The organism is Pelotalea chapellei (assembly GCF_018531195.1).
Lineage (GTDB): Bacteria > Desulfobacterota > Desulfuromonadia > Geobacterales > Pseudopelobacteraceae > Pelotalea > Pelotalea chapellei.
The window spans coordinates 57672-115342 of sequence record NZ_JAHDYS010000013.1 but is presented as its reverse complement, the minus strand read 5'-3'; the positions used below and the strand labels follow the sequence as shown (position 1 = coordinate 115342).

Genomic DNA, 57671 nt, shown 5'->3' with positions numbered 1-57671 from the left:
CACCCGCGGTCGCTCTAAAAGCCCATGTGAACCCGTTTGACAAGGCGGGTTTTTTGTTGTCAGCAGTTCTGGAACACATATAAAGTTTCCGGATTAGAGACACTTTCCTGCTATAGTGACACCACTGCAAACATTCCAGGGAAAAACATGAAGCCTCTGTGCACCCGTAAATCCATAGTAAGCGCCTCAATACTGGTATCCCTGACTGTGCTGGTCTTCTGCGTATCAAGCGCCAATGCAGGAGGTGTCCTTACAGCGGAGCCCCCCAAAGAGGCAGCTTTTCGTAAAGAGTTGAAGAAAGATCTATCGACCTTCAATATCACCGTGGAGGTGACGGAACATGATCTTGCCAGTAACCTGAACCGGATCATCCCCAAGGAACTTTACCAGGGATCAGCAACGGTCAGTGGATTAACCACATCGATTCTCAGAAACGGTCCCATAGTGGTAAGTGCAGCAGATAACTATCTGTATGTCACCCTGCCGGTCACCATCTCGCTGCATTTCGGTACCTTCGAATCCCCTAAAATTGCCAATAAGCTTAAGTTTAGAATGAACGCCGGGATCAGCCCTGACTGGAAGATCAAGGCGGATGTTTTTTACCTGGGACTCAGTGAACTCCTTGCGGATAGGGTGGGGATAGGGCCGGTTTCCATAAAACCACGCAATGTCGTGGATGGAATCATCCAACCGGTACAACGCATTCTGTCAGATCTGGTAAGTCAAAAACTTAACGAGCAATATCCTCTGAAGGCACAGATAACAGCGGTGTGGAACTCGGCATACAAGCCGATTCTGCTGGATAAAACCAACAGCGCGTGGTTGCGGCTTACCCCTCGTGACGTACTGATGTACCCGTTTTACGCTCAGAAGGGTCTGGCCAAAATCAACCTTGGGCTTACCTCTTTTGCTGAACTGGTAGTAGGGCCGGAACCACACGAAGGCACACCGCTGCCACTTCCTGCCCTGAAGCTTGCCCAGGGTGCAGACCGAACATTTCATGTGATCCTTAACACCGAGCTGTTCTACAAAGATGTGCGCAGTATCGCTCTACCTCTTCTGCTCAACAGGGAACTGGGCAGTGACGGGAAAAGCATTATCCTTAAGGATCTCGAACTGTACGGTAACGGCGATCGGCTTGTTATCAAGGTAGAAGCAACCGGATCCCTGGAAGGGCTTTTCTTTCTCCATGGCAGACCGGTTTTCAACTCCCAGACCAACCTTTTTTCAGTTGAAGATGTGGATTTTGAAATGGAAACCAGGGATCTGCTGCTGCAATCAGCAGACTGGTTTCTGCATAGCACCATTAGAAGCAGCATTCAGGAAAAACTCAATATTGACCTTACCCAGCGCCTGACGCAGGTTCGAGAGATGGCCGGCAAAGCGATGGAGCGTTATAAGTTGGGGGAAAATTTGTATCTGACGGGGACAGTGAGAACAATACAGCTCAGCGATGTACTGGTGCAGCAGGACAGGTTATTAATCCAGGCGAATGCAGAGGGTGAAACAACCATTCTTTTCAAGTAGGGGCGACCGGCCGGTCGCCCCTACTTTCAAGTTAGTTTAACTGAAATCAAGGGAATACAGTCACAATGACCGAAAATAAGTTACCACTGCAAAATGTAGGACCTGGCGGGGTTTGGTATGTGCTGGCAGCAGCTGTGTTGTGGGGAACCACTGGCACCTCTCAAGGATTAGCGCCTGCAGGAGTTGCATCGACCACCATTGGGGCAGTACGCCTGGTCGTCGGGGGGCTGGCTCTGTTGACGCTGGCAATACTTCGAGGCAGCTTTAAAGGAGGCAAGCGTTGGCCGATATTTGGCACGCTAATCTCTGCTTTTTTCATAGCTGGTTATCAACTTTGTTTTTTTGCAGGTGTAGCTCGTACCGGCGTTGCTGCCGGAACTATGGTAGCAATCGGTACCGCCCCAGTAGCTGCCGGAATATTGGGGTATCTGATCCGACGAGAACATGGTGGCCTCCGCTGGATGGCAGCTACACTTCTGTCGGTGGTCGGCTGTATCCTTCTAGCAGCCGGTGGTGGAGGGCTTCAGAACAATGCGATAGGTATTGTGCTGGCATTGGGGGCCGGGCTTTCCTATGCTGCCTACACGGTAAGCATTAAAGGGCTGTTGGATCAACATGCACCCGATGCTGTCATGGCAGTTGTGTTCTGTCTGGCAGCACTGTTATTGTCCCCACTGCTTTTTACATCATATCTCGGCTGGCTGGCTGAACCGCGTGGAATGGCTGTGGCACTGCACTTGGGTGTTCTGGCGACAGCGGTTTCTTACGGACTCTTTGCCCGAGGGCTGAAAAGCATCAACGTAGGTACAGCCGCCACCCTTTCACTCGCAGAACCATTTACCGCGGCAATATTGGGCGTGGTGATTTTGAGAGAACGTTTGGGCTTATTGCAGGTGTCGGGTGTAGTGTTGCTATTCAGTGGGCTGATCTTTTTGGCACTCGGAGAGAAAAAAGCAAAAAAAATGAAGCTGGCAGACACTGAAAACCTTATAGAAAAAGTACCGAACTTCTGATCTTTGGATACAAAAACCGATTTTCAGTCAGTGAGAGAGCTTGAGATTGACATGGTCCATTCTTAGACGGTATCCGCTAAAATACTGCAGCAATTCCCCTCCAGTTACAAAGTTTTTCCCTGCCTTTTGTATGTCTGTTTACCGTTATTCTCTGCAGAATTCCAGAAATGATTGCGGAGAAAGTGGCTTGCTGAAGTAGTAGCCCTGGACCATCTGGCACTGGCAGCGAGCCAGATGCTGCAACTGGTCGTCGGTCTCGACCCCTTCCGCCACGACCCTTAATTTCATGCATTGAGCCATGCTGATGATCGAGTTGACTATGGCAGTGTTGTTCTGGTCGTGGGGTATCGTGGAGATAAAGCTGCGGTCGATCTTCAATTCGGTGACTGGCATCCTGCGCAGATAACTGAGTGAAGAATAGCCGGTGCCGAAATCATCGATTGAAAGTGAAATACCCAGATTTCGAAGTTTTGTGAGGGTAGTAATGTTCTCTTCGATATCATCCATGACAATACTTTCGGTCAGTTCAAGACAGAGACAATCAGGACTCATGCCTGTCTCTTCAAGAATTTTGACGATCGTCCCGGGCAGGGTGCCGGATTTGAACTGGGGGGCGGAGATGTTGACGGATAACGTGAAAGGGGGCAAACCAGCTTTTTGCCACTCGACATACTGAGTGCAGGCTTGTTTCAGAATCCACTCGCCCACTGGAATAATCAGCCCCGACTCCTCAAGTAGCGGAATGAAATCCGATGGTGGTACCAGGTTGCCGGCACTGCGCTGCCAGCGAACCAGCGTTTCAACACCGGCCATTCTGCCGCTGACCACATCTATCTGGGGCTGAAAGTGCAGGATGAATTCGTCGCGTTCCAGAGCGCGCCGCAAAGAGGTCTCCATCTCAATGCGCCCTCGTACATGTTCTCCAAAGGCGGGATCGTAAAACTGGACAGTAGTGCGACTGCGTTCACCTGATTTGCGGATGGCAATATTGGCGCACCTGAGCAGATCCTCAACCCCATTGCCATCACCTGGCCAGCGGGAGATCCCCAGATTTGCCGATACGAACAGCTCTTGTTCATGTGCCGCAAACGGCAGGCAGAAAGCATCCTTTATCAGGGAGACTAGATATTTGACCCGTGTATCACAAAAGATGGTCAGGATGGCAAATTCGTCTCCTCCCAAGTGGGCAAGAGTATCCCTGTTACTGCAGATGGCTTTGAGCCGCGTGGCTACCTGGCACAGCAGATTGTTGGCGATCTGATGGCCGAAGTTCGCATTAACAACCTTGAAGTTGTTCAGATCTATCAATATCAGACATAAACGTCGTCCCATCGCAGTCTGCTTTTGAAAGAGCTCACTCAGTTGCAAGCGATTGGGCAATCCTGTCAAAGCGTCATGCATTTGCAAATGGTTAAAAGCGTTTTTGTCTGTTTCGCTTGATTGCTGTTGCTTCTTCAACTCGTTTGCACGGCTAAGAACCGTGTGGCAGATATCCTCAAGTTGAGACAAGCGCAGCACCGGCTTGGTGATAAAATCCCATGCGCCGCGTTTCATGGCCTCGACCGCATCATTCACCATGCCGGTTCCCGAAAGGACAATGATCGGTGTGTGAGGGCTCTCCTCGCGCAAGAGCGGAATCAGGTCCAGCCCATGACCATTCTCCATGTTCAAGTCCGTGATGACGAGGTCCGGCCGGCGCTGTCTGAACAGGTTGAATCCCTCCTCGCCGCTGGCAGCCTCATGCACAATGAAGCCGCTATCTTCCAGATAATCCACGATACTCCGCCGCTGGCCTGCATCATCTTCAACCGTTAAAATTGAAATCGGAACAGATGGCGGTGTCATTGGCCAACCTTTACCAATTGCCGGATGGTGAGTGAGAATGATTTCAGCTCTACAATCGGCTTGTAAACCACGCCATGCCCCAACTTGCGTAGTCTTTCCGGCAGCTTGTAGGAGTTTTTGCCGGTATGGATCATGAAACGAGTGGCGGGATGAAAAGCTGACCCATTGGTAATAAGTTCTTCACCGTTCATGTCTCTCATATGCAGATCAACCAGTGCCACATCAATGTGGGTCGAGGCGAGCACCAGCAGAGCTTCCTGGCCGCCGGAAACGCAATGTACGGTAAAACCTTCATCTTCCAACCAGGTGGAAAGGCAGGTATTCACCAGTTGATCATCATCAACCAGCAATATTGATATGGGACGATTCATGCCGATCCTTGTTAGTGAAAGGTTTATTTAAGGTGGTTTTGTCTTCATGCCTGGAGGCGTGATCTGCTCCGGTATGGAAGGTGGCGTGAGTATCAGTCAGTCTGGTGATAATGTCCGTGACACGCATCCCTGCTGCTGAAATCATCTCCAGTAGTTCAAAAATGCCGCGCTGTTTCAGGTAGTGCTGCATCTTTTCAAAATCCAGACCTGTTTCGGCAGCGACTCGATCGTTTGCCGTCAGGCTTCCCGAGATCCGTCGCTCAATGTTCTGAATATTCTGCATGATGACGCCGAGCGGGTTATTGATGTGGTGCGCTACTCCGGCGGCCAATCCACCGGTCACCCTGGTTTTTTCCATCTGGATCGTGATCTCCTGCCGATGTTTTATCTCTGTTAAGTCGCGTACCGTTTCGATTGCGCCGGTAATAGCGCCCGAATCATCCACAAGATTGCGGGCTTTGGCCCAGAGGAACAGCCCTCCAACCGGAAGGTGCGTGACGAACATCGTGGCCTCGACAACATCGTTCGTGCGGCTGAAGTATTCGTAGCCTTCCTCCTGCTCCTGGTCGGATGCGATGGAAAGGTCTATCAACATGGGGCGGCGTGCGCCGTAGAAGGGGAGGGAATATTCGAAATTCCCTTTCCCGACCATGTCCTCTGATTTTACTCCGGTCAATTCCTCGGCAGCCTTGTTCCACGCAATGACGGTTCCGCTCGTGTCTATCGCCCATGTGGCGTCAGGCAGGAAGTCTGAGATCTGAAATAATTGTTCCTGGCGCTGCGGTGCCATTCCGATAGTGCGGTTCATTGTGCCAACTTCATCCCTTTCCGGAACAATGCAAGACTGTTTACCCTCTCAATCAGCTTCATCGGATCAAAGGGTTTCGTGACGTAGTCGGTAACATATTCCTGGATGCCTTCCATCTTGCAGTCCGGTTCACCCTTGGCTGTCAGCATGACGATGATGTTTCCGTCATATACGCCGCGCTTCACAATTTCCCGGATGGTGTCCCATCCATCCATGCCGGGCATCATCACATCCATCAGAATGATTCCGCGGAATCCATTTTCCAGATGCCTCAGGCATTCCTCGCCACCATCCGCGGCAACTGCCTGAATGCCTTCGAACTTGAAAAGAATATCGACCGATTCCCTGATGAATTCGTTGTCATCGACAATCATCACTTTAGTGCCCATGGTTTTCATGCTCCTCATGTGTAAGTTCGCCTTAAATTGATATTATTGCAGGGGCAAGGTAAAAAAGACTGTCATTCCAAATCCTTTGCCCTCGCTCTCTGCCCAAATGGTGCCATGGTGGTTGGCAATGATCCTCCTGCAGATTGAAAGGCCAAGCCCTGGAGAATCGAGATCATGTCGAGATCGATCCACTTTGAAAAATTCATCGAAGATGTTTTCCAGATCGGCGGGATCAACTCCAATTCCATTGTCGCGCACTGCTATGGTTATGGTGTTACCGGTCTGTCTGGCTCCAATCTGAACCACCTCCCCGGTTTGTGAGTGATGGACGGCATTGGTAATCAGATTGTTAAACAGTTCGATGAGCTGATCGGCAACAGCCACCACCACAAGTTCAGGCTCAATGTCATTTTCACACCTGATTTTTTTCTGGTCGAGAATGTCCCTGTTGCTATGAATGCTCGCTTCAACTATGCCAGCCAGCTTGATATATTCGAGCAATCCCGTGGTTGAGATAGACAGTTTGACGAGTTTAAGTGCTTTTTCTGTCAGTTCATTGATTGCCGCAATGCTCTTGCCGCAGATTTCAACCATCCGTTTCAAATCCGGATCCACAATCTTTTCTTTGATAAGAGGTATCAGTGCAAACAGCGGGGTAATCGGAGTTTTCAGGTCATGCCCCAGCTGAGTGACAAATGTCTCCATCATCCTGGAATGATGACGCTGGGCCTCAAGCCGTAACCGTACCTCTTCGGCATGTTTTTGATCGGTAATGTCCCGGAAGTACCAGATTCTTCCGTAATATTTTCCATCTTCATCAACCATTGAAGCTGAATAGCGGTCGATGATCACTCCCCCCTTGAACGCAATCTCGTCTCTACTGGAGGTGTCCTGATTCTCGTAAATAGAGGACACTTTTATCTGAAAACCTTGAGGGTCTTCCGCCAGCTCTGCAACAGCGTTAATAACCGGTCCGTGTAAGCCTGTTTCCAGCAGGGACGGGGGAATATGAGTTAATTCCAGGAATCTTTTGTTGTAGGAAATGATTTTGAAGTGTTGGTCAACAGCAAGGATTCCATCAATCGACGAGTTCAGTTGGGTCGATAACAGGAGGTTTCTGAAGCGTAATTCATCCTCGACACGCTTGTATTCGGTAATGTCGCGCATGGATTCTATGCCGCCAACCCTGTTGCCCAACTTGTCGAATAGCGGTGCTGCGGTTCCCCAGATATACCGGCTTTCTCGACCGTTAACCGACGGAATGCAGGTTTCCGTAAAGAGGGTTCGGCCGACCTTCTTGATATAGGGATACAGTTCGTCCGCGTTTATTTTTTCGAGGTCTGCATCAATCAGATCGATCAGGATGGGACGCCGCTCGCCATAGAACGGTTCGGCATAGGCATAATCCCCTTTTCCCATTACTTCATCCTTGCCGACTCCGGTCATTTTTTCGATTGCCAGGTTCCAGGCGATGACACGCTTGTCCTTATCAACGACAAACGTGGCGTCGGGAAGAAATTCAATGATATCGTTCAGCTGCTGATATGCATTTTTAATTTCTTCTTCAGCAGCCTTGCGCTCGGTAATATCCAGAATGACCCCGACCAACCCCTCAACCGCACCCTGTTGGGAGTGAAAGGGTGCCTTGTAGAAAATGACATCGTGGCGGGCACCGTCGGCAGATACCATGGAGCCTTCGTATTTCTGGATTCCCTGATTTTCGAAGAGTGTCTGGTCTTGTTGATGATACCGTTCGGCAAGATCCCGGGGCCACAGATCGAAACAGGTTTTGCCGATCAGCTGTTCCTGTCGCATTCCCACATATTCTTCGTATGCTTTGTTAAAACCGAGGTACCTGCCTTTCGCATCCTTGTAAAAAATGGGACTGGGAATGGTTTCCATCAAGGTTTTGAGGAAGTTGAGACTATTGGCCTCGGTCCGTTCGATTCTTCGGGTAAGTTTTAGCAACAGGAAAGTGGCAATCGCGAAACTGATCAGCAATACAGCCAGCATGATCATGATCGGTGTCTTGATTTGATCGAACTTTTCCTGGAAAGAAACCTTCTTTACCCCGACGAACAAGGCTCCAATGACCTTGCCGCTGTGGTCCTTGATCGGATCATATGCAGTCAGATAGGGATGGCCGAGAATAATGGCTTCCCCACGATACGGCCTGCCTTCTCCAAAAACTGCGGAATATGCCGGACCGATGAGACGTGTGCCAACGGCACGCTTTCCCTCGTCATCCATGACATTGGTCGATACCCGTATATCGCCCATAAAAACGGTTGCTACTCCGCCGAAAATTTTTTGTATTTTGTCGGGTACTTCAAAATTGGCATTAACAACATGATCACCAATCAGTAATTGCCCGCCAACTGACTTGAATTCTGTGCCTTTGTACTTGTAAAACTCCCAGAATGTCATGATGCATTTTTCGAGGTTTTTATGCTCTTGATGCAGATCTTCCGCATAAAAGCGGTTGAGTGAGAACATGGCAAAAACCACGATCATCAAGAGCGTAATCAAGCAATTTGACGCAATCAGTTTTGTAGTCGTTCGCATAGTTGGTCACTGTAAACAGAATCAGATTCTGTTTTAGAGGCAGATGTTAGGTTCAAATCCGAGTCTGGGATGCAGCTGCAGGGTGGCTGGTGCCTGTAACGCTTGTTTTTTAGCAGCAGGGCTTCCCCCCTCCCAACCTCCCCCTTTAGGCCCTGTGGGTCCGCTTGGGGGAGGAGTGTGTTCCCTCCCCAGGAGGGTTAGGGTCAGGGAGGGGGTTTAGATGTTACATGTTACTTTTTCCTAGCACGTAAGATGCCATGGTTATAGCACTCCGCGTTTCTCATTAAAACAAGAAGTTGAGTCAGCGGCTGTATCAGGAGACTTGTAAACTATGTTGCTGCTTTGGCGGCTCTTGAAAGGAATGAGTGTGATTTCAGGCTATTGCGATGTGCAACGTTGTTGCTGAGCAACGATGTTGACAGGGTGGGAATCAGCTTTCGGAGAGTCTTTTTTTGCGGTTCAAAATCTTGTTGAGCCCCTGGCGGGTAATCCCCAGGTGTCGAGCGGCAACGCCCTGATTTCCGTTGGCAAGCTCCAGGGCTTGCCGGATCAGGCTGGCCTCTGCTTCCTTCAGGGTTGGCAGCCGGTCCCCGGGAATCTGAGGAGAAATCTCAAATGCAGGTGTTGCACTGTTGTGCGGCCGTCGTCCATCCATGGCCTGGATGAAATATTCCTTGGCAAGGAGGCCGCGGCTGTGGCGTGCAACAGCGTCATAAACCAGTGCCTTCAGCTCGCGTACATTGCCGGGAAAATTATATGTTGCGAGATAAGATGGCAATCCTGAGGAAATGGCTGGGACATCCTTGTGCAGCGCTATGGCTGCCTCTGTTACAAAAAGCTCGAGTAACAGCGGGATATCTCCCTTGCGTGCTTGCAGTGGCGGGACGTTGACCTGGTGGGTACAGAGGCGGTAGAACAGGTCCTGGCGGAAACGGCCTTCGTCGACCAATGCATGCAGATCACGGTTGGTTGCGGCAATGATGCGCGCGGTGGTTTTGCTGGGGCGATCGGAGCCGAGGGGATAATATTCCTGTTCCTGCAACAGTCTAAGGAGTTTGATTTGTGAGGATTCGGTCAATTCCCCGATTTCATCGAGAAAAAGGGTGCCGCCGGCAGCCTGGGCGATGACTCCTTCCCTGACCCGATCGGCTCCGGTAAAAGCTCCCTTGAGATGGCCAAAAAGAGTATCGGAAAAAATCTGATCGTCCAGCCCCCCCAGATTGACAGCCACAAGCTTGCCGGTGCGCCGACTGGCCGTGTGAACGGATTGTGCAAGCAGCTCCTTGCCGGTGCCGGTGGGGCCGGCGATCAAAACCGGCTGACTGGTGGGGGCGATTGCTTCAATGTATCGAAAAATGCGCAACATGCTTTCATCTTGGGTGACGATCGCGGCAAAGACCTCTTTATTCTGCAGATGCCCGTCCAGTACCTGCTGGCGAAGAGCCGATACTTCATGGCGCAGTTCAACCGTCTCGAGAGCCCTTTTGGCAATGAGTTCCAGTTCTGTCAGATTTAAAACAGGCTTGGTAATGAAATCCCAGGCTCCTGCTTGTACGGCTTTAATAGCGTCAGCAACGACATTGATTCCCGAGATGAACACTACTGGTGTCTCAGGGCTCAGTTCCTTGACCCGCCGCATGAATTCCAGTCCGTCCATCTGCGGCATCAGCAGATCAGTAAAAATAAGATCAGGACGATGCTTTTGAAAGCTTGCCAGTCCTGCCTGTCCGTTGACTGCCCCGATAACCCGATAACCGCAGTCTTCAAAGAAGAGGGAAAAACTTTCCAGGATTGCTTCATCGTCATCGACTATGAGTATGGTTGCACTAAAGATATCGCCCCCCGGGGAATGGAACTATATGTCATTACCGCGGATCACTGATTGAATACTCGACAGAAATTGTTCGGTAGTGAAGGGTTTAGGCAGAAAGTTGACATCGTTGTCCTGCTTGCCATCATGAAGCGTCATATCATAGGTGTAGCCGGAAATAAACAGAACCGGCAGTTCGGGGCGTTTCTCCGTTAGCAGCTTGTACAGCTCCGGACCGCTCATCTCGGGCATGATCACGTCAGTCACCAGGAGATCGATGAGGCCTTCATAGGAATCTGCAATAGTTTGTGCCATCAGGGGGCTATCAGCGCACAGGACCTTGTACTGATCCGGTTCAAGCATGCTGAGAATCATTTCTCGAACCATCCAGTTGTCCTCAACGATCATAAGCGTTTTCTTATCCATCTTTCGCGATTGTTGCGGGACGGCCGGTCCGGGGGGAGAGATCTGAAGAGTTTCCCCTTTATTCTCTGGAAGATAGATCGTGAATGTGGTGCCTTCCCCCACACTGCTTTGTACCTGGAGATAGCCGTCATGCTGTTTTACGATGCCATAGACAGTTGCAAGCCCCAATCCTGTGCCATGTCCGACCGGTTTGGTGGTGAAAAAAGGTTCAAAGATGTGGCTCAGAATCTCATTGTTCATGCCACAGCCATTGTCTGAAAAGGTAAGCATGACCTGTGCCCCCGATTTCATGCCGGGATGCAGCTTTGCATATTCATCACCAATAATGACTTGTTTTGTCTGCAGGGATATCTTCCCGTTTCCCGTAATTGCGTCCTGAGCGTTTACCGCCAGATTTACCAGAATCTGTTCGATTTGTCCCTGGTCCGCCAGGATATGCGAGGGGGTCGGTGATAATTGCAGGTCGATCTCGATGTTTTCACGGATGGTGCTTCTCATCAGGTCTTGAAGCGAAACGATTATTTCATTTAAATCGAGATAGCTCATGGATAACACCTGTTTCCGGCTGAAGGATAACAGTTGTTTGGTCAGCTCTTTGGCTTTGTGGGCTGAAGAAATAAGACCATCTATTTTTTTCATGTTTGGATCAGCATCGGAAAAGGATTTTTTGATCATGCCGGCATACACAAAGATGGGCGTCAGCAGATTGTTGAAATCATGAGCGATTCCCCCTGTTAATTGCCCGATCGCTTCAATCTTCTGCATCTGTCGCAGTTGTTCCTGAAGAACGGAATGTTTTTCTTCGGCGCGTACTCGTTCAATGGCAATACTTGCCAGATGTGCTGCTGATTCTATGAGAGCAATTTCCTCGTGGCCTGGAGTATGCGGTGTTTTGTGATATGTGGCAAAGGTTCCAAGAAGCTGCTTGTCGGAGGCCAGAATCGGCTCGGACCAGCACGCCAGCAACCCGGCTTTCTGCGCCGGATCAAATCCTTTCCAGAAAGGATGCCCTTCAATTTTCTCAACAATCACCCTTTTGTTCAGGAAAGCAGCAGTGCCGCAGGAACCTGCGCCCTGCCTGATCTCAAGTCCATTCACTGCTTCGTTGTAGAAGTCCGGAAGACTTGGAGCAGCGCCGTGTAGAAGATGAGTGCCGGCTTCATTTGCCAGAAGCACTGAGCAGTAGGAACCGCGAATTTCCTGCTCAACAAAATGGACCAGATCCTCGAGCAGATCTTTCAGCGGTAAGTTCGTTGCAATTTTTTCCAGAATGGAAAGTTGTGACTTTTCTCGCTCCTGAGCCCGTTTTCGGTCGGTGATGTCTTCATAGATACCCAACACTCCGCTTACCGCGCCGGATTGATCGACCAGGGGAACCTTGGTGGTGTCGACCCAGATGCATGTGCCGTCGGATTGTTTCTGGGTTTCTTCTATATGGATCTTATGTCTGTTGTGCTCCATGACCTCGCGATCATCGGCACGGTAAGCATCCGACTCCTCTGGCCGCCACGGAAGATCATAATCTGTTTTGCCGACGATATCTTCGGAATTGGAATATCCGGCTCTTTGGGCAAATATGTGGTTACAGCCAAGGTAGGTAGAGTTTGTGTCTTTCCAGAATACGGATTGAGGCACCGAATTCAGGACGAGCGACAGCATGTTGCGGCTTTGATGGAGTTTTTCCTCAACCTGTTTGTGCTCGGTTATATCCAGCATGATACCGCGCATTATGGCAGGTTGCCCATTGATCATCTCAACGCTCACGTTGTCGTTCAGCCAGACGGTCCTGCCGTCTTTTGCGAAAAAACGGTACGAAAAAGCATGGTTTTCGCCACGTGCGGTCATCTGCCGGCAATAGGAAGGTGCCCATTCACGGTCGTTGGGATGCAACCGCTCCAGCCACCAGGCAAGATCGATCCATTCCTCAGGCAGATAGCCAAGAATATCCTTTGCCTGTGGGGAGACATATGTCCAGCGGTCGCCCGGAATGTCATATTCCCAGGTAATGCCGGAAATGGATTCAGCAAGAGCACGATAGAGATCCCTGTTTTTTTCAAGGGCCTCTTCATTGGTTTTTAGATTATTCAGTTCAAGCTGCAGTTTGAGGTTTTCGTCTCGAAGAACTGCAAAGGCGTCTGCAGTGTTCTTCTTGAAGAGCTTGCCCCTCGATAGCAGCAAGAAAGTCAGTATGGAAATCAGCCCGGCAACAGCCAGAACTGTCGGCAGTGAAAAATAGATCAATTCATTTTCCTCGCGAGGCAGCCATTGTCAGACTAGTGGTGTGCGACAGCACATAGCTTCTGTTATTCCTATGTCAGCCTTCTTGCCCGGTTTAATTTGCTTATCGTGCCGCATTATTTCTGCTCAGTCTACTCAATTTCTTTTACTCTTTGGCCTAATTCGGTCATGTGGCTGGATCTGACGATTATAGAATAGAAGCTCCTGTCAATTTGATCAATGTAAATATCCGTTTATTATGCAGAGTAGGTGTGGGCAGCGGTTGGAATCCATTGTGCGACTAAGGCAAATGACGTAGGAGCTGAAAAGAAGTTTGAAGTGGTTAGTTCATTTGTACAGCTGCTTGTACAAACCCCTTAAGGACCACCACCAGTACTATGGCTGATAAAGAGTGATATCATTGTCTCAGAACTGGCATCAGGCTGGTTTCTGCCATCTCAACACTAATAAGGAGGATCATTATGATTAGGCGTGTATCGATGGTGCTTTGTCTGTGTCTCATATTATGTGCAGCCACATCCGCATCAGCAAAAGTGTCCGGTCGTGAGGTGGATTACAAGGCCGGAGATACGGTGCTTAAAGGATATCTGGCGCACGACACCGCCGTGAAGGGGAAACGGCCTGCCGTGCTGGTTGTTCATGAGTGGTGGGGCCATAACGAATATGCCCGCAAGCGGGCCCGAATGCTGGCTGAATTGGGGTATGTCGCGCTTGCCGTTGATATGTACGGGGATGGCAAGACAGCCCGGCATCCCGACGATGCAGGCAGATTCGCAAGTGAGGTAATGAAAAACAAAGCGGTCGGCGAGGCGCGCTTCAATGCCGCTCTTGATTTCATCAAGCAACAACCAACAGTCGATTCTGCGAGGGTTGCCGCCATTGGTTACTGTTTTGGTGGCGGAGTGGTATTGCACATGGCCCGGCAAGGAACGGACCTGAAAGGGGTCGTCAGCTTTCACGGCAGCCTGGGGACCGATTCCCCGGCCAAACCGGGCATGGTAAAGGCCAAAGTGCTGGTATTCAACGGTGATGCGGACAAGATGATTCCACCGGAACAGGTGGCTGCCTTTACGGAAGAGATGACCAAAGCCGGGGCTTCTTTCCGTTTCGTGGGATATCCGGGGGTATTGCACAGTTTCACTAATCCCGATGCGGATGCTTTTGCTACAAAATATAAACTGCCCATGGCGTATGACAAGAAAGCGGATCTGGATTCCTGGGCTCAGACGAAAGTGTTTTTAAAGGAGATCTTCTCGAAGTAGAGGTTTGGCAGCTGAGCTTTACATTTTCTGCCGGATACGAACAGCGCAATGGAATGGCGTTACTACCCTGATCGGGGATGGTATTAGCCAACCTTGCGCTGCTTCTTTTTGCGCGAAGCAAAAACAGCAGCCATTCCTTTTGTATTTAAAAAAGTTATATGATTCAGGCATGTTATATGTGCAGGAGGACGAAATTAAGGTGGACACTGGCATGCAATATGTGTATTTTTATGCACCCTGAATTAGAAATGGTTATATGGTCATACCTAATGTGGTGCCGGCTATAACCCGGCTCTTGTTCGGGACCATAAAAAATTTCCATGTTATGATTAATAAATATCGGAGGTACTTACATGGCCAAATCTGGAAAAAAAGCTCGTGCGGTTGACCATACCCTGCGTAAGGCTCCGACCGGAATCAAAGGATTGGACGAAATAACCGGTGGCGGTCTGCCCCAGGGGCGTCCCACGCTGGTTTGCGGAGGCACCGGGTGTGGAAAGACGCTGCTCTCAATGGAATTTCTGGTGCGCGGGGCACTGCAGTTCGATGAGCCGGGTGTCTTCATGTCCTTTGAGGAGAAGTCCGAAGATCTGGCGAAGAATTTTGCTTCACTCGGTTTTGATCTGGATGATCTGGCTGCTCGCGATAAACTCACCCTTGATTACGTGCATATCGATAAAAGCGAAATAGAAGAGACAGGTGAATATGACCTGGAGGGTCTCTTCATACGCCTTGGTCTTGCCATTGATTCGATCGGTGCTAAGCGGGTTGTGCTTGATACCATCGAGGCGCTGTTTTCCGGGTTGTCCAATGAAAATATCCTGCGTGCGGAGCTCAGGCGCCTGTTCACGTTTCTAAAGGACAAAGGGGTGACCGCCATTGTTACCGGCGAGCAGGGAGAACGCACGCTTACCCGCTATGGCCTTGAAGAGTATGTCGCCGACTGCGTCATTTTTCTGAACCACAGCATCACTCAACAGATAGCAACCCGCCGGATGAGGATCATCAAATACCGCGGGTCGTACCATGGCACCAACGAGTATCCCTTTCTGATCGATGAACAGGGATTCTCGGTCATGCCGATTTCTTCCCTCGGTCTCGACCATCCGGCTTCCACGGAGAGGATCTCCTCAGGCGTCAGTCGTCTTGATACGATGCTTGGGGGGAAGGGCTTTTATCGGGGAAGCAGCATCCTGGTTTCCGGCACTGCCGGGACAGGAAAATCCAGCCTGGCTGCCCATTTTGCCGATGCCGCCTGTCGGCGCGGCGAGCGTTGTCTCTATTTTGCCTTTGAGGAATCACAAAACCAGATTGTTCGTAACATGCGTTCTATTGGAATTGATCTTGAGCAATGGGTCCACAAGGGACTGCTCATATTCCTAAACAATCGTCCCACTTTGTATGGCCTGGAAATGCATCTGGTCACCATGCATAAGGCGATTGAGAGCCACATGCCAGCCGTTGTTGTTATAGATCCCATCTCCAATCTGGTGGCTGCGGCCAGTGAAGCAGAAGTGAAATCAATGCTCTCACGTCTGATCGATTATTTGAAAACAAAGCAGATAACGGCCTTTTGCACTGATTTGACCACGGCCGGAGGAGGGCTGGAAAAAACTGAGGTCGGCATTTCGTCACTGGTTGATTCCTGGCTCCTGTTGCAGAATATCGAGGCGAGCGGTGAAAGGAACCGCGGTCTCTACATTCTTAAATCGCGCGGAATGGACCACTCCAACCAGATCCGCGAGTTTATCTTGAGTGACAATGGTATCCAGCTCCGTGATGTATATATTGGTCCCGGCGGGGTACTGACCGGTTCATCCCGTCTTTCACAGGAAGCGCGGGACAGGGCGGAAGTGTTTGAGCACAAACAGGCGATAGAGCGAAAGTATCGTGAAGTTGAGCAGAAAAAGGTAGTGGTTGATGCGCAGATTGCGGCTTTGCAGGCACAGTATCAGGCTGAAAAAGAAGAGTTGGAAATGATAATAGCCAGGGAAAATGAGCGAGATGAGGCTTCTGCTGCAGGAAATCTGGCCTTGGCCAGGAGCAGAAAGGCGGATGAATTTACTACTAGGCCTGAGACTATCGGAAAAACGGGTAAAGGTGGGCGTAAATGACGGCTTCTCAAAAGAAAAAAACGGCAGAGGCACAGCAGTCGGAACCGGTTGAAGAAAAATGGATGCTGAGACTGTATGTTGCTGGACAAACGCCGAAATCGATAACCGCATTTACCAATTTGAAGAAGATTTGCGAGGAACACCTGGCAGGGAGATATCAGATTGAAGTCGTCGATCTTCTGATAAACCCTAAACTGGCCAAGGACGATCAGATCCTGGCCTTGCCAACCCTGGTGCGGAAACTCCCGGAGCCGATAAAAAAGATCATTGGAGACCTCTCCAATACCGAGCGAGTTCTGGTGGGGCTGGATGTACGACCGATCTCCTGAGTGATGGAGATCCCGGAGGGGAAATGAAAGACGGAAAAGATGATCAAGAAACCGGGATTCAGGATTCTACCAAAGAGTTTGAAATGGCCGTCAGTAAGACGGACGAAGGGTGTTATGTACTCCGTCTTTTCGTATCCGGCATGACGCCTAATTCTCGTAAAGCGATCGATAACGTAAAGAAGATTTGTGAGGAGCATTTGAAAGGGCGTTATGAACTCGAAATTATAGATATTTATCAGCAACCGATTTTTGCCAAAGAAGGACAGATCGTTGCTGCTCCCACACTGGTAAAGGAGCTTCCCCTGCCGCTGCGCAAGTTCATCGGAGATATGTCCCAGACGGAGCGGATACTTGCAGGTCTGGATTTGAGAAAGAAGAATCAGTAGCAATAGCCCGAGTCAAAAAATCAATATTATTCAAGGTGTCTGGATGGCAACTGAAATAAAATCTCAAGCAGAACTACTTGCAGAAGTTGAAGAACTTCGTTTTCGTCTTCAGGAGGCTGAAGAGACTCTGCACGCAATTCGAAGCGGGGCAGTGGATGCCCTCGTAGTCTCCATGCCGGAAGGGGAACAGATATTCACCCTGCAGGGAGCTGAACATCCTTATCGAGTTCTTGTTGAAACTATGAATGAGGGGGCTGCCACGCTTTCACCCGAGGGTACCATCCTCTACTGCAACAGACGATTGTCAGCCATGCTTGGGGTACCACTTGAAAATCTGATCGGCTCTCAGCTGCAATCCTACGTGGCCCCTGCTTATCATGAACCTTTCATTGCCCGTTTTAAAAAATGCACGATAGAGTATGAAAATGAGGAGATGGCTCTGATTACCACCAGTGGAAGCTATCTTCCGGTGTTATTCTCCTGCTCTGTCGTTGAGCTTGGGAACAGTCAGGGGATGAGCATAGTTTTCACCGATATCAGCGCACGAAAACATGCTGAGGAAATCATACTTCGCTTGAACCGGTTGTACGCTGTGCTGAGTGCGATCAACCATGCCATTGTTCATACTGACGACCGCCAAGCTCTTTTTCAGGAGTTCTGCCGGGTGGCCGTTGAGCTCGGCGGTTTCAAGCTGGCACTGGTAGGATTAGTCGACAGAGAGTCGGAATCATTGCGGATCGCTGCTTCCGCCGGAGAAACGGCATACGTCCAAGGGCTCACAATTTCAATCAAGGATTCGGAACCTGAGGGTATGGGCCCTTCCGGCATAGCTGTGCGTGAAGGAACCTCATATATCTGCAATGATTTTTCCAAGAGTACGATTACCAGCCCCTGGCAGGAAAAAGCTCGTGCGCATGGTATACACTCCTCGGCTACAATTGCCATCAAAGAGAACCAGAAAGTGATTGGTGTGCTGACTTTATATTCCAGCGAAGTCAATTTTTTTGATGCCCAGCAGGTGGAGCTGCTCCAGCAGATGGGTTCAGAAATTTCATTCGCTCTTGACAACTTCCACCAGACTCAGATCCGCACAGAAACGGAACAGGCTCTGCATCGGGAGACCGTCGAGCGCCTGCAGGCTGTGGAAGAGTTGAGCAAAAAGGAGCAGATGCTGATTCATCAGAGCCGCCAGGCAGCCTTGGGCGAGATGATCGGCAATATCGCCCACCAGTGGCGTCAGCCGCTAAACACTCTGGGGCTATTGGTTCAGCAAGCCCCGCTGTTTTATGATCTTGGCGAGGTGAACAAGGAGTTTCTGGAAGACATGTCGATAAGAGCAATGAAGGCTATTCATCATATGTCCCAGACCATCGACGACTTCAGGAACTTCTTCAAAACCGATAAGGAAAAAGTTGTATTCAATGTGAAGGAAGTAATTGAAAAGACGCTCTCACTGATGGAAGGAAGCTTTCAGGGACAGCACATCGAGGTCGTCGTGCAGTCTGAAGGAGATCCGGTTATATGCGGCTATCCCAATGAATTCTCCCAAGTGTTGTTGAACATACTGGTTAATGCGAGGGATGCGCTGACAGAGCACCACATCGACAGGCCCAGGGTTCAGATCACTGTAAAAACGGAAGAGAGCAGGGGGGTGGTAACCATTTCCGACAACGCAGGCGGCATACCTGATGAGATCATCCACAAAATTTTCGATCCCTATTTCACGACCAAAGGACCGCAGGCCGGAACCGGAGTCGGACTTTTCATGTCAAATACCATCATCAGGAAGAATATGGGAGGCCAGCTGAGCGTGCGCAATGTTGAAAGGGGCGCAGAATTCCGAATTGAAGTCTGGAATGGCACGGAACGCAGGGCAGTCCCCCGGTATTCCTGAACTGCCCAAAAAGTATGGCCCGCCTGCCTATAAGACCACAAAAAGTTGAGCCTCCTCTTTTTTGGTTTACACTTAATAAAATATCTTCAGCTTTTAAATAACCATCTCCATGCCGCACGCATCTTTTGCTTCGTCGGGAGACGTAATGGTGGAAAAAGATCATCTCGACTCTCATCAGCTCAGGCAGACAAGGGCACTCAAGCAAGCTATTCTTGATTCTCTGCCGGCTCATATTGCCGTTATCGACAAGCAGGGGATAATCGTCATTGTGAATGGCCCCTGGAAGCGGTTTGCCGAAGAAAACGGAGTCCCTTGGGTTGAATCGGTCTGTGTAGGGGCCGACTATGTTGCTGTCTGTAAAAGAGCTGCAGAAGTGGCCGATCCTCTGGCGAAAGAAGCGCTTGAGGGAATTCAGTCGGTTTTACAGGGGCAGCTGGAAAGTTTTTCGCTCGAATATCCCTGCCATTCTCCTGATCAAAACAGATGGTTTCTGATGACCGTTGTAGATCCTCACTACAACGCTCTAGGAGCTATCATTTCCCACATCAACATCACTGAACGCAAATATTGGGAAGAGACCCTCCTCCAGTCAGAAAAAAAATTCACCACTATTTTTCAAAATGTTCCCGCGCTGCTCGGCATTACTGTTCTGGCTGACGGAGCACTGGTGGAGGTAAACGACACTTTTCTGCGGGTAACCGGGTATGAACGCGATGAAGTGATTGGCCGTACAACAGTGGAGCTCGGCATATGGGACAACCCGGATGATCGGAAAACTGTGCTTGAAATCTTGAGCAGGCAAGGTTCGGTCCATGATCTTGAATTCAGATTCAGAACAAAAAACGGAGATTTGCTCATTGGACTGATATCCGTAGAGTTGATCGAGCTTAAAGGTGAAAAACATATTCTGACAATGCTGAAGGACATTACCGAGCGCAAACGAATGGAAGAAAATATTCAGGAATTAAATCAGGAACTGGCAACGCACGCCAAAAAACTGGAAGCTCTCAATTTAGGATTGTCAGCATTCAACTATACGGTTTCCCATGATTTGAAGACCCCCCTGAACAGAATGATCCTTCGTGTGCAGATGATCGAACAACTTTATGGTGACCAGCTGAATGAAGAGTGCAAGAAGGATCTGCATGCTATATTCGACGGCGTAATGCAGATGAATGACCTTATTACCACGCTTATGGATTTTTCCAATTGCACCTGCACTGATCTCCAGCGGGAGAATATCGATCTCAGCCTTATTGCGCGTGAAGTGGCAGGAGATCTGTCACTATCAGAGGCTGGAAGAAATGTACAATTTGATATAGCAACAGGGGTGATGGTAAATTGCGATCCGAAGCTGGCCAGGATCGTGCTGGTAAACCTGCTGGGCAATGCCTGGAAGTACACCAGCAATCAGGAACAGGTGATAATAGAATTTGGTGTTCGTGACATTGAAGGAAGCTCGTTTTGTTTTGTTCGTGACAATGGTCCCGGATTCGATGAATCAGAGGCTGAAAAGCTCTTTATCCCCTTTCATCGCCTGCCGGGGACTGAAGAACATAAAGGTCATGGCATCGGGTTAGCTACAGTAGAAAGAATTGTTGCTCGACATGGCGGGAGAGTTTGGGCTGAAAGCCCACCAGGCAACGGTGCTGTTTTCTATTTCAGTTTTGAGTGAATCAGCCGCATTGTTATCTGTAATTGCCAGCAGTTTTCTCATCCCTTAAAGCCTGGAAAAATTCCTGCCGAACTGAATTGATGAGCTCTTACTATGCGCACAAGTGCTATGATATTGAGGGTGCGGTGTTGGTAAGAGACGCCGCGCTTTTGGTGAAGGATACAATGCTGGAATTAATTGAAAGGAGGAAAACAGGCATGGCGAAATTAACCATTGTGGCAAAAACAGTTGCAAAAACCGATTCGGTGGAGAGTGTCAAAAGCGAGATGCTGAAGCTTATCGCACCGACAAGGGAAGAGGAGGGGTGTATTGAGTATTTTCTGCACCAGGATAATGAAGATCCAACCATACTGATTTTCTATGAAACCTGGGAAAATTATGCCTGCTTTGAAAGGCACATGAGCACACAGCACTTTAAGAACTATGTCAACACTGTCGGCAGCATGATCAAAGAGAAGGTGGTATATAAAATGACCCGGGTAGGATAGAAAATCCTTTTTCCCTGGCCCAGCTGTTTCGGTGCCTGGTTTACTGTTAGAGCATGCAAAGGAGTTTAAGATGAATGAATTGAATACCGCCTACACACGTACCTCAACTCAGGTGATCGTAAGACAGAATACCCTCATCCGTCAGGTTTATGCGTGGATGGGAGCTGGACTGGCCATCACGGCTTTTATGGCGCTAATCACACTTTCTTCACCCGCGATACTCAATCTTGTCCTGGGAAACAGGCTCGTATTTTACGGCTTGATGATCGGCGAGCTTGCCCTGGTGTTCACCCTGTCAGGTGCAATAAACAAGTTGAGCGTTGCGACAGCCACGTTGCTGTTCGTTGCCTATTCAGCGCTCAATGGAATCACCCTTTCCACTGTTGCTCTTGTCTATACAGCCAGTTCGATAACTTCTACCTTTGTTACCACTGGTGGCATGTTCGGAGCCATGAGCCTGTATGGATATTTTACCAAACGGGACCTGACCTCGTGGGGCAGTTTTTTGTTCATGGGATTGATCGGCGTGGTGATCGCCTCGGTGGTTAATATTTTTGTCGGAAGCAGTCCGGCTTCATGGGTTATTTCCGGCATCGGTGTAATTGTTTTCACCGGTCTGACCGCCTACGATACCTGGAAGATTAAAGCAATGGCTGCTCAAGGAACAGAGGGCAGGAAGCCGGCTATCCTCGGTGCATTGACACTCTATCTCGACTTCATCAATCTTTTTCTGATGCTACTCAGGTTTACAGGAAATCGCCGATAACCTGGAAATTCAACCGAGCCCTCGAACCCATTAAAAAGGCCTCCACACTTAAGGAGGCCTTTTTTGCAGCATCAGATGGTAAGTTGTCCTCAAGTCACGATTGATAACAGAGCCTGGGCCAAAAGAATTTTGGCGATCATGGCCATGGGATAGACCGAGGCGTAACCGATATTGGGAAGATCATTGTCGGTCTGCTCCAGTGCATAACCGAGCACTGCAGGCTGAGTGAACAGGCCGGCTACCATGCCGATCAGCAGACTCATCGGGATTCGCATCAACCGGTGGCCGATCCAAAGCGTTGTTACTGCAGCAATTAATGTTAAGACGGCACCGGCGAGAAATATCGTAATGCCGCCGCCATTCGTAAATGTTGATAGGAACCCGTATCCGGCCCTGGTACCTATTCCTGCCAGGAAGAATACAAGTCCAATCTGCCTTAAAGTCATGTTGGCACTGTAAGGCAGTGTCCAGACCAGTTTGCCGGTTCTACCGATTGTTCCCAGGATGAGTGCGACAATGAGCGGCCCCCCCGCAAAACCAAGCCGAAAGGTTATCCCACCCGGCAATGGAATCGGTATGATACCGAGCAACAGTCCCAGGGCCAGGCCAAAACTGAACGTCAGGATATCGACTTCACTTACCGCACGATAAGAGTCGCCGAAATAATCACTGACGGCATTCATGTTATCTCGTGGAGCCAGAACTCGAACCCGATCGCCAAGCTCCAAAATCGTATCACCATGGGCCAGAAAATCCGCGTCGCCACGGCGTATTCTGGTTATCATGGCGCCGTGCTGTTCGTTCAGATGCAGAGTTTTTATTTTGCGGCCCACCACCTTTGGATTGGATACAAAGATTCGGCGGGTGTCGAACTCGCTGCGTTCGAAGTGGATATCCTCCGAACTCTGGCCACCAAGAAAATTCATGGCAGCATCAAGGTCCTCCTCGACACCGACAACGGCAACCTGGTCGTCAAGCTCGAACCTTGCAGAAGGGTTCGCCATCAAAAAGCGGCCTTTTCGTTTTATCCGGCCGAACATCACATGCCAGTCATGTTTTTCGTTCAATTCCTCTATTGTAGCAGCCAGCGCTTCCTGGTTTCTGACTCTGGCTGTGCGTACATTGAGGACTTCGTTGAGCGAGCCGAACATGCGCAATGACTTTGCCTCTTTCACATAATCGATATTCCAGAGTTTCTGGGCAATTGAAATGGCAATAACCACACCGATCACACCCATGGGATATGCTATGGAATAGCCCACCACCGGTTCGGTTACGAGTTGGTTAAGGGTTTCTTTGGGGGCCAGATGCTTGATTGTCTCAAGCGCTCCGGCCAAGGCTGGCGTATTGGTGAAACTGCCGGCAAACATGCCGACTGTTATGGTCGCTTTTAAATGAAAGATCTTCTGCACAACGACCGTTAGAGCAGCGACAAATATTAAAATCCCGGCTATCAGGAGGTTGTTGCGCAAACCTTCGCGCAGAAGCGAAGCAGTAAAAGAAGGGCCGCTTGAGAGCCCGACTGTGTAGACGAAGAGCGCAAGTCCCAGTACGTAAATTATCTCCGGGAGTTTCATGTTTGGATCAAGGGATCCTATGGCAAGGCCGACAAAAAGAACCGCAGCCACCCCGAGGCTACTGCCGCCAATCCGGATGTGGCCGAGCGGATATCCGATGGCCGCTACCAGGAACAGAAGTATCAGCGGGTTCTCAATCAGTATTTTAATCATGCGGCTGTCTCCAACGAAGATTAAAAGAATTGTGAAACGTACATTAATGAGTACATCATATTGCTAAAGAGGTTCAATAAAAAAGGCAGCAGACAAACGATTCATTTTCCGGCTGTCCCCGGAAAGCTTTCTGTAAGTATAACTTTTCAATCATAAACTGCACCTCTGTTCGTCAAATTACATGTCCCTTTCCTCCTCACAGGAACGGCTAACCCCACCTGTCCTCCTTTAGGTCCTGTGGGTTCCTTAGCTTAAGGGGAGGGACGCTTCGGGCGCTGCTTTCAGTATTTAACCAAAGAACTTGCCATCGCGTCTCCCTCTTGAGACAAGAGGAGGATAGGAGGAGTTATGAGATTTGTGAAGTCTCACCCAATTCCCTAATCGCTTCAAAAAACAAAAACGCCTCGTTTTCACATTGGAAAACGAGGCGTTTATTTTTAAAAAATGTTTCTAGGCTATTTTGAGGGTGCATCCACAATGGTCGTGCCGGCAGCATCCAGCGCTTCCTGCATGGCGCCCCCCATCCGGGTAGGGCTGGTGGCGACAACCACACCGCAATCATTGAGGGTCTTGATCTTGTCTTCCGCCTTGCCCTTGCCGCCGGTGATGATGGCGCCGGCATGGCCCATGCGCTTTCCTGGCGGGGCGGTAACGCCGGCAATAAAAGCTGCCACCGGCTTTTTCATGTTTTCTTTGATCCAGTGAGCCGCTTCTTCTTCGGCTCCACCGCCGATCTCACCGATCATGAAAACCGCCTCGGTGTCAGGGTCTTCATTGAACAGTTGCAACACGTCGATGAATTTCATGCCGATGATCGGATCGCCACCAATGCCGACACAGGTGGATTGACCCAGGCCGATATCGGAAAGCTGCTTGACGGCTTCATAGGTGAGGGTGCCGCTGCGGGACACCACCCCGACTTTACCGGGTTTATGAATGTACCCAGGCATGATCCCCAATTTGCATTCACCGGGAGTGATCACCCCGGGACAGTTGGGACCAACCAGCCTGGTTTTGCTGTCTTTCTGGACCGCCCGTGCCATGACCATGTCCCGCACCGGAATCCCTTCGGTTATGCAGACTGCCAGATCCAGTCCAGCATCGCACGACTCCAGAATTGCATCCGCCGCACCTGGAGGTGGAACGAAAATCATGGATACGTTGGCCCTGGTATAGCGTACCGCTTCTTCTACTGTATTAAATACGGGGATACCATCGATATGAATCCCTCCCTTACCAGGTGTCACCCCGGCAACGATATTGGTGCCATAGGCGCGGCACTGCTGGGTATGAAAGAGGCCGCTGCGACCGGTGATGCCCTGTACGACAATTTTTGAGTTCTTGTCTATCAGTATCGACATGCCTAGTTTCCCCCCTGACCCAGCATTTTAACAATTTTGCCGGCTCCGTCACCCAATGTTTCCCCAATCTGAACATTGAGCCCCGATTCCTGCAGAAGTTTCTTGCCTTCTTCTACATGGCTGCCGTCCATACGCACGACGATCGGCAGGATGCATTTGACTTCGGAAGCGGCCTCGATAATGCCCTGGGCAATGACATCACAGCGCATGATCCCGCCAAAGATGTTGACGAAAACTGCTTTGACGTCCGAGTCTTCCAGGATGATTTTGAAGGCTTCGGCTACTTTTTCACGAGTGGCTCCGCCCCCCACGTCCAGGAAGTTAGCTGGTTCGCCGCCAAATTCCTTCAACACATCAAGGGTAGCCATGGCCAGGCCGGCGCCGTTGACCATGCAGCCGATGGAACCGGAGAGCTTGATATAGGCGAGGTCGTATTTGCCAGCCGTAATTTCCAGCGGATCGAGTTGGGAGTAGTCGACCATGTCAGGGTATTCCCGATGACGATAGACTGCATTATCGTCAAAGGACATCTTGGCGTCCATTGCCAAAAGCCAGCCAGCCTTGGTCACCACCAGAGGATTGATCTCCACAAGAAAGCAATCCCTTTCAAGGCAGCACTTGTACAGATTGAGCAGCAGTTCCACACAATCCTCGCAGACAACGCCGGTCAGCCCGAGGGCCAGGGCGATCTTGCGCGCCTGATAGGGTCTCAGTCCGGTGAACGGATCGATTGTGAGCATGTGGATTTTTTCAGGGGATTTTCGTGCCACTTCCTCGATTTCAACGCCCCCTTCTGCCGAGGCGATCAGGCAGTAGCGGGAGGATTCTCGATCAAGGGTTATGGAGACATAAAATTCCCGAGCAATTTCTACCGCTTCCTCGATCAGGATGCGGCGAACCTTCAGTCCTTCCGGCCCGGTCTGGATGGTGACCAGTTTTTTGCCGAACAGTTCCTTGGCCACATCGTTGGCCTGCTCAGGATGGTGCACTACTTTGACGCCACCCGCCTTACCGCGTCCACCTGCATAGATCTGGGCCTTGATGACACAGTGGCCCCCCATCTCCTTGGCCGCTCGTTCCACCTGATCGGCAGTCAGGGCTACACGGCTGCGGGGAATCGGTATCCCGAAACCGTTGAGGATCTCCTTGGCCTGGTACTCATGAATATTCATGGAACGCCCCCATTGGAAAGTTTTGCGAAACTATAACAGCGTAATATTTTGTATACAAGATCCTTTTATTAAAGATCAAAATATTTATTAAAAGTAAAAAGCAGGAATCAATTTCCTGCTGGCTTTGACTGCTGCCGGTTCAGCTTGGCATATTCAGCTTCCGATGCTCGCAGGTACACGGGCAAAAGCTGATCAGGTGCGGCGGGTGTGGCATGCCGGGCTAAAACTGTACCATTCCCGGCACGTCCGACGTTATGCGCAGCAGAAGCAAAAACGGCTCGTGCTCCCAGTGTTTCGCTGATCAGGTCATGGTAGCGCAGGGCACCTTCTCCGGCAAAAATGACTGGCGCATTGCCCCATGGTTCGAGCAGCTGAAGAAAACGCTCCGGGGGAAGGACACAATCCTGAATCAGTGGAAGCGGAATTGTCTGCGAAGAGTCGAAGAGGGCGGCATACACTTCCTGTTTGCGGGCATCCAGCATGGTGCAGACAAGTGACGGGTTGAGCGCGAAATTCATGGCGAGCAGGGCCAGTGATGAAAAACCGGCGCATTTTTTGCCGGTTGCAAGGCTGAGTCCCTGCAAGGTTGCTAGGCCGGCACGCACGCCGGTGAAAGAACCTGGGCCGACTGAACCGGCAAAAAGATCGATATCTTCCATGGCAAGCCCCGCAACATCCAACAGACGTTCTATCTCAGGAATCAGACGAGCGGAAAGGGACCTGTCGCAGAGGAAAACCGATTCGGCGACCAGGGCTGCGTCACGTGTTATGGCAACACTTGCCAGGGAGGTTGAGGTGTCGATAGTAAGGATATTCATGGGGCACTCGCATTGATTGATGTAGGGAAGAATATGGAAGATGGGAACATATTTACAAAGTGACGGCTCAAGCTAAATCAAGAGTATCCCTTTAGTGGATTGCGAAAAGTGCCACAGAGGAGGAGTGTTTGCAATATCTAAATCTGTCAATGATTGCGGCTTGGCATTCCATGCTGCTGTCTCTCACACCATGCATAATGCTGAATCGCCCACCCAGAAACGCTGTGCGTTCCCGGATGGGCGATTAGATTCCAGCTGTTATTCACCTGCTTTTATGGACGGGTGGCAATCCCTGTGCCTGCTGCAGCATTAAACCATGCAGCAGCGTTTGGATAAACTGCGGCATCGATAGTAATTGTGCCGTCAAATACATGATTATCAAGCCAATCGATAGAGTCGAAGAGCAGACGCTTCAGGTAAAAACGGTTATGGGTATAGCCGCCTGGGTCTTCAGTGACCAGGAGGGAGTTCTGGACTGCACCATAGGTATTGACGTGCAGCGCATTGATCTGAGGGGTAGTTGCTCTGAGAATTGCTGCTCCGGTGTAATTGGGCTTATTGGGAACTATATTGTCCAGGTAGTCAGTCAGCAGTTTTCCGGCTTGCCGATACCCAAGAGCTTCCTGATTAAGCGTTGCCGGTGTCATGTCGCTGTGGCAACCGTTGCACACAGCCTGGCTGTTGATTGCAGTGATGGTCCCGCTGGTGTTTTTGGTGACCACTTCAAATGTATGGCTCTTTGTTGATTTCATGTGGCAGCTTACGCACGGGCCTGCACCTGTTGTAAGACCAATGTTTGGATGGGCGAAGAAGGCAGGCTTTGTATAGACCCGGCCGTCGAATTCGAAACCAACATGTGTCAAATCGGCATACAGATCTGCACCGGTCGGAGCATGGTGACCTTCAAAGCGGCTTGAACGAACGGACTGGAAGTTGCCGCGGCCGCTGTGACAGACTACGCAGAGGTTGGAATCTCCGATATTAGGTAGTACTACGGCAGCAGCAGCAGTCAGACCATCGACAGTCGCAGGAGCCGGACCTGCAAACGGATCGGAACCTCCACCAGGCACAAGGTCGGAATCATAGGTGTATTCAAGCGTTTGGGCACCTATCACACGCCGGGTCCAGCTGTAGTTAATGTGGCAGGCCGAGCACATGATGGTTTCGTTTTTCTTGTTATTGCTCATGAGCGGGGCATTGGGTGTTACTGTTGTGGTGGAGGTATTCGTCGTCGTATTGGTCGTCGTCAGGACACTTGCTGCACCACTGGAAACTTTTTTATAGCCGCTGGTTGTATGGCATTTGGAACAAACGTCACGGCTGGCAGTTGTCCAGGGATAATGCGAGTTGACACTGCTGGCATTGGCATCGCCAGGAACATATTTTGTGCTGCCGTGTCCCGAGTCAGCCCAATCCCTGTTGTACTGAAGAAGTGTGGTTGTGTCATGGGGGTTGTGGCATTGACGGCACTGAACTTCAGGTGCATCCGTCTGGCTGATATACTGGGCGGCCAGGCTGGTTGTAAAGTTGGAGAAATGCGGCGTTCCAAGTCTGACGACGGTATGACAGGTCTGGCATTGAGTGTCGGGAACGGCCTTAATGATTGATCCGCCCTGTGGATGACCATTGTTGATATGGCAGGCCGTACAGGCGGCACCATTCTGCGTATTATGAGCAGATCGCTGCCATTCGGTGACAATGGTTCCTCCGGTTACAGGAGAAATCTTGTTCACGGCATGGCACTCAATGCACGCGGCAGAGGCCCTGAAGGTTTCGGATTGGCCGCTGCCCTCTTTTCTGTCGGAACCACATCCGGCGGTTATTGCCACCAGCAGCAGCGAAAACAATGAAAACATCCTCAGTATCTTATTCTTCATACCATTCTCTCCTTTCTGTGGATTTTCGTTGGGCATCTCGCCAGCTAATGGCACACCTTGCATGTATTGTTGTTCCTGTTGCTCTCCTTGAATCCTCTTGGATGTGGGCTTACTTTTGCACCACTCGTTGCACTGTGGCATCGCAGACAGACATCGCCGCCGGCGTGGCAGCTTTGGCATGACTGCAGATTTCGTCGTGCTTCGGTGGCATGTTCACTGGTCCACATGAAGGTTTGGGTGTTGCCGCTCCGCAAATGTGACTTGATCCGCATCGAGCTCCTCGGAAAGCGGCTGTGGCAGGAGTTGCAGAACGCTCTTTCATCATGACAACGGTAGCATTGCTGCGGATTGTCCAAGGCCTTCATGGGATGTATGTTGATAAAGTCGCTGCGATGGTTTTTGGGCTTGTAATCCCGCCCGAAATTGGACTGATTCAGGTTTTCGCCATTTCCGCCCCCCTGGTGGCAATCCAGGCACCAGGCCTGATCATGGCACTCCCCGCAGTTGTTGCCGGCCTTGCTGGCCAGAACCCGGTGGTTACGAACGAAATCTGCCTCATGGTTTGGAGAAATTCCCTCTCCCTTATGGCAGTCATTGCATTCCCCTATATTCATCCTGGCATATTCCTTGTGTGCCATCTTTGCAGCAAAAGACACCTGCTGGAGATACACAAGGGCACATCCCAAAAGCACAACCATTGCAAAGATCTTTTTCACCGGCGCCTCCTTTCTAAAAATCATAGTTGAACACCGCGCGCCCCTGCCAGTCATTGCTGAAGCGCACGTTGACATTATCCTCAACCCGTACGGAAGCGGACATTTTGTCAGTAAATTTGTACTTTGCTCCGCCCCAGTAACGTCGTGCAGTTTCTTCTCCGGTCGACCGGTCACGTTCATACACGTCGAAGTGCAATCCCGCCGCCAGCTCCAGCGCTTTGATCGGGTTGTATGTTACTTCTGCAATTCCACCATCCAGTTTGCCGCCGTAACCGTTGCGGTGGTTGTAGGTCAGGTTTAACATCAGGTTGCTCAGCGGACGCAGACCCAGGCCAACTTCGACGACATCAGCTGTGCCGTCGTTGCCGAAGCCGCCTTCGCCGTAGTCCTGCCGGTTGTAGCCGCCATGAATGGAGATCATGTCGTTAACGGTGTAATCAACCCGGAAGACCCCTTCCTGGTAGCGGTCCACGGCAAATACCGAATAGATCGAGGTGGCATCGAATATTGGATAACTCTGGTACCACTCACCCGTCAGAACGAGTTTTGAGGTAGGGAATACTTTTACTCCTGCCAGCATCTCCATGAACGTTTCACTGACAATGTCATATCGTGTATTGGCATACACCTTGACAGCATTGAACAGGTATTGCTTGAATACGCCCCCCACCTGATTCCTGGCCATGCCGCTCTTATCAAGCTTCAGGAAATAGCTCACTTCGGCATCTGTATTCTTGAAACCTGTCAGATAGGCGGCAGTACCAAAGACAAAATCCTCCTTGCGCGTTCCTTCGCCATACAGATCAAAGAAAACGTTCCTGCCACCCATGATGGAAAATCCAACCGGTCCCACCTTTCGCAGTTCGATCTGCCCGCCATCGATCAGCGCCGTACCTGCAGCATAATTAATCCACTGCCTGCCTAGCCTGATATCAACCTTGTCGTACAGTCCCCGATAATCGCCATACAGGTAATATAGTCTCCCGTTCAACCCCTCACTGTTGCGCACATCCTGGGTCACCCGGCCGTACCCCTGGAAGGAAAGCTTTCCCTCCCTGTCAACATTAAGGACCGACAGATTCAAGTACTGTGCAAATTCCGCCTGTTTTCGCTGATTGAAAAAGTTGTTGAACCACAGAAGCTGAGTGGAGCTCCTGCCATGCACTTCAGCCGCTCGTGCCGGTAATGCGGCCAGTAGCGGAAGAAATGCCACTATGCACAGAAACCATTTCAGTGCCATTTGATCGACCTCCTTTCTGGTTTGATGGAAATAAATGCTTCGGCTGGAGTGCATGTCACACAACCTTAGGGGTAATTATGAAACAAATTAAATAAATTTAAAGTGCATAAGCAAATTTATTTTTATTTTTCTATGTTGAATGCCGTCCAGATGTCCAAACAGGAATATGTGTGCGCTTGTCTAGTTTCCGTCCGGAAAGGGTTCTTTTTCGCCCTGGTGGTGTCAATCTTCGGGATTACTTGTGCGGCGTACCTATGTACGCCTCACAAGTAATCCCTTGATTTCCTTGCCAGGACAAAAAATTCCTCCTTTCCGAATCGGAAACCAGCAGTTCCATCCGGAGTCTCCGGATGGAAACTTGTCTAATTGGGAAAATGTTCAATACTTATCCGTAGGAATGCATGGAAATCCGCACGGAGGAAACTACCCGATGGCTCCCCACGATAATCTGATTCAGCACATTACAGCGGTTAAAGAGCAGCAAAGATCGTTTGAAAATGCCTTCCAATCTGTAGCGCGCATGATTTTGGGGGGCGGTTTTGAAAAGGTCGTGGTGAATGGCAGGACTACCTATGACTTCAAGATCTTTCGCAGCGGCAGAAAGCACACCATCGGCATGTTTGACGAGATCAACAGCTTTGTTTCCTATGTAAAGGATGCTGCCGAAGGGGGCTCCAGCAAGGAAATGGCCTTTGTTCTTGTTGGTGAACCGGGAAACGGGAAAACGTTTTTTGTGGAATATCTCTGTTCCTTGTATCGCTCTTTTCTCTCCGCACCGCACAACCGGCGCTATACCTTCCGCTACACCGGTCTCAATCAGCTGGAGCATTACGGCAAAATCAAGCTCTATGATTCCCAGACCTATGAAGATCCCATGATCCTGGCCATGAACTTCTTTGAACCTGCGGAAGAGAACCGGCGGTTCCTTGCAGAAAAAGGTGGCTTTAGCGAGGGGGAACTGGAGCGGGTTTACGGAAATTATCGTCCTCTTGGTGCCTGTAGCGGATATATCTGGAGCGAGATAAGGGATTTTTGCGGGGGAGATTTGGATAAAATGCTGGGATTCGTAGAGGTGATCCCGGTGCCGATGAGTGAAAGTCTGGGCACACTCACCGGCAAGTATCCAGCCAAGGACAAGATCACCTCCTCTTCCGTCGATCTTCTTGGGGAGGAATCAATCCAGCGGCTACTGTACATCAGCGACACAAACAACCCGTATCGCTTTGACCTGCGGCGCGGTGCACTGGCGAGGGTCGCCGGGGGAGGTATTCATTTCTCTGATGAGATCTTCAAAAACAAGAAAGACCTGGTGCAGGTGTATCTGGGGGTAATTCAGAACCGTGCCATCGAGATGGATGGTTTTAAATGGCCGATCGACACCTTGATCATCGCCACCAGCAATAACTCCGAGTTCAATCGGTTTCTCGCGGAAAAAGAAGAGGCGCCTATCGTGGACCGCTGCCGGATCTGCTATGTCTCCCATAACACCAACTATAGGCTGCAGGAGGGACTTACCTCCTATGCCATCGGCAGCGATACCAAGACCACCCTGACAAGTGAACCTCTGCACCAGGACCCGAACCTGAACTATGCCGCTTCGGTGGGAGTGGTACTTACCCGCTTCCCGCGTTCTGAAAAACTGACTTCTATCGAAACCATGAAACTATCTGCAGGAGAAATTGCCGGTGAAAAGAGCATCAAGGCCCTGGCAGAGGTAATCGATACACTGGGCCAGGAGCCTGATATCACCAAGCGCTTCGGCCAGAAGGGGCTGGGCCACCGCAGCCTGGGCCGTGCGGTTCAGCTGCTGGTGGAAAGTTCGGAAACCAACGAAGGGCGCTGTATGGTGGCCTATGATGTTTTCAAGACGCTGGAGCGGGTTGTATTGGATTATGTGGTCGATACCAATGACAGGGCCAAATACCTGGAGGATCTGAAGGTTGCCAAGGGTCTGTACCGGGAACGAATCATGACCGAGATGTTCAATGCCTACATGGATGAGCCCCATGCCATTCGCCGGGATGTGATGAATTATGTCAACATGATCATCGGCATCGATGCGGAAAACCTGGGGCCCGACAGGATGTGGAAATACAAGGATCCCCAGAGTGGCGAGTTGAGGGCGCTGAAGATCGATGAACGTTATGTGAAGAGTGTTGAGGAGCGCATCGGACTGAAGACTGAGGAACAGCGAGACTCTTTCCGCACCTCCATCCGAAAGATCTATGGCCAGAAGATCTCTATGGATCCTAACTATGACTTCATGGACAATCTGGAATTGGTAAAGGCCATCACGGAGGTACGGCTTAAATCCGACATCGCCGGTGCCGGCAGCCTCATCGGCGCCCTTGCGAATCGTACAAATGAAGAGAATCAGAAGTTGTATGACCGCATGATCAATACCATGCTCAATAAGCTTGGGTACTGCCGTACATGCGCCCAAAAGACGATTGAGTACTTCTGCACTCAGGAAGATGAAAATTGATATTCAAATTCGGCGGAGGAAGAGCTTTTTTTCAGACTATTGATCACGCGAAGCCACGAAGACCACAGAGAACGGTATTTATAATAAAAACATCTTCGTGCCTTTGTGCCTCTGTGTGAGAAGAAGTTCCATATAAAGATGAAAAATCTACCTGATGAAAAAATTGATCCAGTGCAATCAAACGCAAATTTGGTGTTGTCTGGTTCCGAGGCACGTTTGCGGAAGGAACATGATACCGTTGGAATGGAACACGGGGTTCCCCCGGAGGAACATGAAGAGAGCCTCTTCTCTTCATTCAACCGCAGCCCATATGCCTTTCATGATCTGTTCATGCTTCGTCAGGCCGTTGCTCCTCATGCGTCGGTTATCGTCCAGATGAAGACACTGGACGAGCTGCTGGAGCGGGACCGGCGTCGGGAAAAGGATGGCTTCCCGCGCAAGATACAGGTTGGTCGACTGGTAAAGGCCAAGCGGGGTGCAAAGGGGCAGGTGGTGGTTGTAGTGCCCTCAACAGAAGAGGAGAAATTTTATCATGATGCTGTCATCCGCCCCCCGGATGAAGGTCGCAATGCAGGAGGGACCGGAGATGAGGAAGAGGGGGAGGTGCTGGGGGAACAGCAGGCACGAGATGACGAAGGTCAGCCTGGTGGCGGTCCGGGGCAGGGTGGAGAAGAGAGCCATGACATGGAGTCATCCGCCTATGAACTTGGCAAGACGCTGACCGAGCAGTTTCAGCTGCCCAATCTGAAGGAGAAGGGGAAACGTCGTTCTTTGACTCGTTACACCCATGACTTGACCGACAGGAACCGGGGATCAGGGCAGATTCTGGATAAAAAAGCAACTTTGCGCAGAATCCTGGGAACCAACCGCGCCTTAGGAAATATGCCGGATGATCAGCCCGTTGACCCCACCCGTTTCCTGATTGCCCCATCGGACAAAGTCTATCGAACACTTTCCATGGAAAAGGATTGGGAACCCCAGGCGGTTGTTTTTTTCGTGCGGGACTATTCAGGCTCCATGGCAGGAAAAGTTACCGACTTGGTGGTGACTCAGCATGTGCTCATTTACAGCTGGCTGATATACCAGTACGCAGGACAGGTGGAATCAAGATTCATACTTCACGACACGCAGGCGAAGGAAGTCCCTGATTTCAACACCTATTACAACTCCCGTGTGGCAGGAGGAACCCAGGTCTCCAGTGCCTATCAGTTGGTGAATGAAATCGTGGCGGAGGCTGGACTGGCCAGAGATTACAATATCTATGTCTTCCACGGCACCGATGGCGACGACTGGGACACCCATGGAGAATTTGCTCTTCCGGAACTGGAAAAAATGCTTGGGTACGTAAGTCGTATGGGGATCACTATAGCCGAGCATAGCGATATGACCGGAGGAACGGATGTAGCCCATTATCTTGAAAAGTCCGGTTTATTGAAATCAAAGCCTCATCTGATCAGGATGGACGCCATGGAAGAGAGTGCGGATGAGGGGAGGGTGATAGAGGGAATCAGGAAGCTTATTTCTTAATAATATGGAACGGTCTTTTTCCGCCCTGGCGGCGTAAGTCTTCGGAATCGCGTGTGCGGCGTAGCGCTGCTACGCCTCCGTGCTCTTCCTCGACAGCCTTGCCAGAACGAAAAAATCCGCGTTCCACGGATGAATATACGGATACCACATGGAACTGATCAATCAACATACCAAGACGATCATGGAAGGGTGCAAGGAACGGGCGCGCGATGCGGGGCTCTCCTTCACTGATGAATCACTGGAATATATTGTCACCAATCGTGATCTGCTGGAGTTGGGGCCAAAGGTGATGATACCGACTCTCTATGATTATTGGGTGCACGATGTGGAGGTGCTTCATGCAAAGGGCACCTACGAACTCTATCCCCACAACCCGTATGAAACTGTCATCAATACACGCCCTCCCATTTCTTTTTACAACGACAATAATCCGGATTGGCTCAATGTGATGATTTTTTATCATGTTTTGGGCCACATCGATGTCTTCCAGAACAATCTCTACTTTCGCAATACTTGGGATTACGATTTTACCGGCCAGGCTCTTTCCGACAAACGGGTTATTGCACGACTGCGCTCGGAGAAAGGACGCTGGGTTGATTATGTCATCGAATTTTCCCGTGCCATAGACAATCTGGTCGACTTCCATGGTGAACTCGCGGAACTTTTCGTTTCTCAGGAAGCCGGCTGCTCCGCACGTTTGAACTACTACTTCGACGTGTTCCTGCAGTCGGTGAAAAAGGTTTCCATAAGTGAATATGTGCGGGAAATCAACCGTTACAACGAGAGCATGAGGAACTTTGGTCCTCTGGCTGAAAAAACCTTTTTTGCCGATGCCGAGCGGCGCTATCCTGAGCTGGAGAGCCATTTTCTGAGGGAGAAACAGACGCAACCATCCCGGCGTGACCTGCTTCGCTACCTCCTGGAAAAATCTGAATTTCTGAATCGGGACGAAAATCAGTGGATGAAGACAATTCTTGAGATTATCCGCAAGACTTCTCTCTTTTTTCAGCCTCAGATCAGGACAAAGATCGTCAATGAGGGATGGGCCAGTTATTGGCACGAAAAACTTTTTCTGCAGGACGACAGGATCAAGGGACATGAGGTGGATTTTGCCCGCATTCATGCCGGAGTCACATCCCTGCCACGCGTGGGAACTAACCCCTATGCCCTGGGCATGCGGCTGTTCACCTATATCGAGCAGCAGGCGGACAAAGGGCGTTTGTCATTTGATTTTCAAAGGGTGAAGGACAGTAACACCCGCAAACGCTTTGATACAAAGAACGTTGGAGGCCAGGAAGCCATCTTTGGTGTCAGGGAAAACCTGGGAGATGCCCTTTTCATCAAGAACTACCTGGATCAGGATTTTCTTGACCTGCACAAGCTTTTTGTTGTCGGCAAGCGTCTCGACCGGAGACGAATGGTCTGGCAGTACTACGTGAAAAGCCGCAAAGCTGAAGATTACCGGAAAATGCTGATGGATACCCTCTACCATCCACCGGTCATCACGGTCGACCCGGATAAGGGCGATGGAGATCTGTATCTGGTACATACTTTTGAAGGTAAACAACTCGTACAGGAGTACATCGCCTCCACCATGATGGGGATCGAATATCTATGGGGCCGGCCGGTTCATCTGGAGACCAGTGTTGCACAGGTGGATGTGGTACCTGAAACCGGGAATGAAGGTGTTCCCGACGGAGCGGTTGTATGGCAGCGGGTTTTGTTTACCATGGAAGGAAAAACACTAACCCAAAAGGTGCTTTAATCCATACTGATTCTGTACGTACTCGACCATAAGCCGGGCAGCCTACAACATCCGCTACGGGAGACACATGTCAAACATTGACAGAGCCATGGTTCATCTCAACCGCAAGATCAGCGAGCGGGAAACGAATCACAGCATATCCTTTGACGAGTTTCTGGAAAATCTGGCAACGCGACCATCATTGGTGGTGCGCAATGCCTTTCAGGCTTTTCATGACATGGTGCGGGAGTATGTGAGCGTGGAGCGGGATGAGTATCCCAACGATCCGGAATCGATCAAATATGTGAAATATGACTGCAGCAGACTGTTCGTAAATGGTACTGATCGCCCCTTTTTTGCAGACAGGCTTTTTGCCAACCGTTTCATCCAGCACGTTGATGCGATGAGGAGCAGTGCACGGCAGAACAAGATCTATATTTTCGAGGGGCCACCCGGTTCAGGGAAAAGCACTTTTCTCAATAATTTGCTGCTGAAGTTCGAGGAATACTCGAACAGCGACGCCGGTATGCGCTATGAAGTCGTCTGGAAACTGGACAGCCGTGGTCTTGAACAATCCCGGCACGATATGCCCGACCTGTCGGGGAACCATAACGGGAATCGGGAACGTGGCCCTGAGCTGCTGGAGATACCATGTCCTTCTCACGACAACCCGTTGCTGCTGATTCCCCGTGAAGATCGGCACTCTTTCTTTGATGAGCTTTTTCAGAATGATGAGTTCAAGCAAAAACTTTTTTCCAGCAAAGAATACGAGTGGCTCTTTCGCGACATACCGTGCACCATTTGCAGTTCCCTTTTCGATTCACTGGTGCAGCGGCTCCCCTCTTCACTGGATGTTTACCGTATGATCAATGCTCGACCATATCGCTTCAATCGTCGTCTGGGAGAGGGGGTAACGATATTCAATCCGGGTGACAAAACTCTGCGCATGAATGTTCTCGGTAATGATCATCTCCAGAACAGGCTCGATGCTTTGCTGGGAGATGCCTCTCCCGTCCGGTATCTGCATTCAAGTCATGCGAAAACAAATAACGGCGTCTACGCGCTGATGGATGTAAAAGCATACAATGCCGAACGGCTCATGGAGCTGCACAATATCATCAGTGAGGGTATCCATAAGGTCGAGGATGTGGAGGAGAATGTTTCTTCCCTGTTCATTGCCCTGATGAACCCGGAAGATGCCAAGAGCATAGTGGATTTCCAGTCCTTCACCGACAGGATTGAGTTCATCCACATGCCATACGTCATGGACCTGAATACTGAGGTGGAGATTTACCGCAACACCTTTGGCAGGCATATTGACGACAGCTTTCTTCCACGGGTACTGCACAATTTTGCCCGCGCAATCATTTCCACTCGTATGGGTACAAATTCACCAGCACTGCTGGAATGGATCTATGAGCCGGAGCGATATGGACAGTATTGCGATCATAATCTTCAGTTGCTAAAGATGGAAATCTACACGGGGCACATTCCTTCCTGGATCACTGAAGAGGATCGCAAGCGGCTCAGTGCCAAGCGTCGGAGACGGATAATCGACGAATCTGAACGGGAAGGGGTGACCGGGTTCTCCGGGCGTGATTCACTGCGTATTTTCGGGGATTTTTTTACTGCTTATGCCCGTAGTAACAAGCTTATCTCCATGTCGAACCTCGTCACCTTTTTTACCAAATGGAGGACCGATCTGAATGAGGCGTTGCCCGAGGGGCTTCTGGACTCTCTGATTCGCAACTACAACTATTCTGTTCTGCAGGAAGTTAAGGAATCGCTCTATTATTTCAACGAAGATCAGATCAGTCATGATCTGCTCAATTACATGTTTGCTGTCAACTTTGAAATCGGTTCAGTGGTGGTGTGCCGTTTTACCAATGACCGGCTTGAAATCACCGAAGACTTTCTGCGCTCCATTGAAGCGCGGTTAATGGGGACTACTGTAGAAGACGACGTGCGACTGGCATTCCGTCGTGAAACCCAGAAGGAATATGCGTCGAGAACATTGACTCAAGAGATACTGGTCGAGGGAAAGGCTCCTCAACAGACTGGCCTCTTTCGCTCACTGCATGACAGTTATGTGCACAATCTGAAGGGTAAGGTGATGGAACCGTTCCTGGATAATGCCAATTTTCGCAGGGCTATCAAGGATTATGACACAGTGGCGTTCAATATGTATGACAAGCGCATACGGGATGACGTTTCCTTCCTGATAAACAATCTTTGCGCACCTCGCTTTCACTACACCAAGCAGGGAGCACGGGAAATGTGCGTCTATGTCATCGATAATGATCTTGCGCGCAGGTATCCTTCCTGAACAAAATAGAAGGGAGAGGGCCTGTAAACAAAGAAAGGGCGACCCGTTGGGGCCGCCCTTTCTTTGTTGTATGGCAAATAATGGAGCAGTATCAGCCCTGTCCTACAAAATATCTGATGATGTCATTGTAAAAAGCCAGTGCCATCAGGCCCAGAAGCAGCATCAGGCCGATCTGCTGAGCATATTCACGCACCTTCTGGTTCACTGGTCGGCGGAAAATTAACTCCCAGAAATAAAAGAAGAGGTGCCCTCCATCCAGAACAGGCACGGGCAGTAGGTTAAGAACCCCAAGGTTGATGGAGAGCAGGGCCATGAACGCCAGGAAGTTGGATCCGCCAGCAGCGGCCTGTTCGCCGGCCATTTTTACGATCATTATTGGCCCGCCGACACTGTCCATCGGGACAACACGCTGGGCCATCTTAATCAATGAGGTGAAAGTGAGATCAATCACTTTCCATGTTTGAGCCGTTCCCTTGGAAAAAGCGTCAATCGGGCCATATTTTTGAGTGATAATTTCCGCGGCAGAAGCAACTCCGATAGCGAATCCGCTTACCTGCTCTCCGAAAAGATTCTTTGATACACGTGGTTCCGGAATAATGCTGAACTGTTTGTCCTGCCCTCCGCGCTTCACACTCAGGCTGATTGTCTGGCCCTTGCTGGCGGATATCATTTCGGCTATGTCATCCCATTGTTTAACAGGTTTGCCATTGATTCCGGTTATTACATCATCCTTTTGGATCCCTGCCCGCGCCGCAGGTTTGTCCTTGATGACATCACCAATCTTGGCTGTGACTGTAGGCACACCGAGCATGCAGAGCAGGATGAAAGCGAGCCATGCAAAGGCAAGATTGAAAACAGGTCCGGCCATGACAATAGCAATACGCACCAGGGGAGGCTTATGAAAGAAGGAACGCTCTTTCTCTGCTTCGGTCAGTTCGCGGGGCCCTTCCACAAGCTCGCCAGATTCTTCATCAGATACGTTGGAGTCTGGTGTTGCCTGATGATGGGTTTCTCCCCCTTCAATGAATCCGGTTTCGCCAAACATCTTGACGTATCCCCCCAAGGGGAAGGCAGAGAGAAGGTATTCGGTCTCACCGATCTGCTTACTGAACAGCTTGGGACCAAAGCCGAGGGAAAACTTTTCCACTTTGACCCGGAAAAGTTTGGCAAGTAGAAAATGTCCAAGTTCATGTACAAAAATCAGTACACCAAGGGCAATGATTGCATAAATGATTGTCATATCAATTCACCTGTTTGAGGCATATTTCCCGTGCCATCTCGCGTCCCCACAGATCGGCCTGGAGTACTTCCTCGATACTGGCCAAAGGATGGGCATGATGGGCGTTCATGGTCTCTTCGATGATGGTGGCTATCTGGATGAAACCTATCCTTCCTTCTAAGAAGCATTCAACGGCAATCTCATTGGCTGCATTCATAACCGCGGGCATGCTTTCTCCTTCACCCATGGCACGATACGCAAGTTCCAGGCAACGGAACTTTTCCGTATCGGGTTTGAAAAAAGTGAGCCCTGAGAATGTGGTCAGATCCAACGGCTGCACGCCGGTAGCAACACGTTCTGGATAGGAAAGGGCATAGGCGATGGGGGCCTTCATGTCTGGAGAGCCAAGCTGAGCAATGACGCAACCGTCGATATATTCTACCATGGAATGAATGATACTCTGGGGATGGATATTAACATCGATTTTTTCCACAGGTACATTGAACAGCCAACGGGCCTCGATTACCTCCAGACCTTTGTTCATCATGGTCGCGGAATCGATCGAGATCTTTTTCCCCATACTCCAGTTGGGATGATTGAGGGCATCGGCTACAGTTACCTGAGCCAGCTGCTGTACCGGAGTATTCAGAAAAGGTCCACCCGAAGCGGTCAGGATGATCTTGCTTATATCCTGGCTCCGGTGCCCCTCAATCGACTGGAATACGGCGCTGTGTTCGCTATCCACCGGATACAGTTTGACGCCATATTCAGCAACCATGTCCATGAACAGTCGGCCGGCGGTTACCAGGGTCTCCTTGTTGGCCAAGGCAATGTCCTTGCCTGCACGGATCGCGGCGGCAGTCGGCACCAGGCCAGCAGCACCCACTATGGCAGCCACTACCATTTCGGTATCCGTAGCCGTAGCTGCAGCAATCAGCCCTTCTTCTCCGCCCAGTATGGTGACATCAAGACCGGGGCAGAGAGCCTGCAGGCGTGGTATGTCATCCGGCGATGCAACCGCTGCGATGGCTGGAGCGAACTGACGGATTTGCCGGGCGAACAACTCCAGGTTTTTGCCCGCTGTCAGGGCAACAATTTTAAAACGATCGGGATATGCGGCGACTATTTCAAGGGTGCTGACACCAATGGATCCGGTTGAACCCAGAATGGAAAGCATTTTCATTACAGAACCTCGGGTACGGGATGTGTTTCAGAGTCTGTCAAAGACAAAAATTGCATAATAGTAGGTGGCCGGGGCAGCAAAAATGATGCTGTCCAGCCGATCCAATACGCCACCGTGTCCGGGAATAATGCTGCCGGAGTCCTTGACCCCGAAGCTGCGTTTGAGCAGGGACTCGAAAAGGTCGCCGGTCTGGCCGAGGATGCCGATGATAATTGCGGTCAGCAGCGCATCGACCATGGAGAGTTGGGGAAAAAAGGTGAACTTGGCCAGCATGGTGCCGCCAATACTGCCGACTAACCCTCCCAGCGCGCCTTCGATGCTTTTCTTGGGACTCACCATGGGGTAGAGCCGGTGTTTTCCAAAAGCACTGCCGCTGTAATAGGCCGCTGAATCATTGGTCATCACAATCAGCATGACCACCAGCAGCCACTCTGGCCCGTGTGGAATAAGTCGCAGCATGACCAGGTGCATGAGCAGCAGTGGGATGTAAAGGAAGCAGAGGGTGGCATAGGAAATATCCCGGGCCGCAGTAGTGATGTCCTTGATGCGGAATAGGAACAGCAAGCCGAAAGCGAGAAACAGACCGGTGATAACTGCCAGAATCAGTTTTTCCTGTCCCAGAAAGGGAAGGAAAATGAGCAAGGTTCCACAGGGGGCAGCCCACCACGATTCAAATGCACGATCAGGCAGAGCCATGCTGTAAAATTCCTTGATGCCGATGAAAGTAAAAATGCCGAGAAGCCCGGCGAAAAGCAGCGGACTTCCCTGTACAATACTTAGGATGACAACAGGCAGGAGGATAAGTGCGGTGATAAGCCGTTTGATGTTAGTTCCTTTTACTGATTTGGTCGCTGGTCTTGCCGAAACGTCGCTCCCTGGCCTGGAAATCGGCCAAGGCTTTCTGGAATTCGTTTATAGTGAAATCCGGCCAGTTCGTCTCGGTAAAATAGAGCTCGGTGTAGGCCAATTGCCAGAGGAGGAAATTGCTGATGCGCATTTCTCCGCTGGTGCGGATCAGGAAATCGGGATCAGGCAAACCGCCCGTATCCAGATATGAACCGAAGACATCGGTGGTGATCTCATCAGGAGAGCATTTTCCGGCCACCACATCGCGTGCAAGCCGGCTGGCGGCCATGCTCAGCTCCTGGCGGCCACCATAGGAGAGAGCCAGCGTCAGCAGCATGCCGGTGTTGCCGGAAGTCTGCCTGATGGCTTCGTCAAGGGTGGCATTAACATCATCCGGAAGATCGCTACGGTTGCCGATGACGTTGTAGCGGATGTTTTTGCGCATCATGCGCGCCGTTTCCTGGCGGATGTACTTCTTGAGCAGCGTCATCAGCGCACGAACTTCCATAGCAGGACGTGACCAGTTTTCCGAAGAGAAGGCAAATAGAGTCAGATATTTGATTCCGAGCCGCCACGCCTGTTCCACCACCATGTTAACAGTTTCGGCTCCCCGTTGGTGGCCTACGATACGTTTGAGCATGCGTTGCTGAGCCCAGCGGCCGTTGCCGTCCATGATGATGGCCAGATGGAGCGGCAGTTTCTCAGGATCAAGATTCATCAGACTTCCATGACCTCTTTTTCTTTGTGTACTACCGCTTCGTCAATGCGTGCTTCAAAACTTTTAGTAACTTCCTGGACTTCTTTTTCAAGTTTTTTCAGCTCGTCCTCGGTTACACTTTTTTCCTTTTCCAGTTTCTTCAGACGATCAATGGCATCGCGACGGATGTTGCGCAGCGCCACTTTATCATCTTCGGCCTTCTTTTTGAGGTCTTTGACGATTTCCTTACGCCGCTCTTCAGTCAAGGGAGGCAGGTTGAGGCGGATCGTTCGACCATCGTTGGAAGGGGTAAGCCCGATGTTGGAGTTCAGAATGGCCTTTTCAATGGCCGGAATAATTTTGGCTTCCCATGGGGAGATGGTGATGGTGCGTGGTTCTGGTACTGCCAGGGTTGCAACTTGGCTGAGCGAGGAAAGGTTGCCGTAGTAATCCACCTTGACGGAATCAAGGACTGAAGTTGAAGCACGACCTGTGCGAATCTTCTGAAATTCGTTTTTTAGGACGCCCAGGGTCTTTTCCATATTAGACTTCATATCACTGAGTACGGTAGTTGGCATGTTCATTCTCCTTGTACAATGGTGCCGATTTCTTCGCCGGTGATCACTTTTTTGATGTTTCCTTCGGTGGTCAGATCGAAAATGATGATGGGCAGTTTGTTATCCATGCAGAGTGAAGTGGCGGTTGCATCCATCACCTGTAACCCACGGTTGAGGACATCAATATAGGTAAGTTCCGGGAATTTGACGGCAGCGGGGTCTTTCTTCGGGTCCGCCGAATAAACGCCGTCCACCTTGGTTCCCTTGAGGATTACCTGGGCATTGATTTCCATTGCACGCAAACTGGCGGCCGTGTCGGTGGTGAAGTAGGGATTGCCGGTTCCGGCGCCGAAAATAACAACCCGTCCCTTCTCCAGGTGGCGCATAGCGCGGCGCCGGATATACGGCTCGGCAACTTCTTGCATGGCAATGGCAGATTGGACTCGTGTTGGTACTCCGGCTTTTTCGAGGGCATCCTGCATCGCCAGAGAGTTGATCATCGTGGCGAGCATTCCCATGTAGTCGGCGCTGGCCCGGTCCATCCCTTTTGAGGATGCTGCCAGTCCTCTGAAAATGTTTCCTCCGCCGATAACCAGGGCAAGCTGTACCCCAAGGTCAACAACTTCGCGAATTTCTTGAGCAATCGTGGTAATGATCTGGGGGTTGATTCCGTATCCCTGGGCGCCTGCCAGCGATTCTCCGGAAAGCTTCAGAAGAACCCTGGTAAATGACGGTCTGCTCATGTCGTTTCTCCCGTCTGATGTATTGGATGGAACTTAAAAAAAAAGCCGGCCATTGCGGCCGGCTTGTTTGTTTAATTAGAGGCCGGCAGCTGCCGCAACCTCAGCGGCAAAGTCCGATTCTTTCTTTTCCAGTCCCTCACCAAGAACAAAGCGCTCAAGACGGGTAATAGTGACCGGCCCGCCAGCGGTTGCTCCGATCTCTTTGACTACCTGCTGAATGGTTTTGTCTGTGTCCTTGACGAAAACCTGCTCATTGAGGCAGATTTCAGCATAGAACTTGTTCACCTGCCCATCGAGAATCTTCTCGATGATGGCATCCGGTTTTCCGGATTCTTTCGCCTTGACACGGTAGATTTCTCTTTCGCGCTCAAGCACGTCAGCGGGGACCTCGTCACGGGAAACATAACGTGGCGCTGCAGCCGCAGAATGCATCGCGATGTCACGGACGAAGCTCTGCAGTACTTCACGGTTTGCGTCGGTGACAGCGGGGCTGGCAATCTGGACCAGTACACCGATTTTTCCACCGGCGTGAATGTATGAACCGACAATGCCATCGCCTTCGACATCAAACTTGGCAAAACGGCGGATCTGGAGGTTCTCACCAATGATGGAGATGGACTCGCTCAGGTAGGTCTGAACATTTTTACCCTGATCTCCAGAGTAGGGCTGTTCCAGCATTGTTGCACAGTCAGCAGGGGAAGTGGCCAGGATGTGGCGGCCAATGTCGGCCACGAATGACTGGAATTTCTCGTTTTTGGCTACGAAGTCAGTTTCACTGTTCACTTCCAGAAGAACACCATTCTTCAGGTTGTCGGAAACAAACGCTGCTACCATGCCTTCAGTTGCTGCGCGGCCAGCTTTTTTTGCTGCTGCTGCCAGGCCTTTCGTACGGAGGAAGTCTATCGATTTCTCGAAATCGCCCTCATTCTGCTCAAGTGCCTTTTTGCAATCCAGCATGCCGGCCCCGGTTGCTTTTCTCAGTTCGTTTATCTGCGTTGCGGTAATAGCCATTTATATATCCTCCTTCCCTTGATCTTTATCGAGCACAAGAAGAGGAGGAACGAAAGATCTGCCTTCTACCTTCCGTTCCCCCATCTGTCTTCGTTGGATTAATCTTGATCTGTCAACTTAAACAAACCGTTTTCGATTACGTTGCCATTCACGGAGAATCCAGATTATGCAGCAGCAACTTCCTCGACCTTCTCGGTTTCTTCGGCAGCACCTTCTGTGTCGGCCTGCAAAGCTGCGTTACGAGCCTGGCCGCCTTCGATAACTGCATCAGCCATTTTGGCAGAGAGCAGGCGAATGGCGCGGATAGCATCATCATTGCCGGGAATGACATAGTCGATGGGATCGGGATCGCAGTTGGTGTCAACAACAGCTACGACTTTGATGCCAAGCTTGTTGGCTTCCTGAACGGCAATTTCTTCATTTTTTGGGTCGATTACGAACATGACGCTGGGGAGCTTGTTCATCCCTTTGATGCCGCCCAGAATTTTCTGCAGTTTCTCGCGATCCTTTTCAAGCAGGAGGCGTTCTTTTTTGGGATAAGCTTCGATGGTGCCGTCTTCGAACATTGCATCGATTTTTTTGAGGCGGTCAATACTCTGTTTAACGGTGGCGAAGTTAGTCAACATTCCGCCTAGCCAGCGCTGGTTGACGTAGTACATGCCGCAGCGCAAGGCTTCTTCCGCAACGGAGTCCTGGGCCTGTTTCTTGGTGCCCACGAAAAGTACAGTGCTACCGTCGGTGACGGATTCTTTGACGAAATTGTAAGCGGATTTGAAGTAGCGGACGGTCTTCTGCAGGTCGATGATGTAAATGCCGTTACGTGCCCCGAAGATGTAGGGCTTCATTTTGGGATTCCAACGCTTGGTTTGGTGGCCGAAGTGAACGCCGGCCTCCAGCAGTTCTTTCATACTGATGCTTGACATGGTCTTTCTCCTTTGGTTTGTCCTCCGCCCCGTTATATCCCTGCCAGCCACAAGGGACACCGCCGGTTTTCTCAGGGCGTGTGAATTGAAAAGCAATAATTTATATCAAATGCTATGGGGTATGGCAAGAGCAATTATTGTATCTGCAGTCTTCCGCATGAAATGGCGTCCAGCGGGCATGCGGCCGTACAAGCCCCACAGGAGGTGCAGCGCGAAGTATCTAGCATAGCTGCGTGCTTGCGATATCCCGATACTTCAAGGGTTAAAATTTTTTCAGCACAGGCTGCTACGCAGCGCCCACATCCGGAGCAGCATCCCTTTTTCATTGGAAAGGTGTCGGGCAAGATGTTCAGAGTCCGAGATCCATCTGCTTCCACGTATATTCTATCTTTCTTTTAGTGCGACTGAAGGGGTAATAGCGCGGACAGGAGGCGACCACTGCGATGGAGGCCTGTTTACAAGTGCGGCGGCAGGATGTGCAGAGCTTGTTTGCGACAGGTTTGCTGGAAATGTGTTTCTTGCTCATGAGTCGTGTACCACAGCTGTTTCAGAAGCGGGGCGGCTTGACGCTCGCCCCGCGGGATAATTATCCTACGAATCTCACCCAGCCGAATGTGTCTGCAATCCTGCCTGTCTGTATGCCGGTGAGAGAATCATAGAGATGTTGGGTTACTTCACCGACTTTACCAGCGGACAACTGCAGGCATTCTTCCTTGTAACAAAGTTTACCGACAGGAGTGATGACTGCGGCGGTACCGCTGCCAAAGGCTTCGGTGATTTTACCGCTCCTGATGTCTGCCATCAGATCATTGATCTCGAGCGGGCGCTCCTCGACTTCATATCCCAGAGTAGGAGCCAGTTTGAGGACAGAATCACGCGTCACTCCCGAAAGAATTGAACCGTTCAGCGGAGCAGTGACAATTTTCTTGCCATAGGCGAAGAACATGTTCATAGCCCCGACTTCCTCGATGTAGCGCTGCTGACGGCCGTCCAGCCAGAGAACCTGGTCGTAGCCCTTTTTCTTGGCTTCAAGTCCAGCCTTCAAAGAACTGGCATAATTGCCGCCGGTTTTGGCTTCACCAGTTCCTCCGGGTACGGCTCGCACGTAGTGATCTTCAACCATGATGTTGACCGGATTAAAGCCTGCGGCATAATAGGGACCAACAGGTGAGAGAATTACATAGAAATAGTAGTGATCAGCCGGTTTGATACCTAGTACAGGATCAACGGCAATCATGGTTGGCCTGATATAGAGTGAAGTTTCAGGCGAAGTGGGAATCCACTCCCTTTCAAGAGCAACCAGTTGCTCAATACCTTTCAGAAAAAGTTCTTCCGGTATCGGAGGCATGCACAGGCGATCTCCGGACTGGTTGAAGCGGCGGGCATTCATTTCGGGGCGGAACATTGCCACACGTCCATCAGCCCATTTGTAAGCCTTAAGGCCTTCGAATATTTCCTGGGCATAATGGAATACAAGGCTGGCGGGATCGAGTACAAAGGGGGCATAGGGCTGAATGCGGGCATCGCACCACCCTTGGCCGGCTTTCCATTCAACCATCAGCATGCGGTCGGTAAGGATTTTGCCGAATCCGAGCTGGCTTTCGTCGGTTATTTTTTTCTTCATCTTTTCCGCAGGCAGCGGAACAATTTTAATGTCCATTATATGCCTCCAAGTTGTCATTAAACCGATTTTTTTTATCATATCAGCCAGGTCACGGCAAGGCGAAAAACCTTGTTGACAAGACTGTACCAATCATGGTTTATTCCCTGGCCAAAGGCTAACTATTTAAAATAACTTGAAATTTTTTAGTTTGACTAAATTATCCGGCATTCTTTGAAGTATCGATGACACCATCATCAGGAGGACTCATTATGCAGAAGCATAGATTTCGCAAGATCATGGCCGCTAACCGCGGTGAGATTGCGATCCGCATTTTCCGGGCTTGTACAGAGCTGGGCATTAGCACCGTGGCCATTTACTCTGAAGAGGACAAGCTTTCCCTGCATCGCTACAAGGCTGACGAGGCCTATCAGATAGGCAAGGGCAAAGCTCCGATTGATGCCTATCTGGGTATCGATGAGATAATCGCTCTCGCATTGAAAGCAGATGTTGATGCTATTCACCCCGGCTACGGTTTCCTGGCTGAAAATGCCGAATTCGCCGAGAAATGCGAGGCTAATGGAATCTGCTTTATTGGACCTACTGCAGAAATGCAGCGCGCCCTGGGGGATAAGGTTGCTGGCCGCAAAGCTGCCATTGCTGCGGGCGTAACTGTTGTCCCTGGGACGGAGAACCCCATCGAAAAGGAAGAGGAGGCGCTTAAATTTGCCAAGGAATTCGGCTATCCGATCATTATTAAGGCGTCTGCCGGCGGAGGCGGCCGCGGCATGCGCGTGGCGCACAACAAGAAGGAGCTGCTGGAAGGACTGGTGGCTGCAGGCAGCGAGGCCAAGGCTTCATTTGGCAATGCCGAAGTATTTCTGGAGCGCTACCTGGCAAACCCCAAGCATATAGAAGTACAGGTGCTGGGGGACAACTTCGGCAACCTGGTGCACTTCTTTGAACGTGACTGCTCGGTTCAGCGCCGTCACCAGAAAGTAGTTGAATTTGCCCCTTCTCTCTGCCTGACTCAAACCCAGCGTGAGGAACTCTGTACCGCTGCCTTAAAGATCGCTGGCCAGGTCAAATATCGCAATGCAGGTACGGTGGAATTTCTGGTGGACCAGGAGGGAAATCATTATTTCATCGAGATGAACCCCCGCATTCAGGTTGAACACACTGTGACCGAAATGATCACCGGTCGTAACCTGGTGCAAAACCAGATCCTGGTAGCCTGTGGACATAAGCTCTCCGATCCTGAGATCAACATACCGAGCCAGAGCGCCATTGACATGCGCGGTTATGCCATCCAGTGCCGCATTACCACCGAAGATCCGACCAACAATTTCTCTCCCGATTTCGGGGTTCTGACCACCTACCGTTCGGCGGCCGGCTGTGGTATCAGGCTTGATGCGGGCAATGCCTTCACAGGCGCCCAGATAACTCCCCATTATGACTCGCTGCTGGTCAAGGTCAGTTCCTGGGGCCTGTCCTTCCAGGAAGCTGCCCATATAATGAACCGCGCCCTGCAGGAATTCCGTGTGCGCGGTGTTAAGACCAACATCGGTTTCCTGGAAAATGTGGTCACCCACCCAGTGTTTCTCAAGGGTAACTGTGACACCTCTTTCATAGAAAAACATCCTGAACTGCTCCATATCCGCGAGAAGAAGGATCGCGCCAGTAAAGTGCTCAACTATCTGGGCGAAGTAATTGTCAATGGTTCGCCCGGTATCGTAAAGCCGCTCAGGTCTGCCGAGCTGATCGAGGCGCGCGTGCCAGAGATCGACTATACCAAGCCACGGCCGTCGGGAAGTCGGGACCTGTTCATGTCCCTTGGGGCAGAAGGTCTCAGTAAGTGGATTCTTGAGCAGAAAAAACTTCTTATAACCGATACCACCATGCGTGATGCACACCAGTCCAATCTGGCAACCCGAGTGCGCACCCATGATCTGCTCAAGATTGCAGAGCCAACCTCCTATCTCGGGGCAGACCTGTTCTCCCTGGAGTGCTGGGGGGGCGCCACGTTCGATGTCTCCATGCGCTTTCTCAAGGAAGATCCCTGGCAGCGCCTGCACAAATTGTCCGAGATGATTCCCAACATTCTTTTCCAAATGCTGCTGCGCGGTTCCAATGCCGTTGGCTATACCAACTATCCTGACAATGTGGTGGAAAAGTTCGTGGAAGAGGCGGCCAATTCAGGAGTTGATATCTTCCGGGTATTCGACTCCCTCAACTGGACAACAGGCATGAAAGTGGCCATGGAGGCGGTGCGCAAATCCGGCAAGATTTGCGAGGCTGCCATCTGCTACACCGGAGATATCACCGATCCGCGGCGGGACAAGTATCCGCTTGAATATTACGTCAACATGGCAAAAGAACTTGAAAAAATGGGCGCTCACATACTTGCCATCAAGGACATGGCAGGCCTGCTCAAGCCGATGGCTGCCCACAAGCTTGTAAAGGCGCTCAAGGAGAACATCGGCATCCCGATCCATCTGCATACCCATGATACCTCCAGCAACGGCAGTGCGATGCTGCTTAAAGCTGCCGAAGCCGGTGTGGATATCGTCGATGCTGCCCTGTCGTCACTTTCGGGCCTGACCGCCCAGCCGAACATGAACGCGCTGGTTGCTGCACTGGAGGGAAGTGAGCGTGATCCATTGGTCAATGCTTCCGGTTTGCAGAAGCTGGCTAATTACTGGGAAACGGTTCGAGACTACTACGCACCTTTTGAATCAGGTTTGAAGAGCGGTACGGCCGAGGTGTATCATCATGAAATTCCCGGCGGTCAGTATTCAAATTACAAGCCACAGGTAGCCGGTCTCGGCCTGATCGAGCGCTGGGACGACTGCAAGGAAATGTACCACAAGGTAAACATGATGTTCGGCGACATCGTCAAGGTTACTCCATCTTCCAAGGTTGTTGGCGACATGGCCATGTTCCTTGTCAAAAACAATCTTGAACCTGAAGACGTGTTCACCAGCAAGGAAGAACTGGCTTTCCCGGAATCCGTGGTCGGCATGTTCAAGGGAATGCTCGGCCAGCCCTACCAGGGGTGGCCCGAGGAACTGCAGAAGATTATCCTCAAGGGAGAGCAGCCGATAAGCTGCCGTCCCGGCGAGCTGCTGGAACCGGTTGATTTCGAGGAGGAGCGCCTCAAGCTGGAGGAAAGAATCGGGCACCGTGTGGACGACAAGGCGCTTATTTCCAATATCCTCTACCCCCATGTTTTTCCGGAGTTCGACCGGCACCGCCAGGAATTCTCCGACATTTCGGTAATTCCTACTCCCATCTTCTTCTACGGTCTGGAACCGGGCCAGGAGACCTCACTGGATATCGAACCTGGCAAGACCCTGATTATCAAGCTCAACGCCATCGGAGAAGTCCAAAAAGACGGTACCCGTGCAGTGTATTTCGAACTCAACGGCAATAATCGCTCCGTGATCATTCGCGATCAGTCGGTTCAGACCGATGAGAAGGCTAGCGAAAAGGCTGATAAGGGCAATGCCAACCACATTGGCGCCCCAATGCCGGGCAAGGTGCTCAAGGTGAATGTCAGACCCGGGGATCAGGTCAGGGCGGGTGATGTTCTGATTGTTACCGAGGCCATGAAGATGGAAACCAATATAAAAGCCAAGGCTGACGGCAGCGTGGCAGAGGTCAGATTCAAAGAAGGGGACAAAGTGGAGAAAGAGGATCTCGTCATAATGATGAGTTAATCTGTACTTCTTTACTGCGAAAAATGAACGCCCTGTCTCCTTTCCCGAGGCGGGGCGTTCGTTTTGGCGAATCGATGATGGTCGGAAGCGAGAAGAGACCTTCTCTTAACCGATTGTCACCCGGTTGCGGCCGGACATCTTGCTGACATACATCAGACTGTCAGCGCGGCGGGTAACGGATTCGGGAGTGTCGCCCGGAATTCCGAGCGTGGCACCCAGAGATGCGGTGACGGAGAGTTTCGTGGTTCCGACCATGAGGTAGCTGCGCTGGATGAATAATCTGACGCGTTGGGAGATGGATTTGAGCAAAGTAGGATTAATGGCGGGAAGCAAAATGATGAACTCCTCGCCTCCCCAACGTGCAACAATGTCCGTACTCCGCAAAAGACCGGCAATTGTTTTACCCACCATGATCAGGACGTCGTCGCCGGTCTTGTGTCCATAGGTGTCATTGAATATTTTGAAATGATCGATATCCAGGAAAATGAGGCCAAAGGAAATATTATGGTTCTGCTGCTCAAGGATTCTGGTCTGAAGAGTGATATCAGCATAACGCCGGTTACCAATGCCGGTCAAGCTGTCCAGATAGGCTTCCAGCTTGAGAAGTTCAAGCTCCTTCATCAGCCTCATTGAGTTTAAATTATCCGTAAAAACTTCCATTCCGCCGATTATTTCCCCTGCACTGTTACGTACAGCGGATATACGGACTGATACCGGAAGGCGGTGTCCCTGTTTGTGGTGCAGATAGACATCGGCCTCGCGAACGCTGCCGTCAGCCAGTGTTGCTGCCAACGGGCAGCCGGAAAGGCAAAGCTCTCGGCCATCTGCATCGATATGACGCAGGATATTGTCTGCACATCGTCTCCCGATAACCTCCTTTTTTTCAAATCCCGTGATTCTCTCGGCCCCCTTGTTCCAGATCGTGATGCACCTGTCTTTGTCTACAAAATAAACACCGTCAAAAAGGTTTTCCAGGATAACGTCAGATGTTACCTCGATCATAACAATGGCTCCTATGCCTCGCAACGGCGCTGCTGATGAGTATGTTTCCGGTGCCAGCGTGTCTTAATCTAGCATATCGGGTGTTTATATAAAAACGTTTTATCCCTGTTTGGTGAACCTGAGCGCATTTTCCAGAAAAGATTTGCCATTGTTCACCTGTTCATAGCATAAATGTTACAGACACTCAGGAGGACAGCATGCAGTTTTATATAGATCCCTATTTTCCCGATGATATACATGCTGTCGGAGATTCAGGTATGGCCGGTTTTGAAGAGAAAAGGCCGCTCTACCTTTCCGGCGGCAAAAAATTTATGACCCAGTACAGGGAAGAAATCAGGAAATTGCATTCCGCAGGCGCATCGGGTGCTGATGTAGCCCATCTGATCTGTGACATGACCGATGTACTCATCAACAAACTGTTTCATTGCATTCTTGAGGACATCGACAGCAGTCATGCACTTCCTAATCATATCGCCCTGGTTGCAGTGGGGGGCTACGGCCGGGGAGAGCTGAATCCCTATTCGGATATCGATATCATGTTTCTGTATGACGGCAATGTTCCGGCTTCCCATATTGAGGACATTGCCCAGAAACTGCTGTATTTCCTTTGGGACATGCGGCTGGATGTAGGTTATTCGGTTCGAACGATTGCAGATTGTATCGAGATGGCTGCTGCCGACAGCACGGTCAAGACCGCCCTTATTGATGTCCGCTATCTGTACGGGAGCCGTCCATTATTCGACAATCTCAGAAAGGTTGTCTTTACCCAGATCCTGCCCAAATCCAGTGATAAATTCATCAAGGAGAAAACCGGAGAGATAAGGACACGCCGTGAGAAATACGGGTCCACAGTATATCTGCTGGAGCCGAATCTCAAGGAAGGAGAGGGGGGGCTGCGGGACCTGCAGAGCGCAATGTGGGTGGCTCGCACCAAGTACAAGTTTAGCGATCCCAAGGAACTGATCATCAAAGGGATTCTGACTGAGGAGGAGCTGGAGAGCTATGACGCGTCTCTCAGTTACTTATGGAGAATCCGTAACGAGCTTCATTATTTCAGTGCTCGCAAGACCGACCAGATGAATTTCGAGGCTCAGGTCCACCTGGCCCGCTTCTTCGGTTACCACGATCATGGCAGGGTGCTGGCGGTGGAAGATTTCATGCGCGATTACTACCGGCATGCCAACCGGGTGGAACACTTTTCCTCCAGTCTGATATCGCGCTGTATCTGGAGGGATGAAGGGGCACTCAAAATTCTCGGTTATTTTGTCCGGCGCCCTGTGGGAGATGGATGTTTCGTGCTCAAGGGAGAGTTGATTGTTCCGGATGAGTCGGTGGTTGAGAAGAATCCCGTAGTGCTGATGAGAGTGTTCGAGTTGGCGCAGAAACACGGTGTAAGTCTTAACATCCGGGTCAAGGGCCTGGTTCGGCGAAGCCTGAATCTGGTCAACGACAAGTTCCGTCGCAGTCGAGAGGTCAACCAGGCCTTTATGAATATCCTGCGGTCACCCCGCAATGTGACCGAAACTCTACGCACAATGCATCACCTGGAGTTCCTCAATCACTACATTCCCGAACTGGAGCATATTTACTGCAAGGTCCAGCACGACATTTACCATATCTATACGGTCGACATTCATACGCTCTTTGCAGTTGAAGAAATTGAAAAAATGCTGAATGGCGAGTCGAAGAAACTGCTGCCCTTTGCCTGTGAAATTGCTGCCCTGGTCGGCAAACCGGAGCTGCTGCTCCTGGCAGTCCTGTTTCATGATATCGGAAAGGGAGAGGGGGGCGGTCATGCCGAGAAAGGCGCGGCCATGATTCCGACCATTGCCCGCCGCATGGGGCTCTCTCGGGAAGACAGCGAACGGCTCATGTTTCTGGTGCGCCAGCACCTGCTCTTTGCCCACATATCCCAGCGTCGCGATTTAAATGACGAAAAAATGATCATCCAGTTTGCACGGCAGATGGAAACCAGCGAAAACCTGAAGATGCTCTTTTTGCTGACAATTGCCGATGTAAGGGCGGTTGGTTCCGATGTCTGGACAACCTGGAAGGCGCTCCTTTTCCAGGAGCTTTATGACAAGTCCTTTAATGTGTTGGAGCGGGGAGATTTCCGTCTGGAGGCAAGCAGTGAACGGGTTAAAACCGTCGTTCGCAAAGTGACGGAATATCTGTCGAACGACTTCTCTGCAGCAACGGTGATGACCGAGCTCAAGGCCATGCCGGTCAGGCTGCTGCTCTCCAATAACATCCCGCTGATATCCGATCATGTCCGCCTCCTGATAGGGGTGGATCAGTCGGACGTTCTCATGCAGGTGGTGCATCGTCAGGAAATGGACTGTTCGGAATTCACCATCTGTACTCCGGATGTTCCGGGACTGTTCTCGCGCATAACCGGTGTGATGGCTGCAAATGGCGTCAATATTCTTGGTGCCCAGATCAACACCAGCCGCAACGGCAAGGTTCTGGATATTTTGCAGGTCAACTCGCCCCAAGGCATCATGATTACCGACGAACAGCGTTGGCAGAAGGTGCAGGATGACATGCGCAGGGTCATTCATGGTGAGATCAATGTGGCTATCCTGGTGGAGAAACGCCAGCGTCCGTCGTTGCTTACGGTACGCCCTGCGCCGCGCTTTGCGACCCGGATCGAGTTCGACAACGAAGTTTCTGAAGATTACACGGTTATCGACATTTATACTCACGACAAGGTGGGGCTGCTGTATCTGATTACCAGCACCCTGACCAGTCTCGGGCTCTATATCGGCGTTTCGAAAATTTCCACTAAAGTTGATCAGGTTGCCGACGTTTTCTATGTGCGCGATATCTTCGGGCACAAGATTACGGCAGAGGAGAAGCTGGTTGAGATCAAGAACCGCCTGGAGACCGCCATTGAGGAATGGGTGTAAGCTTACGAAACAACTTCAGAGCTTCAGAGGAGATATGCCATGCGAATGATTTTTGCAATCGTTGCACTGTTGTCCGTCTCTTTGTCCTCGTTGTCCTTTGCAGCGCCCGTTTCGGCTGCCACACCTGGAGTAACTGAACTGAAATGGTACGGTCAGTCCGCCTTCCGCATCATTACCCCAGGGGGGAAGATACTGTTGATCGATCCCTGGATCACTAATCCGGCCAACCCCAATGGGAAAATGGATCTGGAAAACCTGGGAAAGGTCGACTTGATACTGCTGACCCACGGGCACGGTGACCACATCGGCAATAGTGTCGAGATTGCGAAAAAGAGCGGCGCAGGGTTGGTGGCAACCTTTGATTTGATGAAGGCCATGGTCAGCTATGCAGGTTTTCCGGAGAAGCAGGCGGACCGTGCTATGGCGGGCAGTTTCGGTGGCGAAATCACGCTCCTGAATGGTGAGGTGACCGTGCGTTTCACTCCGGCAGTTCACGGCGGGAGCATGGACACGGACAAGGGGCCGGTCTATGCCGGCCATCCGGGAGGTTTCCTGATTTCGATCAAGAACGGTCCCCGCATCTACCACACCGGTGACACCGATCTCTTCAGTGATATGAGCTTGCTGGCTGGCAGTGTGGATCTAATGATGGTCTGCATCGGCGACAAGTTCACCATGGGACCTCGCCTGGCCGCCCAGTCGGTCAAGCTTGTCCGCCCGAAAATGGTGATTCCCATGCACTTCGGTACCTTCCCGGCACTGACCGGCACCCCGGAGCAGTTCAGAGTCGAGCTTGACAAGCTTGATCTGGGAAACGTCATGCGGCAGATGAAGGTCGGGGAGACATTGGTGTGGAAGTAGGCATGCGTTTTCCGGGGTGGATCTTCTTGTTTACCCCCGGATCATTTCCATTCGACATTCCAAATGCGACGCAGTGTACCCGAAGAAACGAAGGATATTACTTTAGTTAACTGCATAGCGACGACATCGGAAAGATATTGAAAAGGAATAACCATGATCTTGGATTTCAGCTCCTTTGAAAAAGCCCTCATCTCGCTCCAACGAGTTCTTGAACGCAGCAGTACTGTCCCTGGGGACGAAGATATCCGCGACGCATGCATACAGCGTTTTGAATATACGTATGAACTGGCTTTCAAAATGCTCAAGCGCCAGTTGGATCAGGAACTCCCCTCCCGCGAGGAACTGGATCAACTCTCCTTCAAGGAAGTTATCCGAGTCGGGGCGGAACGGGGGCTGATAATTAGACCCGAGCGCTGGTTCGACTACCGCGACAAGCGCAACATTACCTCCCACACTTACGATGAAGAGAAAGCGCGGGAGGTTTTCTCCATCCTGTCTGATTTTGCTGCTGATGCCGCTGATCTGCTGGCTCGCCTGAAAACCCGTCATGCTTGACCTCACACCGCACCACCTGACCGAGGTTCGCCGCATTCTCCTACTTCATGTTCCCGGCCGCAGGGTATGCGCTTTCGGTTCGCGCGTGCAGGGAAACGCCAAACCTTTTTCCGACCTTGATCTTGTCGTCATGGGGGAGGTGCCGCTCGACTTCCGGCAGTTGGCTGTGTTGAAGGATGCTTTTACCGAGTCCAATCTTCCTTTTCGAGTTGATGTGATTGATTGGGCATCTACAAGCGACACGTTTCGAAGGATTATCGAGGGGGCGTTTGAGGTGGTGGCAGGGGAATGATATATAAGTTTAATGACCATCAGTATTCCAGGATGTCCTTGTTTTGGGTTTTTGCGATTAACCACAAAACATATTTTGCTGCAGTGGGGAACCTGATCCGTCAGGTTACTCTCGACCTTTCCATGTGAGCCGATGAACGACTATCTTGATCTTTTCATCAATTACCTGGCAGTGGAGAAAGGACTCTCCTCCAACACACAGGAAGCTTACAGCCGTGACCTGTCGCGGTACCTGGATTTTCTCGAAAAGTGCGGCAGGACAGCGTCCGCAGAGATCACTTCCGCTGACATTGCATCTTTTCTGGGGCACCTCAGGAACGGCGGCATAGGCCCGCGCAGCCGTGCACGGTCCCTGTCTGCCATCCGCATGTTCCACAAGTTTCTGATGATTGAAAATTATGTCGACAGTAATCCTGCCACGATCATCGAGGCGCCGCGCACCCTTCACAAACTGCCGGAGTTTCTCAGTGGTTCGGAGGTGGATGCACTGTTCAGCGCCTGCGCTGGGGACTCTGCCGAAAACGTTCGTGATCTGGCCATGCTGGAGCTGCTGTATGCCACGGGTCTGAGGGTGTCGGAGCTGGTCAGCCTCAAGTTGCGCGAGGTCAATCTGGTCGCAGGCTATCTGATGACAACGGGCAAGGGGAGCAAGG

At 50.8% G+C, this 57671-nt stretch carries 46 protein-coding genes (1 of these 46 only partly in view); 21 read left to right on the top strand and 25 right to left on the bottom strand.

What is annotated here, in order from left to right; genetic code table 11:
• The first annotated feature begins 147 nt into the window (after positions 1-147).
• Positions 148-1527, top strand: a complete 1380-nt coding sequence (locus tag KJB30_RS13745) for a DUF4403 family protein (RefSeq protein ID WP_214300269.1) — start codon at positions 148-150, stop codon at positions 1525-1527.
• A gap of 65 nt (positions 1528-1592) precedes the next feature.
• On the top strand, positions 1593-2540 hold the full coding sequence (locus KJB30_RS13740) for a DMT family transporter (protein WP_214300260.1): 948 nt from the start codon (positions 1593-1595) through the stop codon (positions 2538-2540).
• A 144-nt stretch (positions 2541-2684) separates the two neighbouring features.
• On the opposite strand, the gene KJB30_RS13735 is transcribed toward KJB30_RS13740, so the two are convergent.
• From KJB30_RS13735 to KJB30_RS13710, 6 genes are all read right to left on the bottom strand, one after another.
• Entirely contained in the window at positions 2685-4385 is a 1701-nt protein-coding gene (locus KJB30_RS13735) for a putative bifunctional diguanylate cyclase/phosphodiesterase (RefSeq protein ID WP_214300258.1), read from the bottom strand.
• Complete coding sequence (locus KJB30_RS13730) at positions 4382-4756, bottom strand: response regulator (protein ID WP_214300256.1); 375 nt, start codon at positions 4754-4756, stop codon at positions 4382-4384. The genes KJB30_RS13735 and KJB30_RS13730 overlap by 4 nt, the downstream gene beginning before the upstream one ends.
• Positions 4725-5564 carry a PAS domain S-box protein gene (locus KJB30_RS13725; protein WP_214300254.1) on the bottom strand — a complete coding sequence of 280 codons (840 nt, stop codon included), beginning with the start codon at positions 5562-5564 and terminating at the stop codon, positions 4725-4727. The genes KJB30_RS13730 and KJB30_RS13725 overlap by 32 nt, the downstream gene beginning before the upstream one ends.
• Entirely contained in the window at positions 5561-5962 is a 402-nt protein-coding gene (locus KJB30_RS13720; RefSeq protein ID WP_246545694.1) for a response regulator transcription factor, read from the bottom strand. The genes KJB30_RS13725 and KJB30_RS13720 overlap by 4 nt, the downstream gene beginning before the upstream one ends.
• 33 nt (positions 5963-5995) lie before the next feature.
• Positions 5996-8518, bottom strand: a complete 2523-nt coding sequence (locus tag KJB30_RS13715) for a PAS domain-containing protein (RefSeq protein WP_214300252.1) — start codon at positions 8516-8518, stop codon at positions 5996-5998.
• Between the two features lie 430 nt (positions 8519-8948).
• Complete coding sequence (locus KJB30_RS13710) at positions 8949-10307, bottom strand: sigma-54-dependent transcriptional regulator (protein WP_246545699.1); 1359 nt, start codon at positions 10305-10307, stop codon at positions 8949-8951.
• Here KJB30_RS13710 and KJB30_RS18060 point away from each other — a divergent pair.
• Positions 10221-10400: a hypothetical protein gene (locus KJB30_RS18060; RefSeq protein WP_246545693.1), complete on the top strand. Its 180-nt coding sequence runs from the start codon at positions 10221-10223 to the stop codon at positions 10398-10400. The genes KJB30_RS13710 and KJB30_RS18060 overlap by 87 nt on opposite strands.
• Here the strand turns inward: KJB30_RS18060 and KJB30_RS13705 are convergent.
• The gene (locus KJB30_RS13705; protein ID WP_214300250.1) at positions 10374-12995 is read right to left on the bottom strand and encodes a PAS domain S-box protein; all 2622 of its coding nucleotides are present in this window, start codon (positions 12993-12995) and stop codon (positions 10374-10376) included. The two genes, KJB30_RS18060 and KJB30_RS13705, sit on opposite strands and share 27 nt — an antisense overlap.
• A gap of 458 nt (positions 12996-13453) precedes the next feature.
• On the opposite strand from KJB30_RS13705, the gene KJB30_RS13700 reads away from it, so the two are divergent.
• From KJB30_RS13700 to KJB30_RS13665, 8 genes are all read left to right on the top strand, one after another.
• Complete coding sequence (locus tag KJB30_RS13700; RefSeq protein WP_214300248.1) at positions 13454-14254, top strand: dienelactone hydrolase family protein; 801 nt, start codon at positions 13454-13456, stop codon at positions 14252-14254.
• A 353-nt stretch (positions 14255-14607) separates the two neighbouring features.
• Positions 14608-16368: a circadian clock protein KaiC gene (kaiC, locus tag KJB30_RS13695; protein ID WP_214300246.1), complete on the top strand. Its 1761-nt coding sequence runs from the start codon at positions 14608-14610 to the stop codon at positions 16366-16368.
• Positions 16365-16697, top strand: a complete 333-nt coding sequence (locus KJB30_RS13690; RefSeq protein ID WP_214300244.1) for a circadian clock KaiB family protein — start codon at positions 16365-16367, stop codon at positions 16695-16697. The genes kaiC and KJB30_RS13690 overlap by 4 nt, the downstream gene beginning before the upstream one ends.
• Before the next feature lie 23 nt (positions 16698-16720).
• Positions 16721-17083, top strand: a complete 363-nt coding sequence (locus KJB30_RS13685) for a circadian clock KaiB family protein (RefSeq protein ID WP_214300242.1) — start codon at positions 16721-16723, stop codon at positions 17081-17083.
• Between the two features lie 43 nt (positions 17084-17126).
• Positions 17127-18977, top strand: a complete 1851-nt coding sequence (locus KJB30_RS13680) for a GAF domain-containing protein (protein ID WP_214300240.1) — start codon at positions 17127-17129, stop codon at positions 18975-18977.
• A 145-nt stretch (positions 18978-19122) separates the two neighbouring features.
• Positions 19123-20652 (top strand): PAS domain-containing sensor histidine kinase, encoded by a 1530-nt coding sequence (locus tag KJB30_RS13675; RefSeq protein WP_214300238.1) that lies wholly within the window; start codon positions 19123-19125, stop codon positions 20650-20652.
• 197 nt (positions 20653-20849) lie between these two features.
• Positions 20850-21140, top strand: a complete 291-nt coding sequence (locus KJB30_RS13670; protein ID WP_214300236.1) for a putative quinol monooxygenase — start codon at positions 20850-20852, stop codon at positions 21138-21140.
• A 70-nt stretch (positions 21141-21210) separates the two neighbouring features.
• The gene (locus KJB30_RS13665) at positions 21211-21906 is read left to right on the top strand and encodes a Bax inhibitor-1/YccA family protein (protein WP_214300234.1); all 696 of its coding nucleotides are present in this window, start codon (positions 21211-21213) and stop codon (positions 21904-21906) included.
• An 89-nt stretch (positions 21907-21995) separates the two neighbouring features.
• Here the strand turns inward: KJB30_RS13665 and KJB30_RS13660 are convergent, their stop codons facing one another.
• From KJB30_RS13660 to KJB30_RS13630, 7 genes are all read right to left on the bottom strand, one after another.
• Entirely contained in the window at positions 21996-23636 is a 1641-nt protein-coding gene (locus KJB30_RS13660) for an aspartate:alanine exchanger family transporter (RefSeq protein WP_214300232.1), read from the bottom strand.
• Between the two features lie 455 nt (positions 23637-24091).
• Positions 24092-24997, bottom strand: a complete 906-nt coding sequence (gene sucD / locus KJB30_RS13655; RefSeq protein ID WP_214300230.1) for a succinate--CoA ligase subunit alpha — start codon at positions 24995-24997, stop codon at positions 24092-24094.
• A 2-nt stretch (positions 24998-24999) separates the two neighbouring features.
• Complete coding sequence (gene sucC, locus KJB30_RS13650; RefSeq protein ID WP_214300228.1) at positions 25000-26169, bottom strand: ADP-forming succinate--CoA ligase subunit beta; 1170 nt, start codon at positions 26167-26169, stop codon at positions 25000-25002.
• Positions 26170-26276: 107 nt separating this feature from the next.
• A complete protein-coding gene (gene tsaB, locus KJB30_RS13645; protein WP_214300226.1) occupies positions 26277-26987 on the bottom strand; it encodes a tRNA (adenosine(37)-N6)-threonylcarbamoyltransferase complex dimerization subunit type 1 TsaB in 711 nt (236 codons plus the stop codon).
• Positions 26988-27259: 272 nt separating this feature from the next.
• A complete protein-coding gene (locus KJB30_RS13640) occupies positions 27260-28864 on the bottom strand; it encodes a cytochrome c3 family protein (RefSeq protein ID WP_246545692.1) in 1605 nt (534 codons plus the stop codon).
• Between the two features lie 44 nt (positions 28865-28908).
• The gene (locus tag KJB30_RS13635; RefSeq protein WP_367618989.1) at positions 28909-29580 is read right to left on the bottom strand and encodes a cytochrome C; all 672 of its coding nucleotides are present in this window, start codon (positions 29578-29580) and stop codon (positions 28909-28911) included.
• A 13-nt stretch (positions 29581-29593) separates the two neighbouring features.
• Positions 29594-30820, bottom strand: coding sequence for a porin family protein (locus tag KJB30_RS13630; protein ID WP_214300224.1), 1227 nt, complete (start codon positions 30818-30820; stop codon positions 29594-29596).
• Between the two features lie 430 nt (positions 30821-31250).
• Here KJB30_RS13630 and KJB30_RS13625 point away from each other — a divergent pair, with 430 nt between their 5' ends.
• The 4 genes from KJB30_RS13625 (at position 31251) to KJB30_RS13610 (ending at position 38902) form a co-directional block, all read left to right on the top strand.
• Entirely contained in the window at positions 31251-33305 is a 2055-nt protein-coding gene (locus KJB30_RS13625; protein WP_214300222.1) for a serine protein kinase PrkA, read from the top strand.
• Positions 33306-33443: 138 nt separating this feature from the next.
• Positions 33444-34832 (top strand): DUF444 family protein, encoded by a 1389-nt coding sequence (locus KJB30_RS13620; protein ID WP_214300220.1) that lies wholly within the window; start codon positions 33444-33446, stop codon positions 34830-34832.
• Between the two features lie 148 nt (positions 34833-34980).
• Positions 34981-36597: a SpoVR family protein gene (locus KJB30_RS13615; protein WP_214300219.1), complete on the top strand. Its 1617-nt coding sequence runs from the start codon at positions 34981-34983 to the stop codon at positions 36595-36597.
• A 67-nt stretch (positions 36598-36664) separates the two neighbouring features.
• Positions 36665-38902, top strand: a complete 2238-nt coding sequence (locus tag KJB30_RS13610) for a serine protein kinase PrkA (RefSeq protein ID WP_214300217.1) — start codon at positions 36665-36667, stop codon at positions 38900-38902.
• 91 nt (positions 38903-38993) lie between these two features.
• Here the strand turns inward: KJB30_RS13610 and rseP are convergent, their stop codons facing one another.
• The 10 genes from rseP to KJB30_RS13560 all read right to left on the bottom strand — a co-directional run bounded on the left by rseP (position 38994) and on the right by KJB30_RS13560 (position 47741).
• Positions 38994-40142, bottom strand: a complete 1149-nt coding sequence (rseP, locus tag KJB30_RS13605) for an RIP metalloprotease RseP (RefSeq protein WP_214300215.1) — start codon at positions 40140-40142, stop codon at positions 38994-38996.
• A gap of 1 nt (position 40143) precedes the next feature.
• Entirely contained in the window at positions 40144-41304 is a 1161-nt protein-coding gene (locus KJB30_RS13600; RefSeq protein WP_214300213.1) for a 1-deoxy-D-xylulose-5-phosphate reductoisomerase, read from the bottom strand.
• Between the two features lie 27 nt (positions 41305-41331).
• Positions 41332-42117: a phosphatidate cytidylyltransferase gene (locus tag KJB30_RS13595; RefSeq protein WP_367618990.1), complete on the bottom strand. Its 786-nt coding sequence runs from the start codon at positions 42115-42117 to the stop codon at positions 41332-41334.
• Between the two features lie 13 nt (positions 42118-42130).
• Positions 42131-42871, bottom strand: a complete 741-nt coding sequence (uppS, locus tag KJB30_RS13590; RefSeq protein WP_214300301.1) for an undecaprenyl pyrophosphate synthase — start codon at positions 42869-42871, stop codon at positions 42131-42133.
• On the bottom strand, positions 42868-43425 hold the full coding sequence (gene frr, locus KJB30_RS13585) for a ribosome recycling factor (protein ID WP_214300211.1): 558 nt from the start codon (positions 43423-43425) through the stop codon (positions 42868-42870). The genes uppS and frr overlap by 4 nt, the downstream gene beginning before the upstream one ends.
• Positions 43426-43427: 2 nt before the next feature.
• Positions 43428-44147, bottom strand: a complete 720-nt coding sequence (gene pyrH, locus KJB30_RS13580) for a UMP kinase (RefSeq protein ID WP_214300209.1) — start codon at positions 44145-44147, stop codon at positions 43428-43430.
• A 75-nt stretch (positions 44148-44222) separates the two neighbouring features.
• Positions 44223-45158 carry a translation elongation factor Ts gene (gene tsf, locus KJB30_RS13575; protein WP_214300207.1) on the bottom strand — a complete coding sequence of 312 codons (936 nt, stop codon included), beginning with the start codon at positions 45156-45158 and terminating at the stop codon, positions 44223-44225.
• A gap of 164 nt (positions 45159-45322) precedes the next feature.
• Positions 45323-46081, bottom strand: coding sequence for a 30S ribosomal protein S2 (gene rpsB / locus KJB30_RS13570; RefSeq protein ID WP_214300205.1), 759 nt, complete (start codon positions 46079-46081; stop codon positions 45323-45325).
• 134 nt (positions 46082-46215) lie between these two features.
• Positions 46216-46407 carry a 4Fe-4S dicluster domain-containing protein gene (locus tag KJB30_RS13565; RefSeq protein ID WP_214300298.1) on the bottom strand — a complete coding sequence of 64 codons (192 nt, stop codon included), beginning with the start codon at positions 46405-46407 and terminating at the stop codon, positions 46216-46218.
• Between the two features lie 260 nt (positions 46408-46667).
• Positions 46668-47741, bottom strand: coding sequence for a branched-chain amino acid aminotransferase (locus KJB30_RS13560; RefSeq protein WP_214300197.1), 1074 nt, complete (start codon positions 47739-47741; stop codon positions 46668-46670).
• A 212-nt stretch (positions 47742-47953) separates the two neighbouring features.
• On the opposite strand from KJB30_RS13560, the gene KJB30_RS13555 reads away from it, so the two are divergent.
• Complete coding sequence (locus KJB30_RS13555) at positions 47954-51400, top strand: pyruvate carboxylase (RefSeq protein ID WP_214300195.1); 3447 nt, start codon at positions 47954-47956, stop codon at positions 51398-51400.
• Positions 51401-51505: 105 nt separating this feature from the next.
• Here KJB30_RS13555 and KJB30_RS13550 read toward each other — a convergent pair whose 3' ends face one another.
• Positions 51506-52402, bottom strand: coding sequence for a sensor domain-containing diguanylate cyclase (locus KJB30_RS13550; protein ID WP_214300194.1), 897 nt, complete (start codon positions 52400-52402; stop codon positions 51506-51508).
• 197 nt (positions 52403-52599) lie between these two features.
• Here KJB30_RS13550 and glnD point away from each other — a divergent pair, with 197 nt between their 5' ends.
• The 5 genes from glnD to xerD all read left to right on the top strand — a co-directional run.
• On the top strand, positions 52600-55311 hold the full coding sequence (glnD, locus tag KJB30_RS13545; protein WP_214300192.1) for a [protein-PII] uridylyltransferase: 2712 nt from the start codon (positions 52600-52602) through the stop codon (positions 55309-55311).
• Between the two features lie 39 nt (positions 55312-55350).
• Positions 55351-56172, top strand: a complete 822-nt coding sequence (locus tag KJB30_RS13540) for a metal-dependent hydrolase (RefSeq protein ID WP_214300190.1) — start codon at positions 55351-55353, stop codon at positions 56170-56172.
• A 153-nt stretch (positions 56173-56325) separates the two neighbouring features.
• Positions 56326-56727 (top strand): nucleotidyltransferase substrate binding protein, encoded by a 402-nt coding sequence (locus KJB30_RS13535; RefSeq protein WP_214300188.1) that lies wholly within the window; start codon positions 56326-56328, stop codon positions 56725-56727.
• Positions 56720-57019 (top strand): nucleotidyltransferase family protein, encoded by a 300-nt coding sequence (locus tag KJB30_RS13530; protein WP_214300186.1) that lies wholly within the window; start codon positions 56720-56722, stop codon positions 57017-57019. The genes KJB30_RS13535 and KJB30_RS13530 overlap by 8 nt, the downstream gene beginning before the upstream one ends.
• A 132-nt stretch (positions 57020-57151) precedes the next feature.
• Positions 57152-57671 carry the 5' portion of a site-specific tyrosine recombinase XerD gene (xerD, locus tag KJB30_RS13525; protein ID WP_214300184.1) on the top strand. The gene runs 368 nt beyond the window's last position, so the window shows 520 of its 888 coding nt (coding positions 1-520); it begins with the start codon at positions 57152-57154; its stop codon lies beyond the right edge, outside the window.

What these genes read in the sequence shown, in the direction of transcription:
- KJB30_RS13555 (WP_214300195.1), top strand. Translation starts at nt 47,954, where the DNA reads ATGCAGAAGCATAGATTTCGCAAGATCATGGCCGCTAACCGCGGTGAG.
- kaiC (WP_214300246.1), top strand. Translation starts at nt 14,608, where the DNA reads ATGGCCAAATCTGGAAAAAAAGCTCGTGCGGTTGACCATACCCTGCGT.
- KJB30_RS13565 (WP_214300298.1), bottom strand. Translation starts at nt 46,407, where the DNA reads ATGAAAAAGGGATGCTGCTCCGGATGTGGGCGCTGCGTAGCAGCCTGT.
- sucC (WP_214300228.1), bottom strand. Translation starts at nt 26,169, where the DNA reads ATGAATATTCATGAGTACCAGGCCAAGGAGATCCTCAACGGTTTCGGG.
- KJB30_RS13670 (WP_214300236.1), top strand. Translation starts at nt 20,850, where the DNA reads ATGGCGAAATTAACCATTGTGGCAAAAACAGTTGCAAAAACCGATTCG.
- frr (WP_214300211.1), bottom strand. Translation starts at nt 43,425, where the DNA reads ATGCCAACTACCGTACTCAGTGATATGAAGTCTAATATGGAAAAGACC.
- KJB30_RS13675 (WP_214300238.1), top strand. Translation starts at nt 19,123, where the DNA reads ATGGTGGAAAAAGATCATCTCGACTCTCATCAGCTCAGGCAGACAAGG.
- KJB30_RS13620 (WP_214300220.1), top strand. Translation starts at nt 33,444, where the DNA reads ATGAAAAATCTACCTGATGAAAAAATTGATCCAGTGCAATCAAACGCA.
- KJB30_RS13715 (WP_214300252.1), bottom strand. Translation starts at nt 8,518, where the DNA reads ATGCGAACGACTACAAAACTGATTGCGTCAAATTGCTTGATTACGCTC.
- KJB30_RS13660 (WP_214300232.1), bottom strand. Translation starts at nt 23,636, where the DNA reads ATGATTAAAATACTGATTGAGAACCCGCTGATACTTCTGTTCCTGGTA.
- KJB30_RS13685 (WP_214300242.1), top strand. Translation starts at nt 16,721, where the DNA reads ATGAAAGACGGAAAAGATGATCAAGAAACCGGGATTCAGGATTCTACC.
- pyrH (WP_214300209.1), bottom strand. Translation starts at nt 44,147, where the DNA reads ATGAGCAGACCGTCATTTACCAGGGTTCTTCTGAAGCTTTCCGGAGAA.
- KJB30_RS13640 (WP_246545692.1), bottom strand. Translation starts at nt 28,864, where the DNA reads ATGAAGAATAAGATACTGAGGATGTTTTCATTGTTTTCGCTGCTGCTG.
- rseP (WP_214300215.1), bottom strand. Translation starts at nt 40,142, where the DNA reads ATGACAATCATTTATGCAATCATTGCCCTTGGTGTACTGATTTTTGTA.
- KJB30_RS13665 (WP_214300234.1), top strand. Translation starts at nt 21,211, where the DNA reads ATGAATGAATTGAATACCGCCTACACACGTACCTCAACTCAGGTGATC.
- KJB30_RS13615 (WP_214300219.1), top strand. Translation starts at nt 34,981, where the DNA reads ATGGAACTGATCAATCAACATACCAAGACGATCATGGAAGGGTGCAAG.
- KJB30_RS13630 (WP_214300224.1), bottom strand. Translation starts at nt 30,820, where the DNA reads ATGGCACTGAAATGGTTTCTGTGCATAGTGGCATTTCTTCCGCTACTG.
- KJB30_RS13720 (WP_246545694.1), bottom strand. Translation starts at nt 5,962, where the DNA reads ATGAAAACCATGGGCACTAAAGTGATGATTGTCGATGACAACGAATTC.
- rpsB (WP_214300205.1), bottom strand. Translation starts at nt 46,081, where the DNA reads ATGTCAAGCATCAGTATGAAAGAACTGCTGGAGGCCGGCGTTCACTTC.
- KJB30_RS13540 (WP_214300190.1), top strand. Translation starts at nt 55,351, where the DNA reads ATGCGAATGATTTTTGCAATCGTTGCACTGTTGTCCGTCTCTTTGTCC.
- KJB30_RS13735 (WP_214300258.1), bottom strand. Translation starts at nt 4,385, where the DNA reads ATGACACCGCCATCTGTTCCGATTTCAATTTTAACGGTTGAAGATGAT.
- KJB30_RS13740 (WP_214300260.1), top strand. Translation starts at nt 1,593, where the DNA reads ATGACCGAAAATAAGTTACCACTGCAAAATGTAGGACCTGGCGGGGTT.
- KJB30_RS13745 (WP_214300269.1), top strand. Translation starts at nt 148, where the DNA reads ATGAAGCCTCTGTGCACCCGTAAATCCATAGTAAGCGCCTCAATACTG.
- KJB30_RS13550 (WP_214300194.1), bottom strand. Translation starts at nt 52,402, where the DNA reads ATGATCGAGGTAACATCTGACGTTATCCTGGAAAACCTTTTTGACGGT.
- KJB30_RS13535 (WP_214300188.1), top strand. Translation starts at nt 56,326, where the DNA reads ATGATCTTGGATTTCAGCTCCTTTGAAAAAGCCCTCATCTCGCTCCAA.
- KJB30_RS13530 (WP_214300186.1), top strand. Translation starts at nt 56,720, where the DNA reads ATGCTTGACCTCACACCGCACCACCTGACCGAGGTTCGCCGCATTCTC.
- tsf (WP_214300207.1), bottom strand. Translation starts at nt 45,158, where the DNA reads ATGGCTATTACCGCAACGCAGATAAACGAACTGAGAAAAGCAACCGGG.
- KJB30_RS13680 (WP_214300240.1), top strand. Translation starts at nt 17,127, where the DNA reads ATGGCAACTGAAATAAAATCTCAAGCAGAACTACTTGCAGAAGTTGAA.
- KJB30_RS13600 (WP_214300213.1), bottom strand. Translation starts at nt 41,304, where the DNA reads ATGAAAATGCTTTCCATTCTGGGTTCAACCGGATCCATTGGTGTCAGC.
- glnD (WP_214300192.1), top strand. Translation starts at nt 52,600, where the DNA reads ATGCAGTTTTATATAGATCCCTATTTTCCCGATGATATACATGCTGTC.
- KJB30_RS13610 (WP_214300217.1), top strand. Translation starts at nt 36,665, where the DNA reads ATGTCAAACATTGACAGAGCCATGGTTCATCTCAACCGCAAGATCAGC.
- KJB30_RS13560 (WP_214300197.1), bottom strand. Translation starts at nt 47,741, where the DNA reads ATGGACATTAAAATTGTTCCGCTGCCTGCGGAAAAGATGAAGAAAAAA.
- KJB30_RS13730 (WP_214300256.1), bottom strand. Translation starts at nt 4,756, where the DNA reads ATGAATCGTCCCATATCAATATTGCTGGTTGATGATGATCAACTGGTG.
- KJB30_RS13725 (WP_214300254.1), bottom strand. Translation starts at nt 5,564, where the DNA reads ATGAACCGCACTATCGGAATGGCACCGCAGCGCCAGGAACAATTATTT.
- sucD (WP_214300230.1), bottom strand. Translation starts at nt 24,997, where the DNA reads ATGTCGATACTGATAGACAAGAACTCAAAAATTGTCGTACAGGGCATC.
- KJB30_RS13690 (WP_214300244.1), top strand. Translation starts at nt 16,365, where the DNA reads ATGACGGCTTCTCAAAAGAAAAAAACGGCAGAGGCACAGCAGTCGGAA.
- tsaB (WP_214300226.1), bottom strand. Translation starts at nt 26,987, where the DNA reads ATGAATATCCTTACTATCGACACCTCAACCTCCCTGGCAAGTGTTGCC.
- KJB30_RS13700 (WP_214300248.1), top strand. Translation starts at nt 13,454, where the DNA reads ATGATTAGGCGTGTATCGATGGTGCTTTGTCTGTGTCTCATATTATGT.
- KJB30_RS13625 (WP_214300222.1), top strand. Translation starts at nt 31,251, where the DNA reads ATGGCTCCCCACGATAATCTGATTCAGCACATTACAGCGGTTAAAGAG.